Raw genomic sequence first — 55408 nt, 5'->3', positions numbered from 1 at the left:
ACGCCAGCCCTATCTGCGCATCGGCAATCTCGCCGACGCGATGGAGGAGCTGCAGGCAATGGGCTATGTGCTCCTCGGCCTCGATGGCCAGGCGGAGGTGACGCTGGGCGAGGCTTTGGCCGAGGTGGGCGACCGGCCGCTTGGTCTTGTCCTTGGCGCCGAGGGGCCGGGGCTGCGTGAACGGACGCGAACGACCTGCGACCGGCTGGTCAAGATTCCCTATGGCGGCGGGTTCGGATCGCTCAATGTTTCAAACGCGGCGGCGGTATCGCTTTATGCGGCGTCAATCCGGCCCCGCTAGCCGCGATTGTGTCACGCGGGCCACCCTCGCGGTCACGCGTCATCACGCTTGCGGGAGGCCTATTCCCTTGGAGACGCGCCGGGGGCATTTTCCCTTCATGATCGCTGTGGAAGGATATTGCGGATGATGGCGCGCATGGCCCTCGGCGCCTGTGTCGCGGCAGCCCTTATGCCGCTCGCGGCGCTTGCCGAGGACAGGGAAGTATTCGCTCCGGGCGGTATCGCCATGTCCGGCTATGATGTCGTGGCCTATTTCACCGAAGGCGCACCGGTCGAGGGCGAGGCGGGCAATGCGGTGACCTGGCGCGGTGTCACCTGGTATTTCGCCAGCCCCGAGGCGCTGATGTCGTTCGAGATGGACCCGGAGGCCTACGCGCCGCAATTCGGCGGCCATTGCGCCTATGGGCTGTCGGAGGGGCATATCGCCGCCCCGGCGCCGACGGCTTTCTTCATCCACGAAGGCAAGCTCTATTTCATGCACACCGACGCGCTGCTGGCCGCGATGGGTGCGCGCCTGCCAGAGATCGTGGCGGCAGCCGAAGGCAACTGGGCCTCGCTTGACGGCTATTGACGGCGGTTAGGGCGCCGGCGTGATCACGATCGGGCGAGCGGCCTTTTACGCAGGCTTTACAATCCTAAATCAAGATAATGGGGCCGGCCTCGGAACAGCCGTGCCTCAGCTCACTGTCCCTCGTTCCGCGACTGGCGCCCGGCCCTTGGCCCGGGCGCTTTTTTCTGGGATGGATGGCGCATGACGAACCCCAGTGACGCGATCATCAGGGCGATTCTCACCTCTGTCCGCTCGGTGGCGGTGGTGGGCTGGTCGCCGAACCTCGACCGGCCCTCGCACGGGGTCGCCGATTTCCTGAAGGCGCGCGGAATGCGGATGATCCCGGTCAACCCGGGGCAGGCGGGGCAGGTTTATGGCGGCGAGCGGATCGCCGCGTCGCTTGGTGATGTCGCGAAGGACGCCCGGGTCGAGATGGTCGATATCTTCCGCCGCTCGGAAGCGGTGCCGGAGATCGTGGATGAGGCGTTGGCGGCGCTGCCCGACCTTCGGGTCATCTGGATGCAGCTTGGCGTCTCTCACCCCGAGGCAACGGCGAAGGCGCGGGCAGCGGGCGTGACGGTCATTGAGAACCGCTGCCCGAAGATCGAAGCGCGGCGGCTGGGGCTTGCCTGAGGCGTTCCCTTCCCCCGGACCCGATGTGATCCAGCGGAGCCGCGCCAGGGGCGCGGCGCGCCTTTTGTTGCCCCGGCTGCGGCGATGCCGCATCCGGGGGTGCCTCCGGCGGGAGTATTGCGGGACAAAACGTATCAGAGGATCGTGAGAACCGCTTTCGGCGGACGGCCGAGCGCGGCCTTGCCGTCGGCGATGAGGAGTGGCCGTTCGATCAGGCGCGGATGGGCGGCCATGGCGGCGATGAGGTCTGCCTCGCTTGTGTCGTGGTTGAGGCCGAGGTCGCGGAACTCGTCCTCGCCGGTGCGGATGAGCGCGATGGCGGGCTGGCCGAGAAGCGCGAGGGCTGCACGGATTTCGGTCTGTGAGGGTGGGGTTTCGAGATAGAGGCGGACGGTCGGGCGATGGCCGTGGGCTTCGAGAAGCGCGAGCGTTTCACGCGATTTCGAGCAGCGCGGATTGTGCCAGAGGGTCAGGGTCATAGCCAGTCCTCCCGGCCGGTGCCCACGGCGTCTGCAACAGTCGCAAATCCGTCGCGGGCGAGGCGCGCGTCGAGGCCGCGTGCGATCTTGGCGACGAGCGAGAGGCCGCCATAGACCACCGCCGAATAGAGCTGCAGGGCGCAGGCGCCCGCGCGGATCTTCTGATAGGCCTCTTCCGCCGAACCGATGCCGCCGACGCCGATCAGAGGCAGGCGGCCACCGGTCAGCTGCGACAGGCGGGCAAGGACGCGGGTGGACCGCTCGAACAGCGGTGCGCCGGAAAGCCCGCCTGCCTCGGTCGCATGGCGGCTTTTCAACCCGTCGCGGGCGAGTGTCGTATTGGTGGCGATGATCCCGTCTATGCCGCTTGCGAGTGCCACTTCGGCCAGGTCTTCGAGTTCGGCGGGCGTGAGGTCCGGCGCGATCTTGAGGAAGAGGGCGGGGCGGTTCGCAAGGCCTGCGCGTGTCTCGACGACGCCCGCGAGGAGGGCGGCGAGCGCTGCCTTGCCCTGCAGGTCGCGCAGTTTTTCGGTGTTGGGGGAGGAGACATTCACCGTGGCGAAATCGACATGCGGCCCGCAATGGGCGAGCACGCGGGCGAAATCGGCGGCGCGGTCGGCGCTGTCCTTGTTGGCGCCGAGATTGAGGCCGACGGGCACGGCGGTCTTGCGGCGACGGGCGAGGCGGGCGCCGATGGCTTCCATGCCCTGATTGTTGAAGCCGAAGCGGTTGATCACCGCCCGGTCCTCGGTCAGCCGGAAGAGGCGGGGCTTTGGATTGCCGGGCTGGGGGCGCGGGGTGGCGGCGCCCACTTCGACGAAGCCGAAACCGGCGCGGGAGAGCGGCCCGACCGCTTCGGCGTTCTTGTCATAGCCCGCAGCGAGGCCCACCGGGTTCGGCAGGGCGAGGCCCGCGACGGTCGTGGCGAGGCGGGGCGAAATGACGGGTCCGGGCAAGGGCGCAAGGCCAACTGCCAATGCGCGCAGCGACAGGCCGTGCGCACGTTCGGGATCGCAGCGGTGGAGGGCGGCGAGGGCCGCGCGTTCGATCAGCTTCACAGCACGCCTTCGGGAAAGATATGGCCGACCGCGCCCAGAGGCAGCGACTTGTCCCAGACGACATCCGACAGGTGCAATGGCCGGTAGAGGTGAGGGAAGAGCGCGCCGCCGCGCGAAGGTTCCCATTTCAGATCGGGCCCGAGGCGGGCGGGATCGACCGCGACCAGCACCAGATCGCTTTCGGAAGCGAAATGTTTCGCCGCCGTCTCGGTCACCTGGGCGGGGGTGGAGAAGTGGATATAGCCGTCGGCCAGATCGACGGGCGCACCCAGGGTTTCGCCAGCCTTGCGGAATACGTCCCATTCGGGCCTGCGGAATATCTTCAGGATCAGCATGGCGCGCTCTTGCCCTGTCAGGGGCCTGCCGGTCAAGCCTGTCGCGCTGTCGTTACGACAGGCGCAATAATCTTTGACAGGGCGGCTTGGGGAACGCACGATCCGCTATCGAGTCTTCAGGGAGATTGATGATGAAGAAAACAAGATCGCATTTTTCCGTGACGGCGCTCGCCGTTGCTGCGGGATTTGCTGCCTTCCCCGCTGCGGCGGAGACAGTGAAGCTTACGCTTCTGGGGGTCGGCGATGTCTATAGTTTCGAGGAAGAGGACGGGCGGGGCGGCTTTGCGCGCCTGAACGCAGTCGCCAAGGCCGAGCGCGCCGCCAACCCCAACACGCTTTACCTTTTCGACGGCGACATGCTGTCGCCCTCGCTGATGTCGGGCTTCGACAAGGGGCAGAATACGATCGACTTCACCAATCTCGTGCCGTTCGATCTGGCGGTTCCCGGCAACCATGAGTTCGACTTCGGGCCGGAGAATTTCGCCGAGAAGGTCAAGGCATCGAAATACCCCTGGGCTGCCATCAATATCACCAATGCCGATGGCTCTGCCGTCGAGGGACTTGGCGGGGTGATGGTGAAGGAGGTGGGCGGGCTGAAGGTCGCACTCATTCCGGTGGCGCAGGACACATCGCCCACCGTGTCCTCGACCGGGGATCTGAAGTTCCTGCCGACGGTCGATACGGCAGTTGCGGCCGCAAAGCAGGCGCGTGACGATGGCGCCGATATCGTCGTGGGCGTGGTGCAGACCGACATGGAAAACGACCGGGCGCTGATCAAGAGCCATGCGTTCGACGTGATCCTGTCGGGCGACGATCATTCCTATGCGACCGCGTATGACGGGGTGACGGCCTATGTCGAAACCTCGATTGACGGTCAGTTCCTGTCGCCGGTCGACCTCTTCGTCACGGTCGAGGAGAAAGACGGCAAGCGAGAGGTCGAATGGTATCCGCACTTCCGTTTCATCGACACGGCGGACGTTGAGCCGGATGCCGAGAGCAAGGCGCTCGCCGACAAGTTCGCCGCCCAGATGGACGAGACGCTGGGCGTCGAGATCGGCACGCTTGAAGGCGGGCTCGACAGCCGCCGCAATGTGGTGCGCGCCGAGGAGGCGACGATGGGCAACCTGATCGCCGACGCGATGCGCGACCAGACCGGGGCCGATATTGCGATCATGAACGGCGGCGGCATCCGCGGCGACAAGACCTATGATCCGGGCGCGAAGCTCACGCGCCGCGATATCCTGACCGAACTGCCGTTCGGCAATGTGACCGTGGTGACAGAGCTGCCGGGCAGCCAGGTGCTGGCGGCACTGGAAAACGGCGTGAGCCAGGTCGAGAAGGGCGCAGGCCGCTTCCCGCAGGTCTCGGGCCTCACCTATGCGTTCGATGCCTCGGCCGAGGCCGGAAGCCGGGTGTCCGAGGTTATGGTCGGCGGTGCGGCGCTGGAGGCTGACAAGCTCTACAAGGTCGCGGTCAATGACTATATCCTCGGCGGCGGCGATGGGTATGCGGCACTTGGCGGCGGGCGGATCGTGACCGACGGGCCGACCGGCACGCTCGTGGCCAATGATGTGATGGCCTATGTCGAGAAACTCGGGACGGTGAACGTGACGCTCGACGGGCGGATCAAGAAGCTCGGTCAATAATCCGGTCGCTCATCGGCCCTGACAGGCCTCTTCGCTCGGGTGATCGCCGAAGAGTGCACGTCAGAGCACGATGGGGCGCCCGGCGCCTAGGGTGTGATCCGGGCGTGGAGCGCGAGGTCGCGGCCTTCGTCATCCTTGAGGAAGGCCATGCATTCTTCGCATCCGTCAGGATGGCGGTGAATCAGATGAGGGGCGCCGGTGAAATCGGCGCCCTTTTCGATGAGATGCGCATGCGCCGCCCCGATGTCGGGGACGGACAGGTAGAGGATATCGGCCTCCTCGCGCTTGCCGGTCTCGCGCAGCATCAGCCGCGTGCCACCGAGATCGTAGAAAGCGAGACCGGGGAAGGCGTAATGCTCGGGCAGGCCGAGAAGATCGCGCCAGAAGGCGCGGGCGCGGTTGAGGTTTTCGACGCGGCGGGCGATCTGGCTGAGGGGGCCAAGGGCGTGCATGGGGTTTGCTCCTGAGGAGGGGGCGCGGGCGCTGCCCTTGCGGATGCCGGTCCAGTTGCGCAACTCGGCGCGGCATGCGAGGCCAAGCTTCGCGGTAGCGGACCGGGCGAGCGACCGTACTCCATAAAGGCTGATGCCGAGATGGGTGGCGATACGGGCGGTGGAAAGCCCATGGCGCACGAGTTCCGTCACCCGCCATTCGGCAGGCGTGAGCAGATCGTCATGGGGCGGGCGGGGGCGAATTTCACTCCCCCTCCCTTGCGCGGGGCGGGGCTCTGCCTCTATAGGGAGGGCATGCGGGTGTAGCTCAATGGTAGAGCAGCAGCCTTCCAAGCTGAATACGTGGGTTCGATTCCCATCACCCGCTCCACCCTCCTCGCCGCTCGTTTGCTTACGCATCGTGATCATATTGCGCCCCGCTGGCGCGCGGCACGCCATGTTCCCCGGCGCGGGCGGGTGCCCGCGCCGGGGCGGGGCCTTCGGCGAGAGTATTTCGGGACAGAACGTGAAGCGGGGCCTGGCTTACCCGCCGATCAGAAGGAGAAGATCGCCACCACTTCCGCCGCCGGTTCGCTGATCACCGCGCCCTCCTCGTTGGTGAAGGTCCGGAAGCCCGCTATATCGCCGATCTCGGGTGTGAAGCCGATGGCGCGGAGCGCGAGCTTGCGGTCATCCGCCGTGACCGGGTTGCAGGCGCCCTTCACCTTCCAGCGCTCGAGCGAGAAGGGGCTGGTGACGGCATAGGTCACGGTCGGCCCAGAAATGTCGCGTTTCTTCACCTTCTTGCTGACTTCGAGCGCCTTGATCGCCTCGGCGATGATCTCGGCCGAATCCTGGAAGGTCGCCTCTTCCATCTTCCTGTAGCTTTCGTCGGTCTTTCCGTCGTTGAGGCACTGGCGGGCGGCGAAGAGCCAGTCGTGGATCATGTAGGCTGGCCCGTAGTTCCACGGCGTGAGGCCGTTGAAGACCCGGCCGATCGGCGGGATCGAGCCGCCATCGGTATACATCATCTCGGGCGCGATCACCCTGACCCGGGTTTCGCCCTCGGGCCGCGTGAAGGTGAGGGGATCGCGCGGGCTGGGCACATAGATGAAGGTGCCGTCGCCTGCCTTTCCGGTATCGCGCAGCCAGACCACGACGAGGTCGCCCTGAAAGGTTCCGGCGCGGGTGGTTTCGTAATTCACATTGGCGCAAGCAGAGAGCAGTCCGAGCGACAGCGCGGCCGCAGATGCCTTGACGTTCATCTCTTCCTCCCCCGATTGCGGTCGATACTACCACGGCGCGAGGTATGGCGCGACAGGGTAGACGCGGGGCAACTTATGGTTGCTCGGCTTCAAGCCTGCGGCACTCGGGTGCTTGTGAGGCGGAGGCTGGCCGCCTAAAGGGAAGGAACCGCGACGAAAGACCGGAGTTCCGATGGCCCGCCGACCCGTTGAAATGCCCGTTGGGACGAACGAAGACCGCGCGCCGTCGCGCAAAGTGGGCGCGCTCGCCGCGCTCTGGCCCTTCGTGCAGCCCTATCGGCTCATGGCGCTGGGCGCGCTGATGGCACTGGCACTGACCGCCGGGGTGAGCCTTGTCCTGCCGCTCGCCGTCCGGCGGGTGATCGACGGGTTCAACAAGGGCGGCACGCTCCTCGATCAGTATTTCCTGGCCGCTGTCGGCATCGCGGCTTTGCTCGCGCTCGGGACCGGCTGCCGCTATTACCTTGTGACACGGCTGGGCGAGCGGGTGGTGTCGGACATCCGCAAGGCGGTCTTCGACCGGGTAGTGGGGATGAGCCCGGCCTTCTTCGAACGGCTGATGACCGGCGAGGTCCTGAGCCGGATCACCACTGACACGACGCTGATACTGTCGGTGATCGGATCGTCGGTGTCCATTGCGCTGCGCAACATGCTGATGCTCGCGGGCGGGCTGGTGCTGATGCTCTTTACCTCGGCGAAGCTGACGGGCCTTGTGCTGCTGCTGGTCCCTCTGGTTGTCGGGCCGATCATCCTTCTGGGCCGCCGCCTCAGGCGCCTGTCGCGCGAGAACCAGGACTGGATCGCCGCTTCCTCCGGCCAGGCATCTGAGGTCTTGGGCGCGGTACAGGTGGTGCAGGCTTTCACCCACGAAGCGGAAAGCCGCCGGGATTTCAGCGATGTGACGGAGAAGAGCTTCACCTCGGCCAAGGTCCGCATCAAGGCGCGGGCGCTGATGACGGTGATCGTGATCTTCCTGATCTTCACCGGGGTTGTCGGCGTCCTGTGGATCGGCGCCCGCGATGTGCGGCTCGGCGCGATGACCATCGGCGATCTCGTGCAGTTCGTGATCTATGCGGTTATGGTGGCGGGATCGACCGGGGCGCTGTCGGAAATCTGGGGCGAATTGCAGCGGGCGGCGGGAGCCACCGAACGGTTGGTGGAGCTTCTGTCGGCAGAGGACACGATCCGCGATCCGGCTGTGCCCCAGGCGCTGCCGCACCCGGTGCGGGGCGAGATCGTTTTCGAGAATGTCACGTTCCACTATCCGTCGCGGCCGAACCGGTCAGCGCTGGAAGCGGTAACGCTGAAGGTCCGGCCGGGAGAGACCGTGGCGCTTGTGGGCCCGTCCGGGGCGGGCAAGACGACGGTGATCCAGCTTCTGCAACGCTTCTGGGACCCTGAGGCCGGACGCATCACTTTGGACGGCATCGACCTTGCCGCCATGACGCGCGCCGATTTCCGCCGTGCCATCGCTCTCGTCCCGCAGGATCCGGTGATCTTCGCGGCTTCGGCCCGCGAGAATATCCGTTTCGGCCGTCCCGAAGCGACGGATGCCGAGGTCGAGGCGGCGGCACGGGCGGCGGCGGCGCATGAGTTTCTGGCCGCGCTGCCAGAGGGGTACGACACCTATGTCGGCGAGCGCGGCGTGATGTTGTCGGGCGGGCAGAAACAGCGGATCGCCATCGCCCGCGCGATCCTGAGGGATGCGCCGGTCCTGTTGCTCGACGAGGCGACATCGGCGCTGGATGCCGAGAGCGAGCAGGCGGTGCAAAAGGCGGTCGAAAGCCTGTCGAAGGGCCGCACCGTGATCGTCGTTGCGCACCGGCTGGCAACGGTGAAGAAGGCCGACCGGATCGTCGTGTTCGACGAGGGGCGGATCGTGGCGGAGGGCCCGCACGACCAGCTCGTCGCGGAAGGCGGGCTCTATGCAAGGCTTGCCCGGTTGCAGTTCACGGGTGGCGAACTTCCGCCCACAGCCCGCGTTGACGCTACGTCGGCGGTCACACCTCCTTGATCCGCAGGGCCCGCCTGCCGAGACTGCATGCGCCGGGCGCTAGAGCGGCCCGGGTTCCGGTTCTGGTAATGGAGGTTCAGATGGGTATGTGGGATTTCGTGAAGGGCGCGGGCAAGAAGCTCTTCGGCGGTTCGGCGGAAGCCGCCGAGATGCCGAAGGAAGAGGCGCTGCGCAAGGAGATCGAGGGGCTCGGGCTTGATGCCAAGGGCATCGATATCAAGGTCGTCGATGACAAGGTCGAACTGAGCGGCACCGCGGTCAGCCAGGAGGTGAAGGAAAAGATCATCACCGCCGTCGGCAATGTCGAGGGCATCGCCAAGGTCGAGGACAAGACGCCGGGTAAGGACCCGGTCTTCCACACGGTGGCGAAGGGCGAAACGCTATCGGCGATCGCCAAGAAGACGCTCGGCAATGCCAATCGCTACCCTGAGATATTCGAAGCGAACAAGCCGATGCTGAAGCATCCCGACAAGATCTATCCCGGCCAGGTGCTGCGCATTCCACAGGCCTGACCGTCTCGCTGGGCGCGGCGTCAGATCCGCCGCGCCCGAAATGACGCTAGGTTTTTTGCAGGCGCGCACGGCTCGAAGCTTGCCCGACCAGACCTTTCACCGCATTGTCGAACGACAAGGACAAACGCCCGGGGGAACGGGCGGCTGGGGAGAGGAACGATGGCCAAATTCGCCACGGTCGCAGACCGCGACGCGATCGAAAATGAAATGCCCTATGCGGCGCGCGCGCTGCCCGCGACGCTCTATCAGTTTCTCACCCGCACGAAAGAGGCTCATGGCGCGCGCAATGCGCTGAGCTTCCAGATCCTCTCCGACCCCGGATCGAAATCCGAGACACTGACCTGGTCGGCACTCCACGCCGAGGTGACGCGCGCGGCGAACCTCTTCCGCAGCCTTGGTGTCGGCGAGAAGGATGTGGTCGCGTACCTTCTGCCCAATTCGGTCGAAACCGCGATCACGCTTCTGGGCGGCGCGGTGGCGGGCATCGTGAACCCGATCAACCCGCTTCTGGAGCCCGAGCAGATCGCCGCGATCCTGCGCGAGACGAAGGCCAAGGTACTGGTCACGCTCAGACCCTTCCCCAAGACCGACCTGCCGCAGAAGGCCGCCGCCGCACTTGCGCTCGCGCCCGGGGTCGAGACGGTGCTGGAGGTCGATCTCAACCGCTATCTGACCCCGCCGAAAAGCTGGATCGTGCCGCTGATCCGGCCGAAGAATCCGGCCTCTCACAAGGCGCGCGTCCTGAGCTTCAGGGCCGAACTTGCCCGTCAGCCCGGTGACCGGCTTTCCTTCGCCGATAGCGCAGGCGATCGGATCGCCGCCTATTTCCATACCGGCGGCACCACGGGCATGCCGAAGGTCGCCCAGCACAAATATTCGGGCATGATCTACAACGGCTGGCTGGGGGCGGAGCTTCTGTTCGACGAGACCGACGTTCTGATCTGCCCGCTGCCCCTGTTCCATGTGTTCGCCGCCTATCCGGTCTTCATGTCCTGCATCGGGTCGGGCGCGCATATGGTTCTGCCGACGCCGCAGGGCTATCGGGGCGAGGGGGTGTTCGACAATTTCTGGAAGCTGATCGAACGCTGGAAGGTTTCCTTCCTGATCACCGTGCCCACGGCGGTCGCGGCGATGGTGCAACGCCCGGTGAATGCCGATGTCTCTTCGCTGAAGACCGCGATCTCGGGTTCGGCGCCGATGCCGATGGAACTGTTCAACCGGTTCAAGGCGGCGACGGGGGTGGAAATATCGGAAGGTTATGGCCTGACCGAGGCCACCTGCCTTGTGTCCTGCAACCCGGTCGATGGCCAGAAGAAGGTGGGCTCGGTCGGGGTGATCATGCCCTATTGCGAGGTCAAGATCTTTCAGATGGACAGCGGCGGCGGCATCGCGCGCGACTGCGGCACCGACGAGGTCGGAGAGATCTGCGTGTCGAACCCCGGGGTTTTCGAAGGCTCGACCTATACCGAGGTCGACAAGAATATCGGGCTTTTTGCCGGGAACCGATTCCTCAGGACCGGCGATCTGGGCCGGATCGACGCCGACGGCTATCTCTGGATCACCGGCCGGGCGAAAGATCTGATCATCCGGGGCGGCCATAATGTCGATCCCGCGATGATCGAAGAGGCGCTGATGACCCATCCGGCCGTCGGCTTCGCGGGTGCGATCGGCCAGCCCGACACGTTCGCGGGCGAACTGCCCTGTGCCTATGTGGAATTGGTCAAGGGCGGCGAGGCGACAGTCGAAGAATTGATGGAGCATGCCGCGCGCGAGATCCCCGAACGCGCCGCCGTGCCGAAATATCTGGAGATTCTTCCCGAACTGCCGAAAACGGCGGTGGGCAAGATTTTCAAGCCCGACCTCAGGCGCCTCGCGATCCAGCGGGTCTATGGCAAGGCGCTGGCAGAGGCGGGCATCGCCGCCGAGGTCGCCGAGGTCGTCGAAGACAAGAAGCGCGGACTGGTTGCGCGGCTTGAGCGAAAAGGACCGGTGGACGAGGCGGCGGTGGTGCATCTTCTGGGGCAGTTCACCCGACCCTGGGAATGGAAATCCTGACCCGGGCCGGGCCAATAAAGACTTGCATCTCAGGCGCTTCGCTGGAAAATCCCTGCTGATTGCTCAGGAGGGAAAGAGAATGGCCAATCTTGCCCGGGCCGTCGCGCTGGCGGCCCTCATGTCCGGTTCGGCAGCGTCGGCCGAATCGAACGCTGAGACGCTCTTCACCCACAAGGACTGGCAGGTGCAGGTCGTGGGCTGGGACGATGGCAGCTTTTCCTGCATGGCGCAGGTCAGCACCGGCGACAAATCCTTTTCCATGTGGGCGGATGCCAAGGCGTCTGTCGAGATCCAGTTCTACGATTCCGGCTGGGATCTGGGCGAGGGCGGTACGGCAAACCTTGTCGTCCAGATCGACAGCCTGCCGACCTGGACGCTCAACAATGCCTCGATGCTCAAGCAGAGCGTGTTCTTCACCCTGCCGGACGGCGATGATGGCATGACGTTCATTTCCGAAGTGATGCGGGGCAACGGCCTCTATCTCGGCAATGACAAGGGCGAAGCGGTAGAAAGCTATTCGCTTGCCGGATCAAGCGCTTCGATCAAGGTCTTCATCGATTGCATCACCGCGTTGCAGCAAGGCTGACCTGCGCCCAGATCGGCAGGTGATCGGACGCGCTGCGTGCGGCGCCCCGGTCGACCGTCCCGGTATCGACCAGATGCAGCCCCTGTCCGGCGGCGATCCGGTCGAGGCGGGCGAGAGGCCGCGCGGCGGGGAAGCTCGGTCCCGGCGCGTGCAGATGGAAACCGGGCCCAAGCCCGTCGGCGCCGCCGCGCTGCGACCATTCGTTATAATCGCCGATCACGGCGGTGGGCATCTCGGGCCGGTGCGTGAGGAAGGCGCCGATCGCCGCAAGCTGCAGCCTGCGGTAGCGGCCGATCAGCCCCAGATGCACGCCGATCACCCTGAGCGCACCTTTCGGCGTGTCAAGCTCGGCGAGGATCGCGCCGCGCGGCTCAAGCCCCGGCAGGGCGATGCGGCGGATGTATGTCGGCGTGATCTCGGGCGCGACCATCATAGCCTGCCCGTGCCAGCCAAGGCTGACCGGCGAGAGGGCGAAGGGCAGGGTATGCATGCCCGTTGCCCTCTCGACCAGTTCGCGGGGCAGGGCGGCAGGCCGTGCGCCCAGCCGATGATCAACCTCCTGCAGCACCGCGATATCGGCACCAGCCCGCGCCAGCACCTCCGCAATCCGGTCCGGGCGGCGGCGGCGGTCGAGGCCGACGCATTTATGGACATTGTAGGAGAGGAGCCGGAGTGTCATGGCAAAGACATAGGGCCGATCCGCGAACGGTTGAAGAGGGCGCGGCAGTTGCCTAAGTGTCAATCATGATCGGCAAATGGTTCCGCTCCCAGTCCTATCTGGCGCAGATCGTCCGCGCGGTGCTGATCCTCGCCTTCTGTTCCGCGCTCCTCACCGGGCGCTGGTCGCTCGCTTTCGTATCGCTCGCCGCCTATGTGCTGACGCTCCTGCCGGAGCTTGCCGGGCGGCGTTTCGGTATCCGCCTGCCGCTGCGTTTCGTGGGCGCCATCGCGCTTTTCGTCTTCGCGACGATTTTCCTCGGCGAGGCGCTGGATTTCTACAACCGGCTCTGGTGGTGGGATATCGCACTGCATGGTGGCTCTGCCGTGGGCTTCGGGCTTGTGGGTTTTCTCTTCGTCTTCATGCTGTTCGAGGGCGACCGCTATGCCGCGCCCGCCTGGGCGGTGGCTTTCACCGGCTTCTGCCTGGCGGTGACCATCGGCGTTCTGTGGGAAATCTTCGAATTCGCCATGGATCAGCTTTTCGGCCTCAACATGCAGAAATCGGGCCTCGTCGACACGATGTGGGACCTGATCCTCGACACGTTCGGCGCCAGCCTCGGGGCTTTCGCGGGTTTTCTCTATCTCAAGGGCCGCAGCCTCGGCGGGCTGACCGAGGCGCTGAGGGAGTTCATCCGCGACAACCGGCGCCTCTTCCGCAAGGCCTTTCGTCGCAAACCCTGACCTGTCAGGTGCCGCAGAAGGTGCGGCGCACTTCTTCCTCCGGCACGGGCGCCAGCGCATAGGCCTCCGCCCCCGGCTGGTCGTCGAACGGGCGCGACAGCACCGCGTTCAGCCGTTGGAGGGGCGCATGGTCGCCCGCGACCGCGGCCTGGATCATCTCCTCCACCCGGTGATTGCGGGCGATGTAGGCGGGGTTGGACGTCAGCATCAGTGCCTCTGGCGCGGGTTCGCCAGCGATCCGCTCCTGCCAGCGCCGTGCCCAGGCGCGGAACGGCTCGGGATCGCTGAACTCCGCCGCCGCGAGGCCGGTCGCGAGGCCGCGGAAGGTGCGGGTGAAATCCGCCTGACCGGCGGTCATGATGGCGAGCAGCTCCTCGATCAGCAATCCATCGCCTTCATCAGCGCCCGAAATGCCGATCTTGGCGCGGAAGAGCCGCAGCCATTCTGCCTCGTAGAGCGCTGGGAAACCGTTCAGAATCTCGGTCAGCGCGGCAATTGCCACCTGTTCCTCGCCCATCAGCGGCAAAAGGCAGGAGGCGAACTGCGCAAGGTTCCACAGCGCGATGTTGGGCTGGTTGTGGTAGGCATAGCGGCCCTGGCTGTCGATCGAGGAAAAGACCTTGGCCGGGTGATAGGCATCCATGAAGGCGCAGGGGCCATAGTCGATCGTCTCGCCCGAGATCGCCATATTGTCGGTGTTCATCACCCCATGGATGAAGCCATAGGACATCCAGCGCGCGATGAGTTTCGCCTGCCGATCCATCACCGCCGACAGAAGAGCCTTCGGCCCCGTCGCGTCCGGAAAGTGCCGGGCAATCACATGATCTGTCAGCAGGCGCAGCGCCTCGTGATCCTCGCGCGCGGCGAAATACTGGAACGTGCCGACACGGATATGGCTCGCGGCCACGCGGGTCAGGACCGCGCCCGGCAGCGCCGTCTCGCGCCAGACCGTTTCGCCGGTCGTGACGGCGGCAAGGCTGCGGGTCGTCGGCACGCCAAGCGCCTGCATCGCCTCGCTGACCACATATTCCCTGAGGACAGGGCCCAGCCAGGCGCGTCCGTCGCCGCGCCGCGAAAAGGCCGTGGGGCCCGACCCTTTGAGCGCGATATCGAAGCGCGCGCCATCTGGTGCCACGACCTCGCCCAGCAACAGCGCCCGCCCGTCGCCAAGTTGCGGCACCCAGCCGCCGAACTGATGACCCGCATAGGCCTGCGCGAGCGGCTCGGCACCCTCGGGCGTGCGATTGCCCGCGAAAATGTCGGCCATGTCCGCAAGTACGACCCGGTCCAGCCCCAGCCGCCGGGCAAGCCCGTCGTTCAGCGCGACAAGCGCAGGTGCCGCGACCTTTTGCGGCTCCTGCCGTACATGGAACCGGCCCGGCAGGCGGGCATAGGAATTGTCGAAGGGAATGGTCATTGCGGGCCCCTTGGGCGAGGAAGGCACCAATCTGGGCATGCGGCTGCGGCGGGTCAAGCCCGGCTCACGCCTCTGTCAGGGCCTCGGCCCCCTCGCGCTCGACCCGCGCTTCGGCCCCGAGCGCCTCGGCCAGTGACTGGAAGCGCGCCGCCGCCACCTCGCCAAACAGCGCCTCCTGCCCGGGTTTCAGGCGGAAGGCCAGTCGCCGGGCTCCGGCGTCATGGGCAAGCAGGCCGGTCTTCTCGGGGCTCTGCGCGGAGAGCATCGCGCCGAACCGCATGGCCTTGCCGAGTATTTCTGCCTGCTGGATTTCTTCAGCCGAAAGGAGGGCGAAGAGCGGCTCCAGCCGCGATCCCGCGCGCGAATTCTTGTATCGGTGCAGAAGGGCCAGGCCGAGGAAGACCCGTTCCTGATGCGACAGGCCACCGAGATTGGCGCGGGTCGCATTGTCGAAACAGACCTCGGCCCGGTAGTCAGGATGGGCGCGCCAGGTCGTGTCATGCAGAAGGCAGGCGGCCTTCACCATCCTCAGTCGGGCCGGTGCGGCGCCTTCGTAGAGCGGCAGGAGGAAATTGTAGAGCTTCTTGCCAAAGCCCGGCATCCGCGCCATCGTCTGCTCGGCATAGCGGCAGGCCTCGATCAGCGGATCGCGGCGACGAAGCTTCTGTGGCATCTGCTCGTAAAGAAGCCCCTCGCGGATGCCGTAGGAAGAAACGTCAATCTCCTTCGGGCCGAAGGTCTCGACCAGTTCCTTCAGCACGAGCGAGGCAAGCGGCACAAGGTCCATCCGCGCCTGTGATGTGCCGGTCTTCTGACGAAGCTGCGCCAAGTCGGACTTGCCGATCCAATCGACGGTGTCGATCACCATTTGCGGCTCCATCCGGTATTCGTGCAGAACCGTCATCGGATAGCCGCGCCGCTCCATGTCAAGCCGGGCGATCGCCCGCCAAGAGCCGCCGACCAGATAGATGCGCTCGTGATGGGTGCCCATCTCTGCCGCAAGGCCCGCGACGATGGCGCGGATATGTTTCTGCAGGGCAGTCTTGCCGCCCTTCACCTCCTGCAGCCGGAAAGGTCCAAGCGGCGAGGTGACGCGGCGGCCGACCTCGCCGTCCTTCAGTTCGGCCAGTTCCATGGAATTGCCGCCGATGTCGCAGACGAGGCCCTGCGCCTCGGGCCAACCCAGAAGGACGCCCTGTGCCGACAGCCGGGCCTCCTCGGTCCCGTCGATGACATTGAGCCTGAGACCGGTGGTATCCTCGACCTCGCGGGCGAAGGCAGGCCCATCGGTCGCCTCGCGCACGGCGGCGGTGGCGACGCAGGTGAGGGGAGGCAGGTCCATGCCGCGAGCCAGGGCCGCGAAACGCTTCAAGGCAGCCAGCGCCCGGGCGCGGCCCTCGGGATGAAGGGCACGCGTCTCCGCCAGCCCCTTGCCGAGACCCGCCATGATCTTTTCGTTGTAGAAATAGGCGGGGCTGCGCGCGGCGCCGTCGAAAACGACCAGACGAACCGAGTTCGAGCCGACATCGACCACGCCGACCCGTTCAAGCGCGCGGGCCGAGGGGTCGTCGAAGAGCGGGTGATCGAAATGCAGACTGTCTTCCGCCGGAGATTCGGACTTTCGTTTCATGGGCGTCTCCGGTGGGCCATCACAGATTCTCGAGGTCAGACTAGCGGCTCTGGGCTGGGTGGCAAAGACCCGAGGTCGCGGCAGGCGCCGACAAGTGATCCGATTGCGGCGCCGCGATGCGGCGCCAAGACATCTCTCGGCACCCGCGCCGGGGCGCGGGTGCCTCGGGAGCCTCCGGCAGGAGTATTTGGTGACAGAACGTGAAACAGCCCGCTCCGGTCCGGGAACGGGCTGTCACGTCCTGTCACGGCCATCGGCTCTCCAGCGTGTACCGCAAGCGGACTGTGCAGAAGGGTGATTAACAAAGCGTGAATTCCTTCACGTTCTGTCCCGAAATACTCCGGAGGGGTCCGGGGAGGCAGAGCCTCCCCGGCGGGTCGGCCCGCCGCAGGCGGGACGAAACTCTTAGTCCGTGGCATGCGCGAGCCTTGGTACGTCCTTCGCCCCGGCCGAGCCGCGGCCCGAAAGCGAGGGATTTTCCATGAAGAACCTGTGGCAGTTGAACAGCTCGCGATCCTCGGGCAGCTCGCGCAGATAACGGCCATCGGGTCCCAGGACCCAGCTCTGCGCCTCGTCGGCGAGGTTGGCTGCCATGATCTGGTTGACGATCTGGGCCTTCACCGTGTCGTTCTGGATTTCGATCAGAGTCTCGACCCGGCGCGTCAGGTTACGGCCCATCCAGTCGGCCGAGGAGATGAAGACCCGCGCCTTCTTTGACGGCAGGCCGTGGCCATTGCCGAAGCAGACGATGCGGCTGTGCTCGAGAAAGCGTCCGACGATCGACTTCACGCGGATATTCTCCGACAATCCCCTTATGCCGGGGCGGAGCCCGCAAATGCCGCGCACCACGAGGTTGATCTTCACACCCGCTTGGCTGGCCGCATAGAGCGCATCGATCACATCGGCCTCGATCACCGAATTCATTTTGGCCCAGATTGCGGCGGGCCGTCCGGCGCGGGCATGATCGGCCTCGGCCGCGATCAGTTCCAGGAGGCGCGGCTTCAGCGTTGTGGGCGAGATCGCCAGATTTTCCAGACCCTCGGGCTGCACATAGCCCGAGAGATAGTTGAAAACCTTGGTCGCATCGCGCCCGAGGGCTGCATTGCAGGTGAAGAAGGAGAGGTCCGTGTAGATACGCGCGGTGATCGGATGGTAGTTGCCGGTGCCGTAGTGTGTATAGGTCACCAGCTGGTCGCCCTCCCGGCGGACGACGGTCGAAATTTTTGCATGGGTCTTGTAGTTGGTGAAACCGTAAACGACGTGGGCCCCCGCGCGTTCCAGCCTGCGCGACTGGCGGATGTTCGCGGCCTCGTCGAAGCGGGCCTTCAATTCGACGAGCGCGGTCACCGACTTTCCCGCCTCGGCCGCCTCACACAGCGCCGCGACGATCGGGCTGTCCTGCGAGGTGCGGTACAGCGTCTGCTTGATCGCAAGAACGTTCGGGTCATGCGCCGCCTGATCGAGGAAGCGGATCACCATGTCGAAGGTCTCGTAGGGGTGGTGCAGCAGCATGTCCTTCTTCCGGATCGCCGCGAACATGTCGCCTTCGTGGTCCTGTACCCGCTCGGGCACGCGTGGCGTGAAGGGCGGCCAGAGAAGGTCGCGGCGGCTGTCGAGGATCAGTTCCTTCACGTCGGCCATGCCGACCATGCCTTTGACCTCGACCACCTCGTCGGGCAGGACGCCAAGCTCCTCCATGATCAGCGCGCGCAGGCCTTCCGGCGCACCCGCGGTAATCTTCATGCGGATGACCTGGCCGCGGCGGCGGCGTTTCAGCGCAGTCTCGAACTCGCGCACAAGGTCCTCCGCCTCTTCCTCGACCTCAAGGTCGCTGTCGCGCAGGACGCGGAACGTGCAATGGCCGGTATCGCGATAGCCGGGGAAAAGCGAGCCGAGATGGAGGAGCAGAAGCTCTTCCATCGGCAGGAAACGCGCCTCGCCGGGAAGGGCCACGAACCGGCGGATCTGCTGAGGGATCGGCAGAAGCGCCTGCATCCGACGCCCGTCGGTGGCGCGCTCCAGTTCCATCGCGAGGCAGAAGCCGGTGTTGGGGATGAACGGGAACGGGTGGGCAGGGTCGATCGCCAAAGGCGACAGGACCGGAAAGACCTGGTTGAGGAAATAGTCCTCAAGGAAAGCCTCGTCGCGGCGGGTGAGCTTCGAGCGGGTCAGGAGTGTGATGCGCTCTGCCTCCAGCTCGCGCTTCAGCTTGTTCCAGACTTGCTGCTGCACGGCCATGAGGCGGCGGGCATCCGCGTCGATCTCCTTCAGCTGCTCGGCTGGTGCGAGCCCGTCATCCGATGGAAGAACATTGCCCGCGCGGGCGAGCTGGCGCAGGCCCGCGACGCGGACGGTGTAGAATTCGTCAAGGTTTGTGGCCGAGATCGACAGGAAGCGGACCCGTTCCAAGAGCGGCACGCGCGGATTGCGGCTTTCGTCGAGGACACGCCAGTTGAAAGCGAGCCAGGACAGTTCGCGGTTGAAGAAGCGGCGGGGCCCGGCGATCTGCTCGGCGGGCAGCTCTTTCGCGGCGGGAAACGGGGCTTTGAGGAAATCGGCTTGAGTCATGGCGCCCTTATCGAAACGGCGTGTAACAGTTGGATGACGCCATGTTTGCGCGTCCTAGCGCGGACTGTCCAGCAGCTCGGCCGCCAGCGCACGGCTGACGGGTCGGCCAAGTGCAAGGGCGCGCGCGTCTAGCTCTGCCACCAGTTCGCGGGCGGCGGCGAAGGACCGGTCGATGCGGGTGACGAGATAGGGCACGAGTGTCGGGGGCACCTGAACCTGCCGGTCGGCGAAGAGTTTCAGGATAACCGCCGAGAGAAGCGCGTCATCCGGCGGTTCAAGGCGGACGAGCGCCGTGCCCTCAAGTCGACTCTTGAGATCAGGGAGCGCCAGACCCCAGTTGCGCGGCTCTTTGCGCGCGGTCAGAAGGAGGTGGTGGCCGCGTGCGAGCATCATATTGTGCAGATGGAAAAGCGTTTCTTCCGCCACAGCACGGCCCGCGATCCGCTCGGCGTCCTCGATGACAAGAGCGCCCTTCGCCAAGGCGTCGGGGTCGTTGCCTTCCACCTCAACGGCGCCAAGCGTCGCCGCCCCGGCCTGCCCGGCCCAGACGGTGGCGAGGTGGCTCTTGCCCGATCCCTCCGGGCCGACGAGCAGGAGTTTTCCGAGCGGCCAGCTTTCCGGTGCATCGATCATCGCCACGGCCAGCGCATTGGCGGGCGAGACGAAGAAATCGTCGCGCCCCAGTGCGGTGCGCACCGGCAGATCGAAGGTAAGTTGGCGGGGCATCGGGAAGGGTCAGCTTTCGTCGGTGGGCGGCTCTTGCCCGGCAAGGCCACGGTAGAGGAGGCTGTCTCTGTATCGGCCGACGCCGAAGCGGGCAAGAACACCGATGGCGGCGGCAACGGGCACTGCGACCAACATACCGACGAAGCCGAAGAGCGTGCCGAAGGCCGAAAGCGCAAACAGCAGCCAGACAGGATGCAGCCCGACCGACTTGCCCACGAAACGCGGAGTCAGGATATTGCCTTCGAGAAACTGGCCCACGGCGAAGATCGCGGCGATGAGGCCGATCTGCATCCAATCTCCCCAGAACTGGAAGAGCGCGAGCCCGATGGCAAGCCCGCCGCCCAGGAGCGCCCCTACATAGGGGATGAAGGTGATGAGACCGGAAATCGCACCGACGATCAGCCCGAACTGCAGCCCCGCCGCCATCAGCGCCACGGCGTAATAGGTGCCGAGCGTCAGACAGACCGAGACCTGACCGCGCACGAAACCCGCCAGCACCTTGTCGATATCGCGCGCGATGCCACGGACCGTTTCACGGTGATCGAGCGGCAGCGCCTCGTCGATCCGGGCGACCATATGGTCCCAGTCCAGAAGCAGATAGAAGGCCACGACCGGCACCACGACGATGAAGACGAGCGCGTTGATGACCGAGACGGCCGAGGAGAGAAGGCCCGAGGCAAGTTCTCCGCCGCGCGACTGGATGGTCTTGCCGAGCGAAATGAGCGTGTCTCGGACGACCGAATCCTGGTCCATGATATGGGGGAAACGGGCCGTGAGATAAGCCTGCAGCTTGCCGAAGATCTCGGGGGCCGCGTTCACCAGATCCACGAGCTGGCGGATAAGGGTCGGGATGATAAGCAGCGCCAGAAGCGTGAAGATCAGAAGCGCGATGATCGAGATTGTGGCTGTCGCCATGCTGCGTGAAAGCCCGGCGCGTTCCAGCCGGTCGGCGACCGGGTCGAGGAAATAGGCGATCGCGCCGCCGACGATGAAGGGCAGGATTACATTGCCGAGCCCCCAGAGGACGGCGAAGAACAGGAGGGTCGCGATCCCCCAGTAGGTCGCCTGTTGGCGGACGGGCAGGGCCATGTGTCTCTCCGGTAGCCTCGTCGCTGATCTAAGCCCTAGGATGCAGCTTTCACAAGGGAGGCGTGGTGGAATTCAGCGCGGGCCGCCGCATCAGGGAAGCGCCGCTTGCCTGCCGCCTGCCTTTCGCATAATCCCTTGCGGGACCAAAGAGAGCCTGTCACATGCGCCTGTCCCGTTACTTCTTGCCCGTCCTGAAAGAAAATCCCGCCGACGCCCAGATCGTCAGCCATCGCTACATGCTGCGCGCGGGGATGATCCGCCAGCAGGCGGCGGGCATCTATTCCTGGCTGCCGCTCGGTTTCCGGGTCTTGCGCCGGATCGAGGAGATCGTCCATCAGGAACAGGTCCGCGCCGGGCATATCCCGCTGCTGATGCCCACGCTTCAGCCCGCCGACCTCTGGCGCGAGAGCGGTCGCTATGACGATTACGGCCAGGAAATGCTGCGCATCAAGGACCGGCATGAGCGTGACATGCTGTATGGTCCGACGAACGAGGAGATGATCACCGACATCTTCCGGTCGCATGTCTCGTCTTACAAGGACCTGCCGCTGACGCTCTACCACATCCAGTGGAAGTTCCGTGACGAGCTGCGCCCCCGGTTCGGCGTGATGCGCGGCCGCGAGTTCCTGATGAAGGACGGCTACAACTTCGACATCGACAAGGACGCCGCGCTGCATGCCTACAACCGCCATATGGTCAGCTATCTGCGCACCTACGAGCGTATGGGCCTGACCGCGATCCCGATGCGCGCGGCGTCCGGTCCGATCGGCGGCGACAATACCCATGAATTCCTGGTGCTGGCGAACACCGGGGAATCCGAGGTTTTCTACGACGACCGGGTGACCAGCCTGAAGCTCGGCGCGCGCGACATCGACTATGACGACCGCAGCCAGGTGGCCGAGGTCTGCAAGGAATTCACTACGCTTTACGCCCGAACCGACGAGACGCACGATCAGGCGGTCTTCGATCAGATTCCGGAAGCCCACCGCAAGGTCGGGCGCGGCATCGAGGTCGGCCAGATCTTCTACTTCTCGACCAAATATTCCGAACCGATGGGCGCCGTCGTCGTCAATGACAAGGGCGAGCGGGTGCCGGTCCACATGGGATCGCACGGCATCGGCGTTTCGCGGCTTCTGGGCGCTATCATCGAGGCGAGCCACGACGACAAGGGCATCATCTGGCCGGAAGGGGTTACGCCTTTCCCGGTGGGCATCGTGAACCTGAAACAGGGCGACAGCGCAGCGGATGCGGCATGCGAGGGGCTCTACAAGGCGCTGAAAGCCAAGGGTCTGGAAGCGCTTTACGACGACCGTGACGAGCGGGCCGGGGCGAAATTCGCGACCATGGACCTGATCGGTTTACCCTGGCGGATCACGGTGGGTCCGCGCGGGCTGGCCAACGGCGTCGTGGAACTGACCTCGCGCCGCACGGGCGAAAGCGAGGAGATGTCGCCCGAGGCTGCCGTCGACCGCGTGGCGCAGATCTACGCAGGGCGCTGAGACCGGGACGGGCGGGGGCTCTGCCCCCGCACCCCCGAGGTATTTTGGCCAAGATGAATGAGGATTGGCCATCCTTTGACCGGAGGGCCGGATGGCCGGTTCGACCAGACCTTTTTCGCGTTTCGAGTTTCTGATCGCCTGGCGCTATCTGCGCGCCCGCCGTGCCGAGGGCGGAATATCGGTGATGACCTGGATCAGCCTCGTGGGCATCGCACTGGGCGTGATGGCTTTGGTCGCGACGCTTGCGGTCCGGGCCGGGTTCCGGGCCGAGTTCGTGGGCACGATCCTTGGCGCCAATGCCCATGTGACGGTGTACAAGCCGTTCTATGAGGACGAGGATGGCGTGCAGACCAACGCTTTCCGCGATTATGAGGCGGCGGCGGCGCGGATTGCGGCGGTGCCGGGTGTGGTGCGGGCGGCGCCCGTGGTGCGCGGTCAGGCGATGGTCAGCCACAATGACAGTGCCAATGTCGCCGAGGTTTACGGGATTTCCGCCGAGGATCTGAACGCGATCCCGGGCGTGGCGCAATCGGACCAAAGCCTGGGCGAGATCAGCGATTTCGAGAAGGGAATCGCGGTCGGATCGGGCATCGCCCGTGATCTGGGCATCGTGCCGGGCGACCGGGTCAAGCTTATCCAGCCCAATGGCGCGCGCACCGCCTTCGGCACCAGCCCGCGGGTGAATGCCTATGAGGTCACCTATATCTTCAGCGTCGGTCGCTACGACATCGACAAGACCCGCATCTACATGCCGCTGGCCGAGGCGCAGAGCTTCTTCAACCGCGAGGGCGGGGTCAGCGAGATCGAGGTGATGGTCGCCGATCCCGAAGCGGTCGACGGGCTGATGAAGCCCGTTGCCGATGTGGTCGGGCAGGATGTTCATCTCTGGACCTGGAAGGATGCCTCGGACGCCTTCCTCGAGGCGCTGACCATCGAGGATAATGTGATGTTCGTGATCCTCGCGCTGATCGTCCTGATCGCGGCGATGAACATCACCTCGGGCCTTGTGATGCTGGTGAAAAACAAGGGCCGCGATATCGGCATCCTGAGGACGATGGGCCTGACGGAAGGTTCGATCCTGAGGGTCTTCTTCCTGTGCGGCGCCTTCATCGGCGTCATCGGCACATTGGCGGGTGTGGCCCTCGGATGCCTTTTGGCGCTGAACATGGAAAGCATCATGTCCGGCGTGAACTGGCTGTCGGGCGGCAATGCCTGGGACCCGTCGATCCGCGGCATCTACCGGCTGCCCGCGAAGCTTCAGGCCTGGGACCTCGTTCGCGCGGTCGGCCTGTCGCTGATCCTGTCGTTCATCGTCACCTATTTCCCCGCGCGCCGGGCGGCGCGGCTCAACCCGGTCGAGGCGCTGCGCTATGAATGAGCTGGACCTCAGGGGGATCGTGAAGCGCTACAACCCGGGCAGGCCGTCCCAGATCACGGTTCTCGACGGGTTGGACCTGACGGTCGCGCGGGGCGAGGTCGTGGCTTTGGTGGCGCCCTCGGGCGCGGGCAAATCGACGCTTCTGCATATCGCGGGATTGCTCGATAGCCCCGACGCGGGCGAGGTCCGGGTTGGCGGGCAGGCGATGGCTGGGCAGGGCGACCGGGTCCGGACGGCGGTGCGGCGGCGCGAGATCGGCTTTGTCTATCAGTTCCACCATCTGCTGCCGGAATTCACGGCGGCCGAGAATATCATCCTGCCGCAGCTGGCAGACGGGGTGGCGCGGGGCGTGGCCGAGGCGCGGGCGGCCGATCTTTTGGCGCGTGTCGGGCTTCAGGCCCGCGCCCGCCACCGCCCGGCGGAACTGTCGGGGGGCGAACAGCAGCGCGTGGCCTTTTGCCGGGCGCTTGCGAACGGGCCGAAGCTTCTGCTGGCCGACGAACCGACCGGCAATCTCGACCCGGCCACCGCCGATCAGGTGTTCGATGTGCTGATGGAGATTGTGCGGGCCACCGGTCTGTCAGCGCTGATCGCCACCCACAATCCCGAGCTAGCCGCGCGCATGGACCGGACCGTGCGGCTGGAGGCGGGCCGGATCAGCGGCTGAGGGGCGCGCCGTCTGATCCGGATCAAGGCGGGTGCTCGGGCGACCATGCCATTCTGACTGCAACAGAGGAGGCAGACATGCGAGTGAATGCGATCATTGGACTTTCGGCTGGTGCTGCATTGGCGCTCTTGCTCGCTGCCTGCGCGACGACCGTGCCCGCGCCGAACCGGGGCAAGGCGCTTTACGAGGGTTATTGTGCGGCGTGCCACGGGCCGGGCGGCAAGGGCGATGGCGTGCTGGCTGGCGATTGGAAGACGCCACCGGCCGACCTGACCGGAATTGCCGCCCGCAACGGCGGACCTTTTCCGCTCGCGCAGGTTCTGTCGCAGATCGACGGCTATACGCGCCGCAACGACCGGCATTCCGCCATGCCGGAAATGGGGCAGGTGTTTCAGGACAGTCCGACGGTTCTTGTCGATACCGGCGACGGGATCGAGACGCCTGTGCCAGAGGCGCTTCTCGCGCTCGCCGATTATCTCAGGGAGTTGCAGGAATAGGGATCAGCGCGCGAAGCAGCGGGATTTCTTGCCGAAACCGGCGGGCGAGCAGATGTAGGAGCCTTTGCCGAAGAAGCGCTGCTTGCGCACTTTGGTGGCGCCCTCGCTTGAGAGAAGCACCGTGTCCGTCACTCGCGGTGCCTTCTTCTTGGCGAGCCAATTGAAAGTCGCGCCATTCGAAAGCTGCACGACCGCAATGCCGCGCGGGGCGGTGGCAGTGCCCGACTGGGCGACGGCGGGCAGGCCGAGCGACAGGGCGACCAAGGCGGCGAGGCCAACGCGCAGAGCGGGCCGGAGGGGGCGAAGGGACACGGGCAACATTACCTCTCGAACAGGGCCGACAGGGCGGAGGGCCGGGGCGACAGCAGCGTCGCGCGCGTGACCCGTCCGGCACATGCCGGGGCAGCTTGTTCAAGCGGTAGCCGATCAATGCGCCGCCAATATGGCCGCGCGAAAGGATATGTTGGTTAATTTGCCAATTGTATCAATAACCTGACACAATTTCGCCGTATTTCCCCGCAGCGAACACAGGCTAAGCCACGCAGGGCTTTTAACGCGAATATCAACGGATGATGCGGTTCTGGATCCGCCAGTCAGGCAGGCCGAAATTCTCGGGCCAGGGATAGACTTCGCGCTGGTCGAAATAGATCACGCCCACGAGGTTCGGCAGGTCGGGCCGGGCGACACGCACCTCGTTCTCCCAGGCGTTGACATAATCCTCGCTGCCGGAATAGCCGAGCTCGGCCACGACGACCGGCTTGCCGAAGGTGGCAGCACGGCGGTAGCGCGGCTCCATGATGTCGCGGTAGCTGCGGTCGCCGCCGTATTTCGCCTGATCCCAGGCCTGCAGCCCGAAGACCGAGACGCCGACGATATCGACATAATCGTCGCCGGGATAATAGCGCTCCATCCCCTCGTCGCCGAGCGGCGACCACATGACCTGAATGTTCGGCGCTGCCTCGCGGCAGATGGTGATCATGCGGCGGTAGGCGGCGATATATTCCTCGGGCTTCCAGCCGGCCCAGATGAACTGGCCGGAATAATCGTCCATCTCGTGGCCCCAGCGCAGGGTGACGGGGCTTTGCAGGTCCGCCATGACCGAGCAGATGTCGCGCATGTTCTGGTCGTACTGACCGGCGAAGATGCCGCTGCGCAGATATTGCGGGGTGTTCCTCTCGCTGCGCGACCAGGTCCAGGGTTCGAGCGTGATCAGAAGCGCGCGGTTGCGTTCCAGTGCATAGGCGTCGGCATCGTTGAGCGAGGGCAGGTAGACGTCTTCCCACGGCAGGAAGAGATGTTCTACCACCAGTTCCGCATCGTCGGTGAAATCGCCGCCGGGGTCATAGGCCCCGAAGGGCACGGTGCCAGGCGGTGCCGACAGTGCCGCAAACGGCGAGAGGCTCATCGCGAGGCTCAGGACCATAGGCGTCATGTAACCGGTTATCCGCATCACTTCCCCCTCGGGAACCGCATGTCCGTTCAGTTCCAGGCCAGGTCGAACTCGTAGACGACAAGCCGGTCGTTGGAGATACCGGCGCCGGAGACGAGATATTGGGCGCGCACCAGCTGGAACGGTTCCATTCCCATGGTGAGCGCATAAAGGCTTTCCTTGCCGCGCACAACGGTTGCTGTTGCCATAAGGGCAACAAGTGATGCGACCGAGGCCGCCTGCAGCACGAATGTCCGTGGTTTGAGGACGAATTCATGCCCGTTGGCGCGCAGATGCTCCAGCACGATCACCGCGACGCAGATCGTGTAGATGAGGCCGTTCAGCGCCGACAAGAGGTAGAAGCCCTGCGCATCCTGGGCACTGACGAACAGCAGAGGCAGGAGCGCGCCGGTGGCGAGCGCCGTATAGATCGCGACGACCTTGGTCGGCAGGCGCCTGGTTGCCGCCTCGCCCTTCGGCGTCACCCGGAAATCGACGAACTTTCCGGTCATCCGGTCGCGCGCCGCCATCAGCACACCCCAGAAGACCCAGGGCCATTGCAGGAAGATGAAGAGCATCTTCTCCCAGCCGAAGATCCGGCCGTTGTAGGGGCGGAAGAGCCCGTCGCGCTTGATCTGCAGGGCAAACCAGGTGAGCACGATGGCCGTCGGCGCCGCATGCAGGACGAAGGCCCAGTAAGTGACATTGGCGAAGCGCGCGTCGAAGGTCAGTGCATAGATCGGCGACAGGTACATGTAGAGCATGAAGAAGGCGAAGAACACGTACCACGACTGGCCGAAGAGGAAGCTGAACTTCAGCCGCGCGGGCAACGTCGGCAGATAGCGGCCGGTGTGCGACAGAAGCAGCGTGACAAGGCTGCGGGACCACTGAAATTCCTGGGTGGCGAGGTCGGCGACGTTCGCAGGCCCGTCACCGTAAGCGATGGCGTCGATCGCATGCACTCCCTGCCAGCCGCCTGCGGCCAGAACCATCGAGGTGGAATGATCCTCGGCCAGTTCTGGACCAAGGCCGCCCACCGCCTTCAGCGCGGCGGTCCGCACCGCATAATGCGAGCCGATGCAGATCGAGGTGAAAAGGCCAGTATAGCCGCATTGCAGGGCGCCGTGGAAGGCGGCCTCGGTATCGAGCCGTGTGCGCGCGGCCCAGCTGTCGGCGCTGTTGGCATTGCAGATCGAGGGGGCACTGACATAGCCGACCTTCGGGTCGGCGAAGGGACGCAGCATTTCCCGCAGATAGCCGGGCTGGGGCACGTGATCGGCGTCAAGCTGGGCGACGATGTCGTAACCCTCGTAACCGTAATGATCGTAGAAATAGGCAAGATTGCCTTCCTTGCAGCGGGTCCGGCGCGGCCAGACCGGCTGGTGATAGGCATCGACCCCCTTGCGGGTCGAAATGCGCACGCCGTTTTCCGCGCACCAGGCGATGGTCTCGGGCGCGGGGTCCTCGTCGGCGAGCCAGGTATCGTGCGGATAGTCCTGCGCAAGCATCGCGTTCAGCGTGCGCTTCAGAAGGCTCAGGGGCTCGCCCGGGGTCTTGGTAACGATCATCGCCACCCGCCAGTCGCCCGGTTCCGGCGTGGGCGCGGCGGTGCGGCGGGCGTGGAGGAACACCACGACGAAATAGGCCTGCAGGAAGAAGAGCCAGAAGAGGCAGGCGCTGGCGATCAGGAAGCGTGGCCAGCCGAGGACATGGCCGGGCTGAAGCCACCAGGACCAGAAGAAGGCTGCGGCAACCAGCCACAGGAAAGCGCCGCGCCGATATTTCACCGCCTGACGCCCGGTCAGGATCGGCTTCAGAAAGCGCGTGCGCCCGCCCATCTCAGGCGACCTTCACCCGATGGTTCGAGAGGCCGAACCAGGGGGCGGCGTGGCTGACGATCGTGTCGATGTCGGAAAGCCGCGTCCGGAAGCCAAGGACGCGCGCCGCGAGTGCGGGATCGGCGGTCAGCACCGGCGGATCGCCCGCCCGGCGCGGCCCGAACTGCAGGGGCACCGCGCGGCCCGTCACCCGCTCGACCGCGGCGCAGATTTCCAGCACCGAATGGCCGCGCCCTGACCCGAGGTTCAGGGCCGTGCTCTTGCCGCCCGCGTGCAGATAGGCCAGCGCCAGAAGATGGCCGCGCGCGAGGTCGGAGACATGGACATAGTCACGGATGCAGGTCCCGTCGGGCGTGTCGTAATCGGCGCCGAAGATATTGAGCGGCTGCCCCCCAGCCGCCGCACGCAGTGCCAAAGGCAGAAGGTGCGTCTCCGGCTCATGCCGTTCGCCGATCACGCCCGACGGGTCCGCCCCCGCAGCGTTGAAATAGCGCAGCGCCACATGGCGGATGCCATAGGCGGCGCCGTAATCCTTCAGCATCTGTTCGCAGATGAGCTTCGTCCGGCCATAGGGATTGATCGGCGCCTGCGGCGTATATTCCGAGATCGGCAGAAGCTCGGGCACGCCATAGGTCGCGCAGCTTGACGAAAAGACGATCTGGCTGACCCCGGCATCGCGGGCCGCATCAAGAAGCGCCACCATGCCGCTGACATTATTGTCATAATAAAGCGCGGGGTCCGCGACGCTTTCGCCGACATAGGCCGAAGCGGCGAAATGCAGGATCGTGTCGATCCGGAACTGCTTCAGCGCGGAGCTGAGCGCACCGCGGTCGCGCACATCGCCGCGCACGAGCGGGCCCCAGTGGACCGCGTCCTGATGTCCGGTCGAGAGATTGTCATAGGCCACGGGCAGCGCGCCCGCCTCGGCCAGTGCCTTGCAGGCATGCGCGCCGATGAACCCTGCGCCACCTGTCACCAATACCCGGGAATTACTCACACGCATCAGGCAACCTTCTCCGTTCTGGAGGGGAGGGGGCGGCCAAGTTCGGCCGCGAAGTGGGCGATGGTCCGGTCGAGCCCGTCGGAAAGCGCGACGAGCGGCGCCCAGCCGAGCGCCTTCTGCGCCCGCGAAATATCGGGGCGGCGCTGGCGGGGATCGTCAGTCGGCAGCGGCTTCTGGACAAGGCGCGAGGTGGTGCCGGTCTTCTCCCGCACGATCTGAGCCAGCTCCGCCATGGTGAACTCGCCGGGATTGCCGAGGTTCACCGGTTCAGCGACCTCAGAGGCCATCAACCGCAATATGCCTTCGACCAGATCGTCAACGTAGCAGAAGGACCGGGTCTGGCTGCCGTCGCCATGGATCGTCATGTCGCGCCCGGTCAGCGCCTGAACCACGAAGTTCGACACGACCCGCCCGTCGTCGGGGCACATACGTGGCCCGTAGGTGTTGAATATCCGGGCGATCCGGATCTCGACCCCGTGCTGGTGGTGGTAATCGTGGAAGAGCGTCTCGGCAGCGCGTTTGCCCTCGTCATAGCAGGCGCGCGGGCCAAAGGTATTGACGTTGCCGCGATAGCCTTCGCTTTGCAGGGCAACTTCGGGGTCGCCGTATACTTCTGACGTCGAGGCCTGGAAGATGCGCGCGCCCTTGGCGCGGGCAAGCTCCAGAAGGTTCATGGCGCCGATGACGGATGTCCGGAATGTGTGCACGGGGTCTTTTTGATATTTCGGCGGCGATGCCGGGCAGGCGAGGTTAAAGATCTCATCCACAGCCCCCGCTATCTGGATGGGATCGCAGACATCCTGCCTAATCAGGGTAAACCGTTCGTTAGCGGCATGCGCTGCCACATTTGCAAGCCTGCCGGTCGAGAGATTGTCGAGGCAGATGACACGGTGGCCGTTCGAAAGTAGCCGGTCGATCAGATGCGACCCGACAAAGCCCGCGCCGCCCGCGACCAGAACGGTCTTGTGCGCCGGGCGCCCGCGCCCGAAGAGACCAAAGGGCGATCCTGCACCCAGGTTCAGAAAGTCGTCCGGCATCTTCCCACCCCAAAAAAGCAGCAAGCTATAATCTGTTCAAAATGCAGCCCGGTCCTGATGACCCCCGGGATGTGGTGCCCGGACTGGCCACGCGGCGCGATATCGAAAAATGGAACTCGTCACCGCTCGACCAGGAACTACCTCAATGAGGTGACTGTACGCCGGGGAAGGGGGAAGTCAACTTCGCGCCATGATTCAGACATAAATGGTGCGTTACCTGACACAATTTAGACCCAATTCTGGCTTTGGCCGCGCGGCAATCGCAAATGCCGCGTCTATGCCCAGAACGCCGAACGCCCGCCGCGGGCGGCAGGCGTTCCAAGTGAAGATCCGGAGGGGCTTGCGGGATCTGTGCCGCTCACGCCCGGCGGCGGCGGGCGAGCCCAAGCATCATGAGCGCAGCGCCGAGGCCGGCCAAGGGCATGGGCAACGGCACCGGCGAGGCTTCGATATTGGCATATTCGAAACCGCCGAGTGTCGAGGAGAAGCGCAGTTCATTGAACTGGATGCCGCTGAGGCTTACGAGCGCCGCGCCTTGGCCGGGATTGCCGACCTGCAGCCCAAGCTGATCGCCCGCGACCGAGCCGACGACAACACCGTTCAGGACGAATTCGATAAGATTTCCAACGTCGAACGAGCCCCAGAGCAGGCTCAGGCCCTTCTGGATGCCGCTGAAGGACAGGATATTCACGTTCGAGCGGTCCGCCGTCTGCCAGGTCGCCCAGAAGGGCAATTGCTGCCATCCGGGCAGCGGCGTGGCGCCGATCGTCTGGTTGGTGCCATAGATGCCGGGATCGAACGGCGAGCAGAAAGAGATGCAGGGATCGACCTGCGGAAACCAGCTGTTCGGCATCTGCAGGGGCGCCGATGTCCATGTCGCGCCGTTCGGCAAGGTGACGGTCTGGCTGGTGTTCACCATGTTCCATGCCGTGTCGTCGGTTGCGACAGTCTGCACCGTCAGCGCTTGGGCCGACAGCGGCGCGAGGGCGAGAATAAGGCCTGCGACGAGGCGGAAAGACATGGTCATACCCTGTTCGTTCTGGTTTGGCGCACTTCTAGGTTGATCGGCAGGTGTTGGCAAGTTTTCGACATTATTTTGCCGCAATTGCCGGTTGAGACCGCCGAATTCCGGCCATCAGCAACCTATTGTTTCGCATGGGCGGATTCGGTCGGCTGTCTGATTCTGACTGCAGAGCGGTCCACAGCGCCCGGAGAACGGGCGGTGCCGCTGCCCGAGGGCTTGAGCAATCCCGCGGAGCGGCCTAGGTATGGACGGACGAATGGAGGCCCCGAGATGCACGCGTTCAAAGATCTGGCTGATGCGGTGGGCAAGACGCCCCTGATCCGGCTGAAGAAGGCCAGCGAGATCACCGGCTGCGAGATCTATGGCAAGGCCGAGTTTCTCAATCCGGGCCAGTCGGTCAAGGACCGGGCGGCGCTCTTTATCATCCGCGATGCGGTAGCCAAGGGGCAGCTCCGCCCCGGCGGCACGATCGTCGAGGGGACGGCGGGCAATACCGGGATCGGGCTGGCGCTCGTTGGCTCCTCGATGGGGTTCAAGACGGTCATTGTCATCCCCGAGACGCAGAGTCAGGAAAAGAAGGACATGCTGCGTCTTGCGGGGGCGGAACTCGTGCAGGTTCCGGCGGCGCCTTATTCGAACCCGAACAATTATGTGCGCTATTCCGGCCGCCTCGCGCAGCGACTGGCGCAAAGCGAACCCAATGGCGCGATCTGGGCCAACCAGTTCGACAACGTGGCGAACCGTCAGGCGCATATCGAGACGACGGGCCCGGAAATCTGGGAACAGACCGGCGGCAAGGTCGACGGCGTCGTCTGCGCCGTGGGTTCGGGCGGCACGCTTGCAGGCCTTGCGATGGCGCTGCAGCCGAAAGGCGTGAAGGTCGCGCTCGCCGATCCCGAAGGCGCGGCGTTGCACAGCTATTACACGACCGGCGTCCTGAAGTCCGAAGGCTCCTCGATTACAGAAGGCATCGGTCAGGGGCGGATCACCGCGAACCTCGAAGGGATCACGCCGGACATGTCCTTCCGCATCCCCGATGCCGAAGCGCTGCCCATCGTCTTTGACCTTCTCGCCGAAGAGGGGCTGTGCCTTGGCGGCTCGTCCGGCATCAATGTCGCGGGCGCGATCCGTATGGCCCGGGTGATGGGGCCAGGGCACACGATCGTCACCGTCCTTTGCGACTACGGCAACCGCTATCAATCCAAGCTCTTCAACCCGGATTTCCTGCGCGCCAAGGGCCTGCCGGTGCCTGGCTGGCTTGACCGCGCGCCGCAGGACCTGCCTTCGGTCTTCGAGGGCTGAGAAGATGCGGCGGGCTCTGGCGGCGGCGCTTCTTACCCTCGCGCTGATCCTTGCTGCCGGGCCGCTGACCGGGGTTCTGTCGGGATCGGCGCTTGCGCAGGAAGTCGAAGCACCGATCGATTACACGATCTGGGAACGCGAGGCGCAGGCGGCGGAAGAGGCGCTGAAAAGCGCAAAAGCGTCGAACAAGGCCTTCGAGGATCTCAGGGCGAAGGTGGTGGAATGGCGGCAGGGCTTCGATGCCGCCCGCGCCGTGAACGCGCCGCAGATCGAGGTGGTGCAGGCCCAGATCGCCGATCTTGGGCCGGTGCCCGGAGAAGAGGCCGCCGAGGCGCCAGAGATCGCAGCCAAGCGCAAGGAACTGACTGCCGCACTGTCGCGCCTGCAGGCGCCGGGGGTCGAGGCGGTCGCCGCCTATCGCCGTGCCGACGGGATCGTCAAACAGATCGACAAGCTGATCCGCGACCGTCAGGCCAGGGAGCTGCTCCGGCTGATGCCGACGCCCTTGAACCCGTTGCACTGGCCCTCGGCCGGGGCGGTTCTGGAACAGGGCGGCAAGACGCTCTGGAGCGAAATCAATACCAACTGGTCAAGCGACGCGCGTCGTACCGACCTGCGCAACAACCTGCTTGGCATCATTCTGTCGCTCGGGGTCGCACTGCTTCTGATGCTGCGCGGTCCGGGTTTCATGGAGCGCCTGTCGCGCCGCTTGCAGGACCGAACGGCGATGCGCATGCGCCATGTCGTGGCGGCGGTGGTGTCTCTCGGGCAGGTGATCGTGCCGGTCTTCGGCATGATGCTCGTCCATCTGGCGATCACTATCTCCGAAATGGCCGGGCCGCGCCTTCTGGCGCTGGCCGAGGCGCTGCCGGTTGCTGCCTTTTCCTTCTTCTCCGCGCGCTGGCTCGCGAGCTGGCTCTTTCCGGATGAGAAGCGTACCCATGGGCCGAACCTGACCGACCGGCCTGCCGAGGCGCGATTCCACGTCCAGATGATCGGACTTCTGCAGGCGGTCGAGGAATTCCGTATCGCCTTCACCACCGAAGTGCGCCCGCCGCTCAGCCAGGCGGCACAGGCGGTCTGGCTGACGCCGCTTGTGCTGATCGTCGCGATCTTCCTCTTCCGGCTCGGTCTGCTTCTGCGTCGCCAGCGGCTCGTCGGGGCAGAGGAGGGCGATGCCGTCCTCTTCCGCAACCGGATGATCGGGCTTTGCGGCACGTCGATCGTTGCGGCCGCCGCAATAGCGCCGCTCCTCGCTGTCGTCGGTTACGTGACAGCCGCCAACGCGCTGATCTGGCCAGTGGTCGGATCGGCAGCACTGATTGGTGTGATCATCCTTCTGCAGCGCTTCTTGACCGACATCTACGTCGCGGTGACGCGCACCGGTGATGAGGGGCGCGAAGCGCTGATCCCAGTCCTGACCGGTTTCCTGATTGCCGTCGCGTCTCTGCCGCTCTTTGCCCTGACCTGGGGGGCGCGTCCTGCCGATCTGTCCGAGATTTGGGCGCGCATTCAGGCGGGCGTGACACTCGGTGGCGCGCGGATATCACCTACCGCAATCCTGACGCTCTTCATCGTCTTCGTAATCGGCTACATGATCACGCGGCTGGTGCAGGGGGCGCTCCGCTCCTCGATACTGCCGCGCACGCGGCTGGACAAGGGCGCGCAGAATGCCGCAGTCTCCGGCCTCGGCTATGTGGGGATATTCCTCTCTGCTCTCGCAGCTATTACCACCGCGGGGATCGACCTCTCCGCCCTCGCCATCGTCGCCGGTGCGCTGTCGGTGGGTATCGGTTTCGGCTTGCAGAACATCGTCCAGAATTTCGTCTCGGGCATCATCCTTCTGATCGAGCGTCCGATCTCGGAAGGCGACATGATCGAGGTGAACGGCCAGTTCGGGACCGTGAAGGGGATTTCGGTCCGCTCGACCTGGATCGAGACCTTCGACCGAACCGACGTGATCGTGCCGAACGCCGACCTCGTTTCCGGCGTCGTCACAAACCTCACCCGCGGCAATCTGACCGGAAGATTGATCCTGCCGGTCGGTGTGGCCTATGGCAGCGATACGCGCAAGGTGCAGACCATCTTGCAGGATATCGTCGAGGGGCAGAATCTCGTCCTCGTCGATCCCGCTCCCAAGGTGCAGTTCGTCGGCCTTGGCGCCGACAGCCTGAACTTCGAGATACGTGCGATCCTTTCGGACGTGAATTTCAAGCTGGAGGTTCAGACGGAGATTCTTCATCAGGTCGTCGAACGCTTCGCGGCCGAGGGGATCGAGATTCCCTACGCACAGCGCGACATCTGGATCAGGAATCCGCTGCGCATCGAGCGCGCGGAGCGCCCGCGACCCGCCGCTCCGGGCAAGAAGAAATCGCCAGCCGTACCAAACGATGCGACAGAGACAAAAGCAGTCGCGCCGGACCCTGTCCCGCCCGAATCCATCAACTACGACCCGCGTGACGACGAGCGGGAGGAGGAGGAATGACCGAGCCACTGTTCCGCACCGACGCCTATCTGCGCGAGGCCGAGGCCCGTGTGGCGGGGCACAGCGATCAGGGCGGTCTGATCCTCGACCGCACGGTTTTCTATGCGACGTCGGGCGGTCAGCCGGGCGACAGCGGGTATCTTGACTGGGATGGCGGGCGGACAAACATCGCCACGGCGGTGAAGGGCGAGGGCGGGACGTTCGTACTGGTGCCGGACGCCGGTAGTGCCCTGCCGCCGGTCGGGGCGCCGGTCCTGCAGCGGCTCGACTGGGAACGCCGCCACCGCCATATGCGGGTCCATACCGCGCTTCACCTTCTATCGGTCGTGGTGCCCTTGCCGGTGACCGGCGGCCAGATCGGCGCCGAGCGTGGGCGCCTCGACTTCGACATGCCGGAACCTCCCGCAGATGTCACGGCGCTGGAAGAGGCGTTGAACCGCCTCGTGGAACGCGACCTGACCGTATCCGACGACTGGATCACCGATGCCGAGCTGGAGGCCAATCCGGGCCTTGTGAAAACCATGTCGGTCAAGCCGCCGATGGGGCAGGGCAGGGTGCGTCTGGTCCGTATCTCGGATGGCGCGGAGCTCGTTGACCTGCAGCCCTGCGGCGGCACCCATGTCGCGCGCACAGGCGAGATCGGCCGCCTGCAACTTGGCAAGATCGAGAACAAGGGCCGCCAGAACCGGCGGATTACGCTGCATCTCTGTGACTGACGCAGAGTATGATGCTGTGATGCAGCGAAACATCTTGAAACTTTCCGTCAGATCGCTCTAGTCTGCCTCTCAGCCGGGCGGGTCGGAGACTCGCCTGATAACTGGGGCGCGCGACGGCCTGCCAGCCCGCGCGGAAAATCTGGAGCAATCTGGGTGCATTTGCGCCTGAACGTCTCAAGACAAGTCCCGGCTCGAGCCTTGCGGCTTGCCGGGCGGAGCTGAACCGAACATGTCAAATCCAGAAACGGCCCTTGCCCAAGGGTCCGAAGACGAAGCCGGTTCGGCCGCCGAAAACGGCCACGGCGCGCACAAGCAAGGGCTTGCCGCCCTGACGATGGGCGCGATCGGTGTTGTCTATGGCGACATCGGCACCAGTCCGCTTTACGCCATGCGCGAAGCGCTGCACCCGGTGTCGCATGATGGCATATCGGTGGGCGAGGTTCTGGGGGTCGTGTCGCTTCTGATCTGGACGCTGATCCTTATTGTGACGGTCAAATATGTGCTCTTCCTCTTGCGCGCCGACAACCGGGGCGAGGGGGGCATCCTCGCGCTTTACACCCTGTCGCGGCTGGCGATCGGGCGTCGGAACTATGCCGTCCTCGGGCTAGGCATCGCCGGGGCTGCGCTTTTCTTCGGCGATGCGGTGATCACGCCTGCCGTCTCGGTCCTGTCCGCGGTCGAGGGTATCAAGCTCGTCACGCCGAAGCTCGATGCCTATGTCCTGCCGATTACCGTCGGAATTCTAGTCGGGCTTTTCATGGTCCAGCGTCACGGGACCCAGGCGATTTCTGCCGCCTTCGGGCCGATCACCGCGCTCTGGTTTCTGACGATGGCGACGACCGGCGCAATGCAGCTGGCGCAGGATGCCTCGGTGGTCGCCGCCTTTAACCCCTATTACGGGATCGTCTTCCTCGTCGACCACGGCCTTATCGCCTTTATCGTGATGGGCGCGGTCTTTCTGGCGGTGACCGGGGCGGAGGCGCTTTATGCCGACCTCGGCCATTTCGGTAAACGACCGATCCGGCTTGCCTGGTTCATCCTGGTCTTCCCGGCGCTGGTGCTGAACTACCTCGGTCAAGGTTCGCTTGTGCTCCGCAATCATGAAGCGCTGGAAAACCCGTTCTTCCTGATGGTGCCGGATTGGTTCCTGCCGCTTCTCGTCGCGCTGGCGACCGTTGCCACGATCATCGCCTCGCAGGCGGTGATCACCGGCGCCTTTTCGATGACGCGCGCGGCGATCCAGCTCGGCTTCCTGCCGCGCCTCTCGATCGTTCATACGTCCGAAAGCCAGTCGGGCCAGATCTATGTGCCGGCCGTCAACTGGCTGCTTCTGGCGGGCGTCCTTCTCTTTGTCCTGAACTTCCGCACGTCGAGCGCGCTCGCCGCCGCCTATGGCATTTCGGTCACCGGCGCGATGATCGTCGATACCACGCTTGCCATGATCTATGCGCGCAAGGGCTGGAACAAGAAGCTTTGGGTCGTGCTTCTGGCAGCCACGCCGTTCCTGTTGCTCGAAGGCACCTTCTTCCTGTCGAACATGACCAAGTTCTTCGCGGGCGGCTTCGTCCCCGTCGTCCTGTCAGCGACGATTTCGGCCCTGATGTATTCCTGGTGGCGCGGCACCCAGCATGCGGTGCAGGCCGCCCACAAGCAGATGGTCGACCTCGACAGTTTCGCCCGCTCGATGATGAAGAGCTCGGTCCATGTCGTGCCGGGGACGGCCTTCTTCCTGACCTCGGACCCGAACGCCGTGCCGCCCGCGATGCTGCACAATATCAAGCACAACCGCGTGCTGCATGAGCGCAATGTGATCCTGACGGTCGAGACGGTGCGCGTGCCGATCGTCTCGGACCGAGACCGCGCCGAATATGCTCCGATCAACGAGCGGTTCGGGCGCCTCATCCTGCGCTTCGGTTTCATGGAAAGTCCCAACATCAGCCGCGCCCTTGGCCGCGCCCGGCGCGAGGGGCTGAGGTTTGACGTGATGACGACCTCCTTCTTTCTCGGCCGCCGCAAAGTCGTGCTTGGCGGCAATGACGGGCTCAGGCGCATCCTCGACCGGCTTTTCATTGCGCTCGGCCGGTTTTCCGCCGACCCGAGCGAGTTCTACCAGCTGCCACGCGACCGGGTGGTGGAGCTTGGCGCCCGCATCTCGATCTGATCGTCGATTTCGCCCGATGCCCCTTGCATCCCGCCCCGGCGAGCGGCTAAAGAACCGCCCACGGACAGGTGGCCGAGTGGTCGAAGGCGCACGCCTGGAAAGTGTGTAGGCGGGGAACCGTCTCGAGGGTTCGAATCCCTCTCTGTCCGCCACTTGCCCACTTGAAAGCGTTCTCCCGATCCGGCTGCGGCCGGATTTTTCCGTTGTTTTCGAGGGTTGTGCGGGGGAGGCTGAGCACTGGCCCATGCGCGAGGAGGCCGGGAAGCGGTCTCTCAGGGCCTATATTCTCTGGACCTCATGACTGCGCGAATTTGGTGAATTCCTGTAAGTGGCTGAATTCCAGTTGAATTTCTTTTCATAGGTGTTCACTTTGTCATCAGCCCCGTTCGCCTTCAATTGCCACTGAAATCTAGCTGGTCTGTGGTTTAGGGTCAGGACTCGTTCTCGTTTCATAGCCAGAACATGACGGTTGCGGCGAGGGCGACGGCGGAGAGGAAGACCTTCGGGCATCTGTCGTAACGGGTGGCGACGCGTCGCCAGTCCTTGAGCCTTCCGAACATGATCTCGATCCTGTTGCGGCGTTTGTAGCGTCGCTTGTCATGCTTGATTGGTTTTCCGCGAGACTTCCGGCCGGGGATGCAGGGCTTTATCCCCTTGTCTTTCACCGCTTCCCTGAACCAGTCAGCGTCATAACCGCGGTCGGCCAGCAGCCAGTCCGCCTTTGGTAGGCTTCCCAGCAGGGCCGCTGCACCGGTGTAATCGCTGACCTGGCCTGCGGTCATGAAAAACCGGATCGGGCGGCCATCGGCATCGGCTACGGTATGTAGCTTGGTGTTCATGCCACCCTTGGTTCGCCCGATCAGCCGGCCCATCTGGTCGTCTGGTCCGCCTTTTTCGACCGCAGGCTGGTCGTCGTGCGATGCGCCTTGAGATAGGTCGCATCAATCATCACCGTCTTGGGAACGGCGGCCTGGGAGGCCAGACCAGCCATCATCCGGGCGGAGACCCCCTTGTCGCTCCACCGCTTCCAGCGGTTGTAGAGGGTCTTCGGCAGTCCATATTCCTTCGCTGCATCGCACCACCGCAACCCATTGCGATTGATGAAGATAATCCCGCTCAATACCCGCCGGTCATCGACGCGAGGCTTACCGTGGCTCTTGGGGAAGAAGGGCCGAAGCCGGGCCATCTGTGCGTCCGTGAGCCAGAAAAGGTTGCTCATCATCACCCCCGTCAGTCCGGGAGCTTGAATCACACAGGCACGCCACCCTCAAGCCGATCAATGGGTCCTGAGCCTAACGCAATGGCGAGAGGCCAAGCATTTTTTCTATGTGGGGCTCTTTGCGGGGTAACAGCGCAAAAACGCAATTTTTCTTAATAAATTCAAGGGCGAGTGGCGGAGGGGACGGGCCTGACGTCGAACCTTCTCCGTATTCCAAGCCGTCGTCCACCAGCACGATGTTACGTGCGGACCGACCCATGGCAACCATGTTGGCCAGCCCCAATTGCCCTGCCTCGTCCATGAAGAGCCAGTTGAAGGCCTGCACATTTTCGTCGCGGGAGAAGAACCAGGCCGTCGCGCCGACAACATGCTGCCCACCTGCCGCCTCGTCATTGCTGGTGGAGCGGCGGGCCGGGCAATCGTCGGGGTACCTCATCCGTTTGAGTCCAACACGGCTCTGTTGCACAAATCGCGTGAGGGATTCATTTCGTGAATCCAGCATGGTATCAGGCATCGCCCGCGAGGGTCACGCGCGCACTCACCTTCTGCGGGTCGCGGAGCGCGAGGAACCAGGGGTCCATGTCGAGCGCGCGCCGGACGATGTCTTGCACGACGCCTTGGTCAGCGTCAGTCGTGATGGCAACCAGGATCCGCGTTGCGACCGGAGCGGCATTGCCGTCGCCGATCCCGAAAAGTGCCGCGTCGTCGAATTCCATCTCGACCTTGACATCGACGGCCTCGAAACGAATTCCTCCGCGGGCGGCAAGCATCTTGACCGCGATGGCGACGCATCCAACTATCGCGGCGCGGGCGAAGAACCCCGGCGAGGGCCCTGCGGCATCGCCCCCCATCCCGGGACCGAGATCCAGAGTTGCTTCGAACTTTCCTTGGGAAACGCGGCAGGCGAGGCCTTCATCGACCCTGCCATGGGTGGTGAGAGTGCTCCGGGCTTTCTCGGGCGCGGCGGTCATCCGCGCGATCACGGCCTCTTGTGCCGTCCGGATACGGAGATCACGGTCTGACGTGGCCTTGGAGAGAGTGTGGATCTGGGTCATTTCAAGTTCCTTTTCATCATGCTGCGCGGTCGCGGACAAAGCGCAGGAGGTGGTCGGCGAGCGCATGGGCATCGGCCCCGGCGCCGTCGATGAGAGAGGACTTCCGGGTTCGCAGGAACGGAAGGCCGAGAACGTAAAGCCCCGGCGCGACGACGCCCTTGTCGTGGACGATCCTGCCTTTCCGGTCAAAGACCGGCAGGTCAAGCCATCCGAAGTCCGGAGCGTAGCCGGTCGCCCAGATCACGGTCGAGATCCGGCCCTTCGCGAAATCGAGTGCCAGGCGGGGTGATCTTGGCAATTCAGTCTGTGCAAAGCATTCGGGCGAAGGCAGGCCTTCGACGCCGATGCTGTCCGCCCATGCGTCGAAGGACGCAAGCGCACGGTTCATCTTGAGGTCCGAGAGGGCTGCGGCGTTGGCTAGCGACCCTGAGAAAAGCGCAGTCCCGTTGCGAATGTCCGAGAGGCGCCCGACGATTTCGACGCCCAGTACCTGCAGCCGGTTAAGGTCGACAAACTGCTCGGTGCCGTCTCCGGCAAGCTGAAGGGACGGCACTCCACGCGCGCGCTCGATGTCGTCAACCTCGTCGACCGTGGTCGACAGGGTGCCCGAGCGATCCATCCACCACTGGATGTCGCGACCGCGATAGTGGCGTGGCATGCGGATATGCTGGCCGGCAGCAAGCATGACGTCGTGCCCGGCGACACGGAGTTCGGCGGCCAGTTGCACACCGGTTGCCGATGCGCCGACGACGAGGACACCGCCGCGCGACACCTGGTCGGGAGACTTGTAGTGGTTGGGCGCGATCTGGCAAATACCTGCGGGCAGCGCGGCCGCGACAGCGGGTATCACCGGCCGGGCGCAGGCACCGTTGGCGAGCACCAGGGATCTGCAGCGCCAGTCACCCCTATTGGTGGAAACTTCGTAGAAATCGCCCTGCCGCGTGACCGACAGGACACTCGTCCCCGTCTCGATTTCGGCAGAGATCGCAGAGGCATAACCGGTCAGAAGCTTGGTGACCTCGGGCATCGACATGAAGCCGTCGGAATTGGTGCCGGTGTATTGGTATCCGGGAAGGCGGTTCTGCCAGTTCGGCGTTAGCAAGCGCAGGCTGTCCCAGCGCTCGGTCCGCCAGCTGTTGGCGACATCGCCCCGCTCAAGGAGCACATGTGGCTCAGACCGCTCGCGGAGCGCGTGGCTCATGGCGAGCCCGGCCTGGCCGGCGCCGATGACGAGGGTCGAGACGTGGTTCATTGGTAGGCCTCCAGGATCGAAATTGCCTGCGCGTGTCCGGGCCCGCCAGGAACACCGGCGGGCCCGGGCGCATCCGTCAGGCGACGGACACGTTGACGTTGGTAGGGTTGGTCAGGATGTCGAAGACGGCCGAACGCTTTTGCGACTGCGCCACGATGGCGGCGATGTCTTCGGCAGAGGCGTCGGCATCGATGTCGAAGGACACGCGGATGGCCGAAAATCCGTTCCGGATCTCGGCATCCATCCCGAGGATACCCTTGACGTCGAGGTCGCCCTCAACCTTGGCCCGGACGGAGCGAAGCTGGATTCCGCGATGTTGGGCAACCGAGGCGACTCCGCCGATAAGGCAGCTGGCCAGAGCCGAGAGCACGATCTCGGGCGGGGAGGGCGCGCGGTCGGCGGCGTGGAACACCTCCGGGTGATCGGACTCGATCGCGAAGCTCCGCTTGCGGCTGTGCTCCTGTCCGAGGCCGAAGTAGCCGTCGATCCGGTTCACGCTGTAGGTGCCTTCGATCCACTCCGCTTTGCTGCGGAAGGTGAAATGTGCGGCTTCGGGCATCTGCTCGAAAGCACCGCGAGCGTTGATGAGAGCCTGGGTGTCGACGCCGTTGTTGGCATTGATAATGGTCTGGACGTTCATGGTCTTTCCTTTCTAGGTTTGGGTTTGGTTCTGGATGCGCGGCTGTTCTTTCTTCAGGCCGAGATCCGGGTGTGTGGCTCGAACGAGCCGTTGATACGGATCGTCAATCCGCAGGGTGGTTTCGGTTTGGGGGCAGGCCCCGGCGCATCAGTCAGGTGCGCGGGCGGTGATCAGCCACGAAGAAGAGTCCATCCAGAGCCCGCCCTCGCGGGCGCTGACCTCGCGGAACAGTTCGGCAAGCGCAGCTTCGATTTCAGGCCGTCGGGCCTCGGCAAGCGCCCCGGCCTCCCGGAATGTTTCGCCGGCCGGTCCGATCGCCAGTTGGAAGCGGATCGCGTCTGCGACATCGCGGCCCACGCTGACCTTGGCATCGACCCGTTGGAAAGTGATGTCGGTAAATCCGGCAGCCGCCATCTGGGCCCGTGTCACGTCCTGGTCCGCCATGGAAAACGGGCCGGGACCGCAGCTTTGAAGTGCCGGATCGGGTGCCGGAAGGAACGACTGCACCACGTCGCGGGCGGCGACAAGCCACGGATTGTCCTCGCGCTGCCGCCAGACGATGTGGGTAAAGCGCCCGCCCGGCACCAATGCGTTCCGGATCGCCCGAAGGCCCGTGACGGGATTGGCGAAGAACATGGTGCCGAACCGGGCGAAGGCAGCGTCGTAGGTGGCGCCGCTCAGTCCCTGCTCTACATCGGCGACCGCGAAGCGGACATTCCGGGCCGAGCCTTTCTCGGGACGGCTGCGGGCGATCTGCAGGAAAGCGTCGCAGCAATCGACGCCCAGCACGCTGCCCTCAGGGCCGACCTTTTGGCCGATCGCGATTGCCGTGTCGCCAAAGCCGCAACCCACGTCAAGCACACGGTCGCCGGGGCGGAAGTCGAGCATCGGCATCACTTTCTCGCTGTGCCGCGAGAGACCGCCTTCAAGAATGTGGCGGAAGGCGACGAACTTCGGCGCGAGAGTCTCGTTCCAGAACTCCACGATCGGCGTGGCCTCGGCGGCGAGCGCCGGTTTCGATTGGTATGTCATCGTCAGGTCTCCCTTGGTCCTGTCGGCTGCGGACTGTCCGTTTGCCGTTGAACAAGGGAATATCGGTGCAAGACTGGCGCGAATACTTCACAGCCGATAGCAAGCCGCTACAAAAACCGAAAAAATGTGCTGCAGAATGTGAAGTTTGGAATGTCCGGGTGTTTGGGGGGAAGCTGCAAGATGAACTACAACCAATTTTGTCCCATAGCGAAGGCGGCAGAAATTCTGGGGGAACGCTGGACCATCCTTATCCTGCGCGAAGTCCTTATGGGCGGTCGCCGTTTCAACACGCTGCAGCGTGGACTGGGCGACATCTCGCCGGCACTTCTGACGAAACGTCTCAAGCAGCTGGAAGACCAGAACATGCTGATCCGACGCAGGATCCCCGGACAGAAGGGCTTTGAATACTATCCCTCCGAGGCCTGCGAATCGCTCTTGCCGGTCCTTTTTGCCCTTGGCGAGTGGGGGGTCATCTGGGCAAAGCACACCATCCTGGATCAGGATTTCGATGCTGAATTGCTGATGCTCTATCTTGAAAGAAGCATCGACCTCGACAAGATGAAGGGGCAGGAGACAGTTATCAAGTTCCGCTTCAGCGACCTCACCGAGCAGCGCGACTGGTGGCTTCTGGTCAAGCCCGAGGCGGCCGAGGTTTGCCTCAGGGATCCTGGACGGGATGTGGACCTTTACTTCAATTGTACGGTTCGGACGCTGTCAGAGATCTGGATGGGGGATCGGACCTATCGCGACGCGATCCGCGAGGGCGATCTTCGCCTCGACGGCGACCCGGCGCTGATGCGCAACATCTCGTCCTGGCTGCGTCCCAATATGTTCGCCAATTCGCCAAGAAGTCCGGGAGAGGCTCGAATTCCCGCGTAAAAGGACCGGCCTTGGCGAACGGCGGTAAGCGTCCGATCTGATCGCTACGGGATCCGGACGGCCAATGTCTTCTGACGACGGCAGAGCGTACTGTAGTCCGGTACGGGCCAGTCCAGCCCCGCAAGCTTCAGAAGTGCCCTAACCATGCCGACCGCTTGACACAGCACGCCCATGTTCTGGGTTTCGGTGAAACGGCTCTTCTTCATCGCAATCTCCTCGTCCATCCTGCCGAGCAAATCCTACTTCCGCATCCCTCTAACCAAGGGGAGGATTACCACAGTCCAAGGATCATGAAGGCATTGCTGTCATACCCGGTAAGCTGAACCTTTATGTTCGAATATTTGGGAGGCATTTAACCACTCCTCATGCGCAACTATTCATTCCCCAGTTCGCTTTTTTTCTCATACATATCAATATGATAACGCGAAATGGTATCGCGCCCTTCTCAGTGCTGTTTTCCGACGCCGCTTGATCGCTCATGCTGGCGCCTTCAAAAGTCGGTCTCGAGATAAACCCCAGCGCAATCGTAAGAGACCGCCGCAGCAGTTGTGCCGGTGTTCAAGAACAACCGCGGCGACAGGAACTGCGTCGCGGCGGGAAGGTCGGTGGTGATCTCCTGCTCGAAAACCGCGCCTGAGACCTCGTCGATCACCCGCACCCAGACGGATGACCCATTCGGCGGGGCGGCGATGAACAGGGTCGAGATGCTGAGTCGATGTATCTCAAGGGTACTCACTCCGGTCGGGGGATGTGGTACGAATAACAGCCGCCTATTTTTGAGCACAAGCAGCAAGAGCTGGTGCGGGGGCTGCATCAACCGGGAAGTGGGCCGCGTGGGAGGGCCGCTTCAAGAAAACCTTCTCCGCGCGCTTGGTATCATGCGTTTGCGTTGCGATAGGTTTGATTTCAGTTCCATCTAACGAACACCCCCGTCGTCGAAGTGTTTGGAACACCGTCGAAAACGAACAAGTGATTTCAATCTATTGCAGGCTCTTCACCAAATTAGTGCAGTCATGAGGTCCGGAGAATATTGGCCCTGAGAGACGGCTTCCGGGCCACCTGGCGGCGGCACCGGTGCTCAGCCCCTCCCGCATAACCCTCGAAAACAACGGAAAAATCCGGCCGCAGCCGGATCGGGAGAACGCTTTCAAGAGGGCAAGTGGCGGAGAGGATGGGCCTGACGTCCAACCTTCTCCGGTCATTAAAGCATTGTTATGGATAGGTTTAAACCAGCAGGCGCAAGCCAGTCCCACCGAAACGCCATTAGACAAGCGCGATGTCCACCCCGCCTCTTGCGGCCAGTAGCGAGTTGTCTTGTGCCGAAGCACTCTCCACTCTTACGAATACCTCCATCGAGAGCAAATCGACGTTCGTTCCGACAAAGTTGCCTGCCACCGGGGTCACCTGTGCGATGTTTCGGGCCACGGCGAGTGGTATCAGGTTCCGGGACCCAAAGCTTCGGTTCGTGGGATCGAAGGCAATCCATCCGGCACCGGGTACAAATATCTCGACCCAGGCATGGGTGGACCCGGAACCCGCAGACCCAAAGAGGCATTCTTCCGCATCTGACAGATAGCCGGATACGATGCGGGAACCGAGCCCAAGCGTGCGCGCGGCTTCGGCGAACAGGACCGCAAGATCACGGCACGAGCCCCATCGCCGGTCGAGCGTCTCGATCGGTGACTGGGTGCCTTCAGTGTCACGGCTCTGGTAGGAAATCTGGGTGAACACTCCGTTGCTGATGTCCTGCAGCAGAGACAGAGTGTCGGTCGGGCGCGCCATGACAAAGCCCTCGACCCATAGGGAAAGCCGACCGTCCGGGTCGGGATATTGCGGAACCGTCAACGCGCCCAGATCCGTCCATTCGTCGTCGGCGTAGACAAAGGGGTACTGCGCGGCCGAGGCGGCGATGGCAAAGACCGGCCATGCAGGCGCGGTGAGATCCACTGTGGCACGGCTCTCGATCACCAGATGATCCGTCACGCCGTCAAAGATGGCGGTGGCGACAGCGTTGCCGGCCACGTCATGCGCCCAGGTCACCGTCGCCGTCGGAGAAATGGAGAGGGCATGCGCAAGTAGTCGCAGTTCCCTTGTTTCTCGGGGACGTAGCATCAACCGATGGGGCCCAAGAGGGACCTTTTGACGGTATCTGTAGGTCGTGGTGTGAACGATCTCGAGGCAGGCCAAAATGATGTTCCGGTCAGGATTGAGGAAGACGGCGCGCGGCTGCGGGGATCAGCGGCGGCGAGATGCGCCCGCGCTGACGGGCGCGGCGTTCCGCCAAGCATTCAACCCCTTGCAGCGTCGGCAAATCCGTTCTCCGAAGCCTTCGCTCCAGAACGAGGTTTCGCATCGCAGGCATCGGCGTTCTTGCGGAACATCACCCACGGCCCTAGGGGTCGCGATGTCCGGTACGTCACCCTTGGCGATGGCCTCGTCGGCCATCACGTTTTTCCCGCAGCCAGACGGGTGCGCAAGGGCGGCGGCGAGTCCGGTCGCGTAGGCATGCCTTCGTTTTCGGCGGTCCGGATCGACTCTTCGTCCCGCGCTCCTCGGGCGGGCGTCTTCGAAGGCGGCGCAGCCAGGGTCGGATCGGGTGTCCCAGACCGGGAATAGAGATGTCGCAGGTGCGCCTCGGAGACCCCGTCGGCCTTCATCACGAGCTGCACCATCGGATCAGCCAGCATTTCTTCAAGGAAAAAGTCGGACAACTCCCTGCCGGTCAGCTTGTCCCTGGCGCGTGCTTGGTCGAGGTCGGCAAGGGAAACAGTCAGAGTCCGTGCAAGTCCCGGATGAGATATCCGGGGATGAAGCTTCACAAGGACGGAGGCTTTCCAGGCTGCGGGATCCCGTTGATCAGGGGGTGAAGCCACCTCCGTTTCGATCTCGTACTCTCCCGCCGGGAGCGTCTCGTCAAAGCCCGGAACGGTGAAGGGCCGGAAAAAAACCGCAACGGTCTTGCTCGTCAGCTCTTCCATTGGCGCGTTCCTTTCCCTTGTTGCTGTGAATGGTCCGCGCCCTTACAGGAATGAGGCGCGTAACCTGTGTAGGTCTCAAGATGTCTTGGACTTCGCGGGTGGTTCCTTGCCAGCGGCCTTGGGCTCGGTCTCTTTGGCAGGGGTCGTTGCTGTTTTCGCAGGCTTGGGCTTTAACGCAGCCGCAGCCCTGGCGGTCAGGTCCTTGAAGGACATGTCATCGATCCTTTGATTTTCCGACGCCAACTCCTCGTCCATGTCGGACCGGGATACCTCGCATCGGTACTGTACATATGGGGGCTGGCGACCCAATTTGCGATGGTGCATCGAAAAAGAAGCCGAGGTCAGTCAGGCCAATTCATCCGTCCAGACCTTGAATTCCGTCAAAGTGTTCTGGCCGAAGGTCTGGGTCAGAGGGACATCGGCAGCATCGCGACCGCGCGCGATCAGGATCCTCGCAAACCTCGGCTTGTTATTGCGCGGGTCGAACATGTGCCATTCACCGGCAAGGAATACCTCCATCCAGGCAGCAAAATCCCCCGGCGGATGCGGCATAGGTTCACCGATGTCGCTCAGATATCCGGTGCAGTAGCGGGCCGGAATGTTCATGCAACGACACAGCGCGATGGCGAGATGGGCAAAGTCGCGGCAGACACCCTGCCCCTCGGCGAGGGTCTGCGACGCTGTGCGCGTCGCCTTTGCCTGCATATAGTCGAAGCGGACATGTCCATGCACGAAATCGCAGATCGCCTGGACGCGTGACCATCCGGGGTCCGTGGTCTCGAACAGGCGCCACGCCTCCTCCGATAGGAGGTCGGTGTCGCAATACCTGCTGCCCTGCAGAAACACGAGGGTCTCGAATGGCAGATCCTGAACCGCGTGCTGCCGCGCGCCGGGCATGGAGGGATCAGGCTGGCCCGTGTCGCGAAAGATGCCATCCGTCGACAGGCAGAAGTCGCCCGCCGGAGCCATGAGGCGCGTACACCAGTTGCCGAAGCCGTCGCGGTAGCTTTCAAGCGGCACGCTCGGCGACGTCACAAGATAGTCGGCACGCTCCAGATCGCCGAAGCGCGAGTAGTGGACGTTCAGCATCGCAATCAGCGGCGTCGACTGCGGGAAGCTGTATCGCAGCCGGCACCCGATGCTGACGCGCATGCCAGACGCGCCACGACGAGAAACATCCACATCAGCGTCCAAGGATGCACATCCCGTCCGAGAGCCGGAAGCCTCGATTGCAGCTCCACCGGTTGCCGGATCGGTCGAGATAGGCGTTCTCCGGCAGATCGATGGCGACGCAGGCGCCATTCAGCACCTCGTATCCGCGCTCGCAGCTCCAGCCCGGTCCATAGGATGCCTCGTCCAGATAAGCATTCGATGGCACGACAACGGCGTCGCATCGGTCGTCGATTCTGACGAAGCCTCTCTCACAAGCCCAGGCGGCGCCGTAGTCTGCGTTGGTCAGATACGCGTTCTCTGGCACGGCAATCGGCGAACATGTCCCTGTAAGAGCCTCATAGCCACGATCACAGGTCCATCCAGTCCCCGAGTGATCGTCTGTCAGGTAGGCACGCTCGGGGAGTACGATGGGCACGCATGCCTCGTCCTCCTGCCGGAACCCGCGTTCGCATTGCCAATCGTAACCGGAAGACCGGAGGAAGGCATTGGCGGGCACCGGGATGGGATTGCACGACGTCCCGTCCACCTCCTCGTACCCTCGGTCGCACTCCCACCCCGTCCCGTAGGAGCGCCCGGTTGGATATGCATGCTCGGGGATGTCGAGAGCCAGGCATTCAGCGGCCTCTACCCGGTAACCGAGGTCGCAGACCCATCCGTCGCCATAGCTGCGCGCCTGGGCGTTCTCCGGCATAGGGCCGGTGCCATCCTGCGCAAGCACGGGGAAGGCGAATGACGCGATCACACCGGCCATAGCTGCCGTAGTCGCAATCAGGCTCGCCAGAGGTTGCCTCATCGCCGCTTTCTCCTTGACGGACCAGAGTCCGCGGGTTGCCGCGCGGGTCTTCGATAGCCCTAGCGTCAGCGTTCCGGTCAACCGTCGAGCGGGCAGTGGCGGGGAGCCCCTGGAGTTCGATCTCGATGGCATGCCTTCGTTCTCGGCCACCTGGATCGAGAAGTCCTGTGGGACTGTCGGATGAGTACTAACGGTCATCGGGGCGACAATTTGTGCAAGGCCGCAGCGGCAAGAGCATGCTCCTTCTGGTGGTAGTCGCCGCGAAACTTGCCATCGACCTGCACCTCCCAGACGCCGTTTCTTTCGCGCACCTGAACCCCGCCGCGCTGCGCCGGCCGGTTCATGGAAGAATCCTGTGATCCTCTGCTTTTCGGCGGCACGGGTTTCATGTCGGTCATTTCGGGCTCCTTCGCCTTTGGCACGCGCGCTTCTCCGAGGAGCATCACGGCGCGAATGAATTCTGCCGCGTAGTCGTCGGTTTCGCGGTGGTCGTGTTCGTGCCTGGCCATACTCATCGGCTCGACGAAGCGTTCTCGAAGGTGGTCCACGAAACGCGGCTCGGTACGGGCCATGTAGGCGATCAGAGCTTGCAGGATCCGTTCATGAGCTAGCACACGCCGTTCGAGGTCGGTGGTCTCGGGGGAAGCTATCGGCATGGCGCGGTTCATCCTTCATCGACCGCGCTTTCCGGGCGCTCCGGCAACGAGTCAACATCAAGGGCTGCGAGGCAGGCCTGCGCGATATCGCGGTTCGGAGCATCTGTTCCGGGCACCGTCGCCCAGCCCGCCTCCATCAGGGCATCGCGCCGCTGATAGGTCGAGGCGGCCAGGATCGTTTCAAGCTTTTCGGCCCGTGCTGGGTCAGACTGTGCCATCTCAAGGCAGACCGGTACCATTGAGGCGACGACATCGTTATGGGACATCGCAATCGCCCTGTCATTCGCGGTTCCGCCGGTCACCCAGCCGCCCCAGGTAAAACCGACCACGCCGACGAAAACCGCACCGATCACGGCACCATAGATGCCGGGTTTGAGCCATTCGGGAGCATTCATTTCAAGTCCTCCTGCGGAGAAAGCGCCGCCTCGCTGTAATTGTTTTTCTCAGTCGCGCCCCGATCCCGGCTCAGCGCCTCTTTCAGGTCGCTGTCGGAAATCGTCCGCAACTCTGTCCGCCCCGCATGACCGCCCCTCCCGCGCACCGTCAGGTAGGTCGCCGTACGTCGGTAGGCCTCGAAGCTCAGCCCCTGAAGAAGCTCCTCTTCGACAAGAACTTCGTAGTCGCCCGCGGGCAGATCGTCCGGGTATCCCGGCAAGGTAAACGGGTTCGAAAACGTCACTGTCGATCTGGTCGACCGCATGTTCATCCCTGGTCTCCGCGATGTTGGCAGATCCGTCGCTCACCACTGTTGACGGCCCCTTGGAGTGCGGGACGGACCAGTCGAACGATTGAGTGTCTTGTACCTCGGGATCGTTCGGATGGCGCTGACGCATGTTAGTCCCGGGCACCAAACCGACTGCGACCGTCCCATGGGCAGTCGCCCGCACTGACCTGTGTAAGGGCGGCGAGACCGACCTGCGCGTATCCTTTGGGAAACGGGGGCGATCTGCGTTCCTGCAACCCTTGAAAGGATTGGCAATGGCCGACCCCAATGTTCTCAACCCGCACCCGCCCGAGTTCGATCGGTTTCTCCATGCCTCCGTCGGCGAGGACCGGAACGGCTATGCCGTGACCGTGCTCTCCACGCTTGCGCGGCTTGGCCTCGATCCATGGAAGGAAACCGCTGAACTGGTCATTCTGGGGCGCGACGCCGCGCGGGCACGCTTGGGAACGCTTCTTGCCCGATTTCGGGACGTTCCTGCGCTCGCCAGCGACCACGGCAGGATCGCACGAGACCTGAGCCAGCTGCTTCCCGAAGGACCGACGTCAGGTGCCCTGCAGCGCGCTGCCTCGACGGTGGCCGATGGCCGCCCGGGAACAAGCGGAGCGATCTGGGCGGTGCTCGCGATCATCTTTGTACTGTTTCAGATGTTCATGCTTGGCGGGTCGGGGTCAGGCGAATGACCGTCTCAACCGCTACCATGGGCAGACCGGCACATGCGGCACACAAGTCCGGCACGCTATCGCCTCGCGAACAGGGCGTTCTCTGGGAAATGGAGGAACACTTCTGGACCAGTGGCGCCGACAACGCGCGGGCAACGACTGTGACCAACGCCGTCATGGTCTTCCCCTATCCGCCCGGCATCCTCCAGGGCGACCAGATCTGGACCCACCTTCGTGAAAGGACCGGCTGGCGCACCGTTGTCATGGCCGAACGGCGCGTGATGCGGTGTCATGACATCGCCATTCTCACCTATCGCGTCTCGGCAGAGAAACCCGATGTGCCGATCTACAAGGCCCTCTGTGCCTCGACCTACCTCAACGATGACGACAGATGGCTGAGGATTTCCCATCAGCAAACTTCGGCGGCGTGACAACCGCAGAGGTATTCGAACTGCCGCAGTCGCCGGGACTAACCTGCGTCAGTGCGGCGTGGCTCCGACGCTGGTTAGGTGAGACGTGCCCGCCGAATATTTGGCGGTACATTTTTTTCCGAGTACCCGAGAAGCGTGTGGGCGTGCCGATCCCAAAAAGGCCGGCATGTCTGCACGCTTCTTATTCTCGGAGCGTCCAGAAAGGACATTTCCAATGACTCCCGAACAGACCAAGACTGCCGAAAAGATGACCTCCGTGAAGGCCGCATGGGACAAGGCGCCCGCTGGTCCGAAGAAGGATGCGGCGCTGAAGCACTACCAGGCAGCCGAGAAGGCAAATACGGCGAAGAACGACGCCGAGACCAACAAGGAACTCGATGCGGTGACCCACGCCCTCGCGTAACCGCCGGCGTCTGACGTGAATACCGGGGCCGCCTGCCGAGCAAGAGAGGGCGGCCCTCTCACTTCAGGAGCGGCCCGGTCTGGTCCAGATATTCCGGATCGAACTCGGCAAGGTCCACCAGTCCGCCATAGTCGTGAAACGTCACGCGGCCGTCCCGAAAGGTGACCAGTCCACTCTCGCGCAACTGCCGCAGGATGCGGTTCACATGGACCGCGCTCAACCCCAGCGTATCGGCGAGGTGGTATTGCGTCAGAGGGCAGTCGAATCCTTCCTTGCTGCCTATGCCGACCAGCGCAAGCCTCGATCCCAGTTCGAGCAGGAAATGCGCCATGCGGGCGTCCGCATCACGCCGACCGATCCCGACGAGATGCTCCACGACCATCGCTTCGTCCCTTGACGCTGCCCAAAGGATGGCGGTCGCAAGGCGCGGCGTCCGCGCGAAGGCATCGAGAAGATCGCTCGTCAGCACTTCGGCCGCCTCGATGTCGACGATGGGTTCGAAGCTGTGGTCCGACGTGCGCAACAGGACGCTGCGCAATCCCAGAAAATCCCCCGGCACCTGGAAATCCACGATTTGCCGGGTCCCGTCGGCCTGCAGCTTGTAGGAACAGACCCAACCCGACGACAGAATGTACGCGGCCTGAGCTGACTGCCCCTGATGCACCATGTCACGCCCCGCGACGAATGAGCGACGACGCTCATGCAGTCGTTCAAGCACGGCCAGCTCGACCTCCGACAGGGCGACGAAGGCGGAGAGCTTGCGTGTCAGGGGGCTGTGTTCGGCTGATGTCATGAAGGCTCCCGGCGTGCCGTGACCCAGGAGCGGAAATCGGTCCGGACACTGCTCTGGATCAGTCCAGCATAGAGCACTTCCTGCGAGAAGTACGGATGTATCTGAAACTCGCCTTCCACGGGGATCACGATGCCAAGGAAGGGACGCCAGATGTCGACCGCGAGCGAACATGCAGGCCAGGCCGCCCTGTCAATCTGCGAGGCGCTCCTGCTTGCCTTGAACGATCGCGGGTTGCTGCCGGAGCACGAGATTGTGGGGGTTCTTCGCGACGCCGCGGCGACCCATGAGAATGCCGTTGGCACCGAACTCGAAATGGAAAGGCACCGGGCCGTCGCCGAAATGATCAACACGATCATCGCGGGCGGAAACTCGGTTCGACGACCGTGAACCGCTCGGGCGCGGGTGTCGATCCGAATTCTCGGAGTGGAGACACAATAGGTAACCGCGGACCTGCGCACAATGCAGCCGGGCATTCGACCCGGCTAGTTCCGCCAACCAAACCTCGACAAGGAGCACATCGATGTCATTCACTCCCCTCCATGACCGGGTGCTCGTTCGCCGTATCGAAGGCGACGAGACGACCAAGGGCGGCCTCATCATTCCAGATACTGCCAAGGAGAAGCCTCAAGAAGGCGAAGTCGTCTCCGTTGGCGCCGGAGGAAGGCGCGAGGACGGCGAGCGCATCCCGATGGACGTCAAGGCCGGCGACCGGATCCTGTTCGGAAAATGGTCCGGGTCAGAGATCAAGCTCGATGGTGAAGACCTTCTGATCATGAAGGAGAGCGACATTCTCGGCGTGATCGCCTGAGTCCGAAACCTTTCACATCAACCTCAGTCTCAGGAATTCACACCATGTCCGCCAAGGAAGTTCGCTTCAGTACCGATGCCCGCGATCGCATGATGAAAGGCATCAACACGCTGGCAAATGCCGTCAAGATTACCCTCGGCCCCAAGGGCCGAAACGTCATTCTCGATAAATCCTGGGGTGCGCCGCGCATCACCAAGGACGGTGTGACCGTCGCCAAGGAGATCGAGCTTTCGGATCACTTCGAGAATATGGGCGCCCAGATGGTCAAGGAGGTCGCGCAGCGCACGAACGACGAGGCCGGCGACGGAACCACCACGGCAACCGTACTCGCCCATGCGATTGTCCGGGAAGGTATGAAGTCGGTTGCGGCCGGCATGAACCCGATGGATCTCAAGCGCGGGATCGACAAAGCCGTCGCTGCAGTCGTGGCCGAGATCAAGACCATGTCCCGACCGGTGGGTGACAGCGACGAGATTGCCAAGGTCGGCGCAATTTCGGCCAATGGAGAAGTCGAGATCGGCCGGCAGATCGCCGACGCGATGGCGAAGGTCGGCAAGGAAGGCGTGATCACCGTCGAGGAAAACAAAGGGTTGGAGACCGAGACCGAAGTGGTCGAAGGCATGCAGTTCGACCGCGGCTATCTGAGCCCCTATTTCGTCACGAATGCTCAGAAAATGGTCGTCGAGCTGGATGACTGCGTCGTCCTGCTTCACGAGAAGAAGCTGACCTCTCTCATATCCATGGTGCCGTTGCTGGAGGCAGTGATTCAGGCCGACAAGCAACTTCTGATCGTGGCCGAAGACATCGAGGGCGAGGCACTGGCCACGCTGGTCGTCAACAAGCTGCGCGGCGGATTGAAGGTGGCGGCCGTCAAGGCACCGGGCTTCGGGGATCGCCGCAAGGCGATGATGGAAGACATCGCCGTGCTGACGGCCGGTCAGGTGATTTCCGTGGAAATGGGCACCAAGCTGGAGAACGTCACCATGGACATGCTCGGGTCCGCCAGAAAGGTCACGATCACCAAGGATGACACGACGATCATCGACGGTGCCGGCGACAAAGGCGCGATCGCGGCGCGCGTGACCCAGATCCGGGCGCAGATCGAGGACACCACCTCGGACTACGACAAGGAGAAGCTGCAGGAACGGCTCGCCAAGCTTGCCGGCGGCATCGCAGTGATCCGGGTCGGCGGGGCAACCGAGATCGAGGTGAAGGAGCGCAAGGACCGCGTCGACGATGCGCTGAACGCCACCCGCGCTGCGGTTCAGGAAGGTGTCGTGCCCGGCGGCGGCGTGGCCCTGGTTCACGCCGGAAAGGTACTGGCGACGCTGAAGGGCGAGAATGGCGATCAGAATGCCGGCATCAAGATCGTCCGGCGCGCGATCCAGGCACCGCTGCGCCAGATCGCCGAAAATGCCGGGGTCGACGGATCGGTCGTTGTTGGCAAGGTCATCGAGAACGACAGTCGGAGCTTCGGTTTCGACGCACAGGCCGAAGAATACGGCGACATGCTGAAGGCCGGTGTCATCGATCCGACGAAAGTGGTTCGGATCGCACTAGAAAACGCCGCGTCCATTGCCGGGCTTTTGATCACGACCGAAGCGATGGTCGCGCAAAAGCCCGAGAAGGCCGGCGCCGACAGCGAAATGTCCGACATGGGTGGAATGATGTGAACGGCGGCGTCCCGCGGGCAGGAGCTCCGGGACACTAATCCACGGTGTTCATGAAAACAAACACCGAGCAGTGCTTCAGAAAAAAATCAGAACCAGGGGGAATCGAAATGTCCAAAGGTGACAAGCAACGCGGCAACCGCGAAGCGAAGAAGCCCAAGAAGGTGAAGGAAAAGGTCGCTGCAACAGCCGACTTCACGAAGGGCAAAGCCCTGACCAATCTTGGCGAGCAAAAGAAGAAATAAGTAGCGGTCCGAGTGATTATCCATCATCGAAGACAGAGCCAGATGGCAGAGGGATACGCGGCGACTTGCTGCGTCGGAAAGCCTCTGGCTCGCCAGAAAACGACGATGAAGAGTTGCCGGAGAGAATGCTCGACAAGCGAATTTGATCGAGAAGCCGCGAGTTAGTTAGTGCGACCTCGCGCCTGTTCTCTAGGGTCCAGACTCATTGACCGTCAAAGCCAGAACATGACGGTAGCGGCGAGGGCGACAGCGGACAGGAAGGTCTTG

Annotated in this window: 57 protein-coding genes, 2 tRNA genes and 1 pseudogene (1 of these 60 cut by a window edge); 27 read left to right on the top strand and 33 right to left on the bottom strand. The window is 63.8% G+C overall.

The genetic code is table 11. The annotated features are described in order from the left end of the window. The 3 genes from rlmB to OU426_RS16810 form a co-directional block, all read left to right on the top strand. A protein-coding gene (rlmB, locus tag OU426_RS16820) for a 23S rRNA (guanosine(2251)-2'-O)-methyltransferase RlmB (RefSeq protein ID WP_267635279.1) crosses the window boundary here: on the top strand, window positions 1-301 show its 3' portion. The gene continues 488 nt to the left of window position 1, outside the view; only the last 301 of its 789 coding nucleotides appear in the window; the start codon falls outside the window, past its left edge; its stop codon occupies window positions 299-301. A gap of 123 nt (window positions 302-424) precedes the next feature. Then, window positions 425-871, top strand: coding sequence for a YHS domain-containing (seleno)protein (locus OU426_RS16815; RefSeq protein WP_267635278.1), 447 nt, complete (start codon window positions 425-427; stop codon window positions 869-871). Window positions 872-1051: 180 nt separating this feature from the next. Beyond that, window positions 1052-1483, top strand: coding sequence for a CoA-binding protein (locus OU426_RS16810; RefSeq protein WP_267635276.1), 432 nt, complete (start codon window positions 1052-1054; stop codon window positions 1481-1483). A 134-nt stretch (window positions 1484-1617) separates the two neighbouring features. Here OU426_RS16810 and arsC read toward each other — a convergent pair whose 3' ends face one another. Genes arsC through OU426_RS16795 form a run of 3 tightly spaced genes read right to left on the bottom strand, consistent with a single transcriptional unit; the run spans window position 1618 to window position 3355 of the window. Next, complete coding sequence (arsC, locus tag OU426_RS16805) at window positions 1618-1962, bottom strand: arsenate reductase (glutaredoxin) (protein ID WP_267635275.1); 345 nt, start codon at window positions 1960-1962, stop codon at window positions 1618-1620. After that, window positions 1959-3020, bottom strand: a complete 1062-nt coding sequence (locus tag OU426_RS16800; RefSeq protein ID WP_267635274.1) for a quinone-dependent dihydroorotate dehydrogenase — start codon at window positions 3018-3020, stop codon at window positions 1959-1961. Before OU426_RS16800 ends, arsC begins: the two co-directional genes overlap by 4 nt. After that, complete coding sequence (locus tag OU426_RS16795; RefSeq protein ID WP_267635273.1) at window positions 3017-3355, bottom strand: DUF952 domain-containing protein; 339 nt, start codon at window positions 3353-3355, stop codon at window positions 3017-3019. Before OU426_RS16795 ends, OU426_RS16800 begins: the two co-directional genes overlap by 4 nt. 131 nt (window positions 3356-3486) lie before the next feature. On the opposite strand from OU426_RS16795, the gene OU426_RS16790 reads away from it, so the two are divergent. Beyond that, window positions 3487-5001 (top strand): bifunctional metallophosphatase/5'-nucleotidase, encoded by a 1515-nt coding sequence (locus OU426_RS16790; RefSeq protein WP_267635272.1) that lies wholly within the window; start codon window positions 3487-3489, stop codon window positions 4999-5001. A gap of 86 nt (window positions 5002-5087) precedes the next feature. Here the strand turns inward: OU426_RS16790 and OU426_RS16785 are convergent, their stop codons facing one another. Further along, window positions 5088-5645: a VOC family protein gene (locus tag OU426_RS16785; RefSeq protein ID WP_267635271.1), complete on the bottom strand. Its 558-nt coding sequence runs from the start codon at window positions 5643-5645 to the stop codon at window positions 5088-5090. Between the two features lie 104 nt (window positions 5646-5749). Between OU426_RS16785 and OU426_RS16780 the strand changes: the two genes are divergently transcribed. Then, window positions 5750-5823: transfer RNA gene (locus OU426_RS16780), tRNA-Gly, on the top strand. A 163-nt stretch (window positions 5824-5986) separates the two neighbouring features. Here the strand turns inward: OU426_RS16780 and OU426_RS16775 are convergent. Next, window positions 5987-6697 (bottom strand): DUF1353 domain-containing protein, encoded by a 711-nt coding sequence (locus OU426_RS16775; RefSeq protein ID WP_267635270.1) that lies wholly within the window; start codon window positions 6695-6697, stop codon window positions 5987-5989. 172 nt (window positions 6698-6869) lie between these two features. Between OU426_RS16775 and OU426_RS16770 the strand changes: the two genes are divergently transcribed. The 4 genes from OU426_RS16770 (at window position 6870) to OU426_RS16755 (ending at window position 11864) form a co-directional block, all read left to right on the top strand. After that, window positions 6870-8711: an ABC transporter transmembrane domain-containing protein gene (locus OU426_RS16770; RefSeq protein WP_267635269.1), complete on the top strand. Its 1842-nt coding sequence runs from the start codon at window positions 6870-6872 to the stop codon at window positions 8709-8711. An 80-nt stretch (window positions 8712-8791) separates the two neighbouring features. Beyond that, window positions 8792-9223, top strand: a complete 432-nt coding sequence (gene lysM, locus OU426_RS16765) for a peptidoglycan-binding protein LysM (RefSeq protein ID WP_267635268.1) — start codon at window positions 8792-8794, stop codon at window positions 9221-9223. A gap of 159 nt (window positions 9224-9382) precedes the next feature. Next, window positions 9383-11278, top strand: coding sequence for an acyl-CoA synthetase (locus OU426_RS16760; protein ID WP_267635267.1), 1896 nt, complete (start codon window positions 9383-9385; stop codon window positions 11276-11278). Window positions 11279-11357: 79 nt separating this feature from the next. Then, window positions 11358-11864 (top strand): DUF1176 domain-containing protein, encoded by a 507-nt coding sequence (locus OU426_RS16755; protein WP_267635266.1) that lies wholly within the window; start codon window positions 11358-11360, stop codon window positions 11862-11864. On the opposite strand, the gene OU426_RS16750 is transcribed toward OU426_RS16755, so the two are convergent. Further along, window positions 11842-12543: an endonuclease/exonuclease/phosphatase family protein gene (locus OU426_RS16750; RefSeq protein ID WP_267635265.1), complete on the bottom strand. Its 702-nt coding sequence runs from the start codon at window positions 12541-12543 to the stop codon at window positions 11842-11844. The genes OU426_RS16755 and OU426_RS16750 overlap by 23 nt on opposite strands. 65 nt (window positions 12544-12608) lie before the next feature. Between OU426_RS16750 and OU426_RS16745 the strand changes: the two genes are divergently transcribed. Then, complete coding sequence (locus OU426_RS16745; RefSeq protein ID WP_267635264.1) at window positions 12609-13265, top strand: DUF2238 domain-containing protein; 657 nt, start codon at window positions 12609-12611, stop codon at window positions 13263-13265. 4 nt (window positions 13266-13269) lie between these two features. Here OU426_RS16745 and OU426_RS16740 read toward each other — a convergent pair whose 3' ends face one another. The 5 genes from OU426_RS16740 to OU426_RS16720 form a co-directional block, all read right to left on the bottom strand. Then, complete coding sequence (locus OU426_RS16740; protein WP_267635262.1) at window positions 13270-14682, bottom strand: protein adenylyltransferase SelO; 1413 nt, start codon at window positions 14680-14682, stop codon at window positions 13270-13272. Between the two features lie 64 nt (window positions 14683-14746). Continuing rightward, the gene (locus OU426_RS16735; RefSeq protein WP_267635261.1) at window positions 14747-16312 is read right to left on the bottom strand and encodes a Ppx/GppA family phosphatase; all 1566 of its coding nucleotides are present in this window, start codon (window positions 16310-16312) and stop codon (window positions 14747-14749) included. A gap of 405 nt (window positions 16313-16717) precedes the next feature. Then, a complete protein-coding gene (locus OU426_RS16730; protein WP_267635259.1) occupies window positions 16718-18880 on the bottom strand; it encodes an RNA degradosome polyphosphate kinase in 2163 nt (720 codons plus the stop codon). A 54-nt stretch (window positions 18881-18934) separates the two neighbouring features. Next, a complete protein-coding gene (locus OU426_RS16725; RefSeq protein WP_267635258.1) occupies window positions 18935-19606 on the bottom strand; it encodes a P-loop NTPase family protein in 672 nt (223 codons plus the stop codon). Between the two features lie 9 nt (window positions 19607-19615). After that, entirely contained in the window at window positions 19616-20695 is a 1080-nt protein-coding gene (locus OU426_RS16720; protein ID WP_267635257.1) for an AI-2E family transporter, read from the bottom strand. A 161-nt stretch (window positions 20696-20856) separates the two neighbouring features. Here OU426_RS16720 and proS point away from each other — a divergent pair, with 161 nt between their 5' ends. The 4 genes from proS (at window position 20857) to OU426_RS16700 (ending at window position 24736) form a co-directional block, all read left to right on the top strand. Beyond that, window positions 20857-22194 carry a proline--tRNA ligase gene (proS, locus tag OU426_RS16715; RefSeq protein WP_267635255.1) on the top strand — a complete coding sequence of 446 codons (1338 nt, stop codon included), beginning with the start codon at window positions 20857-20859 and terminating at the stop codon, window positions 22192-22194. A gap of 91 nt (window positions 22195-22285) precedes the next feature. Beyond that, entirely contained in the window at window positions 22286-23572 is a 1287-nt protein-coding gene (locus OU426_RS16710) for a lipoprotein-releasing ABC transporter permease subunit (RefSeq protein WP_267635253.1), read from the top strand. After that, complete coding sequence (locus OU426_RS16705; RefSeq protein ID WP_267635251.1) at window positions 23565-24239, top strand: ABC transporter ATP-binding protein; 675 nt, start codon at window positions 23565-23567, stop codon at window positions 24237-24239. The genes OU426_RS16710 and OU426_RS16705 overlap by 8 nt, the downstream gene beginning before the upstream one ends. Before the next feature lie 77 nt (window positions 24240-24316). After that, entirely contained in the window at window positions 24317-24736 is a 420-nt protein-coding gene (locus OU426_RS16700) for a c-type cytochrome (protein WP_267635250.1), read from the top strand. A gap of 3 nt (window positions 24737-24739) precedes the next feature. Here OU426_RS16700 and OU426_RS16695 read toward each other — a convergent pair whose 3' ends face one another. The 6 genes from OU426_RS16695 to OU426_RS16670 form a co-directional block, all read right to left on the bottom strand. After that, window positions 24740-25048: a hypothetical protein gene (locus tag OU426_RS16695; protein WP_267635248.1), complete on the bottom strand. Its 309-nt coding sequence runs from the start codon at window positions 25046-25048 to the stop codon at window positions 24740-24742. Between the two features lie 250 nt (window positions 25049-25298). Further along, entirely contained in the window at window positions 25299-26186 is an 888-nt protein-coding gene (locus tag OU426_RS16690; RefSeq protein ID WP_420712612.1) for a glycoside hydrolase family 26 protein, read from the bottom strand. Between the two features lie 29 nt (window positions 26187-26215). Next, on the bottom strand, window positions 26216-28003 hold the full coding sequence (locus OU426_RS16685; RefSeq protein WP_267635247.1) for a glycosyltransferase family 2 protein: 1788 nt from the start codon (window positions 28001-28003) through the stop codon (window positions 26216-26218). A 1-nt stretch (window position 28004) separates the two neighbouring features. Then, window positions 28005-29006: a UDP-glucose 4-epimerase GalE gene (galE, locus tag OU426_RS16680; RefSeq protein WP_267635246.1), complete on the bottom strand. Its 1002-nt coding sequence runs from the start codon at window positions 29004-29006 to the stop codon at window positions 28005-28007. Further along, complete coding sequence (locus OU426_RS16675; RefSeq protein WP_267635244.1) at window positions 29006-30043, bottom strand: UDP-glucuronic acid decarboxylase family protein; 1038 nt, start codon at window positions 30041-30043, stop codon at window positions 29006-29008. Before OU426_RS16675 ends, galE begins: the two co-directional genes overlap by 1 nt. A 358-nt stretch (window positions 30044-30401) precedes the next feature. Continuing rightward, complete coding sequence (locus tag OU426_RS16670) at window positions 30402-31070, bottom strand: hypothetical protein (RefSeq protein WP_267635243.1); 669 nt, start codon at window positions 31068-31070, stop codon at window positions 30402-30404. Between the two features lie 267 nt (window positions 31071-31337). Here OU426_RS16670 and OU426_RS16665 point away from each other — a divergent pair, with 267 nt between their 5' ends. The 5 genes from OU426_RS16665 (at window position 31338) to OU426_RS16645 (ending at window position 37883) form a co-directional block, all read left to right on the top strand. Next, window positions 31338-32369, top strand: a complete 1032-nt coding sequence (locus OU426_RS16665; RefSeq protein WP_267635242.1) for a cysteine synthase A — start codon at window positions 31338-31340, stop codon at window positions 32367-32369. 4 nt (window positions 32370-32373) lie between these two features. Further along, window positions 32374-34854, top strand: coding sequence for a DUF3772 domain-containing protein (locus OU426_RS16660; protein ID WP_267635241.1), 2481 nt, complete (start codon window positions 32374-32376; stop codon window positions 34852-34854). Further along, window positions 34851-35570, top strand: a complete 720-nt coding sequence (locus OU426_RS16655) for an alanyl-tRNA editing protein (RefSeq protein ID WP_267635240.1) — start codon at window positions 34851-34853, stop codon at window positions 35568-35570. The genes OU426_RS16660 and OU426_RS16655 overlap by 4 nt, the downstream gene beginning before the upstream one ends. A 229-nt stretch (window positions 35571-35799) precedes the next feature. Next, window positions 35800-37731 carry a potassium transporter Kup gene (locus OU426_RS16650; RefSeq protein ID WP_267635238.1) on the top strand — a complete coding sequence of 644 codons (1932 nt, stop codon included), beginning with the start codon at window positions 35800-35802 and terminating at the stop codon, window positions 37729-37731. Window positions 37732-37793: 62 nt separating this feature from the next. Then, window positions 37794-37883 (top strand) — tRNA-Ser (locus OU426_RS16645). A gap of 297 nt (window positions 37884-38180) precedes the next feature. Here the strand turns inward: OU426_RS16645 and OU426_RS16640 are convergent. The 6 genes from OU426_RS16640 to OU426_RS16615 all read right to left on the bottom strand — a co-directional run bounded on the left by OU426_RS16640 (window position 38181) and on the right by OU426_RS16615 (window position 42929). Next, window positions 38181-38950, bottom strand: a protein-coding gene (locus tag OU426_RS16640) for an IS5 family transposase (RefSeq protein ID WP_420712610.1) whose coding sequence is annotated in 2 segments (ribosomal slippage) — window positions 38181-38629 and window positions 38629-38950 — 771 coding nt in all. Because the reading frame shifts where the segments join, the coding sequence is not laid out codon by codon here. 73 nt (window positions 38951-39023) lie between these two features. Further along, window positions 39024-39386 (bottom strand): hypothetical protein, encoded by a 363-nt coding sequence (locus OU426_RS16635; RefSeq protein WP_267635237.1) that lies wholly within the window; start codon window positions 39384-39386, stop codon window positions 39024-39026. A gap of 70 nt (window positions 39387-39456) precedes the next feature. After that, window positions 39457-40005, bottom strand: a complete 549-nt coding sequence (locus tag OU426_RS16630) for an OsmC family protein (protein WP_267635236.1) — start codon at window positions 40003-40005, stop codon at window positions 39457-39459. Between the two features lie 16 nt (window positions 40006-40021). Beyond that, a complete protein-coding gene (locus OU426_RS16625; protein ID WP_267635235.1) occupies window positions 40022-41257 on the bottom strand; it encodes an NAD(P)-binding domain-containing protein in 1236 nt (411 codons plus the stop codon). Between the two features lie 76 nt (window positions 41258-41333). Next, entirely contained in the window at window positions 41334-41897 is a 564-nt protein-coding gene (locus OU426_RS16620; RefSeq protein WP_267635234.1) for an OsmC family protein, read from the bottom strand. 147 nt (window positions 41898-42044) lie between these two features. Next, window positions 42045-42929, bottom strand: a complete 885-nt coding sequence (locus OU426_RS16615; protein ID WP_267635233.1) for a class I SAM-dependent methyltransferase — start codon at window positions 42927-42929, stop codon at window positions 42045-42047. Window positions 42930-43055: 126 nt separating this feature from the next. Here OU426_RS16615 and OU426_RS16610 point away from each other — a divergent pair, with 126 nt between their 5' ends. Next, the gene (locus tag OU426_RS16610) at window positions 43056-43808 is read left to right on the top strand and encodes a winged helix-turn-helix transcriptional regulator (RefSeq protein ID WP_267635232.1); all 753 of its coding nucleotides are present in this window, start codon (window positions 43056-43058) and stop codon (window positions 43806-43808) included. Between the two features lie 47 nt (window positions 43809-43855). Here OU426_RS16610 and OU426_RS16605 read toward each other — a convergent pair. From OU426_RS16605 to OU426_RS16565, 9 genes and pseudogenes are all read right to left on the bottom strand, one after another. Beyond that, window positions 43856-43972 (bottom strand): annotated as a pseudogene (locus OU426_RS16605) (transposase); the annotation flags it as partial. Window positions 43973-44298: 326 nt separating this feature from the next. Continuing rightward, window positions 44299-44466, bottom strand: a complete 168-nt coding sequence (locus OU426_RS16600; protein WP_267635231.1) for a hypothetical protein — start codon at window positions 44464-44466, stop codon at window positions 44299-44301. Between the two features lie 605 nt (window positions 44467-45071). Next, entirely contained in the window at window positions 45072-45995 is a 924-nt protein-coding gene (locus OU426_RS16595) for a transglutaminase family protein (RefSeq protein WP_267635230.1), read from the bottom strand. Window positions 45996-46252: 257 nt separating this feature from the next. Continuing rightward, a complete protein-coding gene (locus tag OU426_RS16590; RefSeq protein ID WP_267635229.1) occupies window positions 46253-46786 on the bottom strand; it encodes a hypothetical protein in 534 nt (177 codons plus the stop codon). A gap of 345 nt (window positions 46787-47131) precedes the next feature. Next, window positions 47132-47938 (bottom strand): transglutaminase-like domain-containing protein, encoded by an 807-nt coding sequence (locus OU426_RS16585; RefSeq protein ID WP_267635300.1) that lies wholly within the window; start codon window positions 47936-47938, stop codon window positions 47132-47134. Window positions 47939-47969: 31 nt separating this feature from the next. Beyond that, window positions 47970-48752: a hypothetical protein gene (locus OU426_RS16580; protein ID WP_267635228.1), complete on the bottom strand. Its 783-nt coding sequence runs from the start codon at window positions 48750-48752 to the stop codon at window positions 47970-47972. A 194-nt stretch (window positions 48753-48946) separates the two neighbouring features. Beyond that, window positions 48947-49408, bottom strand: coding sequence for a hypothetical protein (locus tag OU426_RS16575; RefSeq protein WP_267635227.1), 462 nt, complete (start codon window positions 49406-49408; stop codon window positions 48947-48949). A gap of 8 nt (window positions 49409-49416) precedes the next feature. Next, complete coding sequence (locus OU426_RS16570) at window positions 49417-49803, bottom strand: hypothetical protein (RefSeq protein WP_267635226.1); 387 nt, start codon at window positions 49801-49803, stop codon at window positions 49417-49419. After that, window positions 49800-50108, bottom strand: a complete 309-nt coding sequence (locus OU426_RS16565; RefSeq protein ID WP_267635225.1) for a hypothetical protein — start codon at window positions 50106-50108, stop codon at window positions 49800-49802. The genes OU426_RS16570 and OU426_RS16565 overlap by 4 nt, the downstream gene beginning before the upstream one ends. 278 nt (window positions 50109-50386) lie before the next feature. Between OU426_RS16565 and OU426_RS16560 the strand changes: the two genes are divergently transcribed. The 3 genes from OU426_RS16560 (at window position 50387) to OU426_RS16550 (ending at window position 51625) form a co-directional block, all read left to right on the top strand. Next, entirely contained in the window at window positions 50387-50812 is a 426-nt protein-coding gene (locus tag OU426_RS16560; protein WP_267635224.1) for a hypothetical protein, read from the top strand. Next, window positions 50809-51222: a hypothetical protein gene (locus OU426_RS16555; protein WP_267635223.1), complete on the top strand. Its 414-nt coding sequence runs from the start codon at window positions 50809-50811 to the stop codon at window positions 51220-51222. The genes OU426_RS16560 and OU426_RS16555 overlap by 4 nt, the downstream gene beginning before the upstream one ends. A gap of 214 nt (window positions 51223-51436) precedes the next feature. Then, window positions 51437-51625, top strand: a complete 189-nt coding sequence (locus OU426_RS16550) for a hypothetical protein (protein ID WP_267635222.1) — start codon at window positions 51437-51439, stop codon at window positions 51623-51625. 58 nt (window positions 51626-51683) lie between these two features. On the opposite strand, the gene OU426_RS16545 is transcribed toward OU426_RS16550, so the two are convergent. Further along, the gene (locus OU426_RS16545) at window positions 51684-52418 is read right to left on the bottom strand and encodes a Crp/Fnr family transcriptional regulator (RefSeq protein ID WP_267635221.1); all 735 of its coding nucleotides are present in this window, start codon (window positions 52416-52418) and stop codon (window positions 51684-51686) included. Between the two features lie 150 nt (window positions 52419-52568). On the opposite strand from OU426_RS16545, the gene OU426_RS16540 reads away from it, so the two are divergent. The 4 genes from OU426_RS16540 to OU426_RS16525 all read left to right on the top strand — a co-directional run bounded on the left by OU426_RS16540 (window position 52569) and on the right by OU426_RS16525 (window position 55141). Beyond that, window positions 52569-52805 (top strand): hypothetical protein, encoded by a 237-nt coding sequence (locus OU426_RS16540; RefSeq protein ID WP_267635220.1) that lies wholly within the window; start codon window positions 52569-52571, stop codon window positions 52803-52805. A 133-nt stretch (window positions 52806-52938) separates the two neighbouring features. After that, the gene (locus OU426_RS16535) at window positions 52939-53226 is read left to right on the top strand and encodes a co-chaperone GroES (protein WP_062563235.1); all 288 of its coding nucleotides are present in this window, start codon (window positions 52939-52941) and stop codon (window positions 53224-53226) included. Window positions 53227-53270: 44 nt separating this feature from the next. After that, on the top strand, window positions 53271-54899 hold the full coding sequence (groL, locus tag OU426_RS16530) for a chaperonin GroEL (RefSeq protein WP_267635217.1): 1629 nt from the start codon (window positions 53271-53273) through the stop codon (window positions 54897-54899). Between the two features lie 50 nt (window positions 54900-54949). After that, window positions 54950-55141 carry a hypothetical protein gene (locus tag OU426_RS16525; protein WP_267635216.1) on the top strand — a complete coding sequence of 64 codons (192 nt, stop codon included), beginning with the start codon at window positions 54950-54952 and terminating at the stop codon, window positions 55139-55141. The last annotated feature ends 267 nt before the right edge of the window (window positions 55142-55408 follow it).

Origin of the sequence: Frigidibacter sp. RF13, assembly GCF_026626305.1 — a bacterium.
GTDB lineage: Bacteria > Pseudomonadota > Alphaproteobacteria > Rhodobacterales > Rhodobacteraceae > TMP-24.
The sequence above is the reverse complement of the archived record's forward strand: the minus strand, read 5'-3'. Positions and strand labels throughout refer to the sequence as shown.

Excerpts from the sequence above, each read along its gene's own strand:
- OU426_RS16580 (WP_267635228.1), bottom strand. The coding sequence starts at position 48,752 with ATGAGGCAACCTCTGGCGAGCCTGATTGCGACTACGGCAGCTATGGCC.
- OU426_RS16565 (WP_267635225.1), bottom strand. The coding sequence starts at position 50,108 with ATGCGGTCGACCAGATCGACAGTGACGTTTTCGAACCCGTTTACCTTG.
- OU426_RS16625 (WP_267635235.1), bottom strand. The coding sequence starts at position 41,257 with ATGAACCACGTCTCGACCCTCGTCATCGGCGCCGGCCAGGCCGGGCTC.
- OU426_RS16790 (WP_267635272.1), top strand. The coding sequence starts at position 3,487 with ATGAAGAAAACAAGATCGCATTTTTCCGTGACGGCGCTCGCCGTTGCT.
- OU426_RS16685 (WP_267635247.1), bottom strand. The coding sequence starts at position 28,003 with ATGGGCGGGCGCACGCGCTTTCTGAAGCCGATCCTGACCGGGCGTCAG.
- OU426_RS16770 (WP_267635269.1), top strand. The coding sequence starts at position 6,870 with ATGGCCCGCCGACCCGTTGAAATGCCCGTTGGGACGAACGAAGACCGC.
- OU426_RS16795 (WP_267635273.1), bottom strand. The coding sequence starts at position 3,355 with ATGCTGATCCTGAAGATATTCCGCAGGCCCGAATGGGACGTATTCCGC.
- OU426_RS16755 (WP_267635266.1), top strand. The coding sequence starts at position 11,358 with ATGGCCAATCTTGCCCGGGCCGTCGCGCTGGCGGCCCTCATGTCCGGT.
- OU426_RS16525 (WP_267635216.1), top strand. The coding sequence starts at position 54,950 with ATGAAAACAAACACCGAGCAGTGCTTCAGAAAAAAATCAGAACCAGGG.
- OU426_RS16760 (WP_267635267.1), top strand. The coding sequence starts at position 9,383 with ATGGCCAAATTCGCCACGGTCGCAGACCGCGACGCGATCGAAAATGAA.
- proS (WP_267635255.1), top strand. The coding sequence starts at position 20,857 with ATGCGCCTGTCCCGTTACTTCTTGCCCGTCCTGAAAGAAAATCCCGCC.
- OU426_RS16700 (WP_267635250.1), top strand. The coding sequence starts at position 24,317 with ATGCGAGTGAATGCGATCATTGGACTTTCGGCTGGTGCTGCATTGGCG.
- OU426_RS16665 (WP_267635242.1), top strand. The coding sequence starts at position 31,338 with ATGCACGCGTTCAAAGATCTGGCTGATGCGGTGGGCAAGACGCCCCTG.
- OU426_RS16815 (WP_267635278.1), top strand. The coding sequence starts at position 425 with ATGATGGCGCGCATGGCCCTCGGCGCCTGTGTCGCGGCAGCCCTTATG.
- OU426_RS16735 (WP_267635261.1), bottom strand. The coding sequence starts at position 16,312 with ATGAAACGAAAGTCCGAATCTCCGGCGGAAGACAGTCTGCATTTCGAT.
- OU426_RS16570 (WP_267635226.1), bottom strand. The coding sequence starts at position 49,803 with ATGAATGCTCCCGAATGGCTCAAACCCGGCATCTATGGTGCCGTGATC.
- OU426_RS16655 (WP_267635240.1), top strand. The coding sequence starts at position 34,851 with ATGACCGAGCCACTGTTCCGCACCGACGCCTATCTGCGCGAGGCCGAG.
- OU426_RS16630 (WP_267635236.1), bottom strand. The coding sequence starts at position 40,005 with ATGACCCAGATCCACACTCTCTCCAAGGCCACGTCAGACCGTGATCTC.
- OU426_RS16590 (WP_267635229.1), bottom strand. The coding sequence starts at position 46,786 with ATGGAAGAGCTGACGAGCAAGACCGTTGCGGTTTTTTTCCGGCCCTTC.
- OU426_RS16635 (WP_267635237.1), bottom strand. The coding sequence starts at position 39,386 with ATGAGGTACCCCGACGATTGCCCGGCCCGCCGCTCCACCAGCAATGAC.
- OU426_RS16725 (WP_267635258.1), bottom strand. The coding sequence starts at position 19,606 with ATGCCCCGCCAACTTACCTTCGATCTGCCGGTGCGCACCGCACTGGGG.
- OU426_RS16550 (WP_267635222.1), top strand. The coding sequence starts at position 51,437 with ATGACTCCCGAACAGACCAAGACTGCCGAAAAGATGACCTCCGTGAAG.
- OU426_RS16555 (WP_267635223.1), top strand. The coding sequence starts at position 50,809 with ATGACCGTCTCAACCGCTACCATGGGCAGACCGGCACATGCGGCACAC.
- OU426_RS16740 (WP_267635262.1), bottom strand. The coding sequence starts at position 14,682 with ATGACCATTCCCTTCGACAATTCCTATGCCCGCCTGCCGGGCCGGTTC.
- OU426_RS16560 (WP_267635224.1), top strand. The coding sequence starts at position 50,387 with ATGGCCGACCCCAATGTTCTCAACCCGCACCCGCCCGAGTTCGATCGG.
- OU426_RS16730 (WP_267635259.1), bottom strand. The coding sequence starts at position 18,880 with ATGACTCAAGCCGATTTCCTCAAAGCCCCGTTTCCCGCCGCGAAAGAG.
- OU426_RS16535 (WP_062563235.1), top strand. The coding sequence starts at position 52,939 with ATGTCATTCACTCCCCTCCATGACCGGGTGCTCGTTCGCCGTATCGAA.
- OU426_RS16615 (WP_267635233.1), bottom strand. The coding sequence starts at position 42,929 with ATGACATACCAATCGAAACCGGCGCTCGCCGCCGAGGCCACGCCGATC.
- OU426_RS16710 (WP_267635253.1), top strand. The coding sequence starts at position 22,286 with ATGGCCGGTTCGACCAGACCTTTTTCGCGTTTCGAGTTTCTGATCGCC.
- OU426_RS16720 (WP_267635257.1), bottom strand. The coding sequence starts at position 20,695 with ATGGCCCTGCCCGTCCGCCAACAGGCGACCTACTGGGGGATCGCGACC.
- OU426_RS16575 (WP_267635227.1), bottom strand. The coding sequence starts at position 49,408 with ATGCCGATAGCTTCCCCCGAGACCACCGACCTCGAACGGCGTGTGCTA.
- OU426_RS16585 (WP_267635300.1), bottom strand. The coding sequence starts at position 47,938 with ATGCGCGTCAGCATCGGGTGCCGGCTGCGATACAGCTTCCCGCAGTCG.
- OU426_RS16620 (WP_267635234.1), bottom strand. The coding sequence starts at position 41,897 with ATGAACGTCCAGACCATTATCAATGCCAACAACGGCGTCGACACCCAG.
- OU426_RS16750 (WP_267635265.1), bottom strand. The coding sequence starts at position 12,543 with ATGACACTCCGGCTCCTCTCCTACAATGTCCATAAATGCGTCGGCCTC.
- lysM (WP_267635268.1), top strand. The coding sequence starts at position 8,792 with ATGGGTATGTGGGATTTCGTGAAGGGCGCGGGCAAGAAGCTCTTCGGC.
- OU426_RS16670 (WP_267635243.1), bottom strand. The coding sequence starts at position 31,070 with ATGACCATGTCTTTCCGCCTCGTCGCAGGCCTTATTCTCGCCCTCGCG.
- OU426_RS16540 (WP_267635220.1), top strand. The coding sequence starts at position 52,569 with ATGTCGACCGCGAGCGAACATGCAGGCCAGGCCGCCCTGTCAATCTGC.
- OU426_RS16705 (WP_267635251.1), top strand. The coding sequence starts at position 23,565 with ATGAATGAGCTGGACCTCAGGGGGATCGTGAAGCGCTACAACCCGGGC.
- OU426_RS16745 (WP_267635264.1), top strand. The coding sequence starts at position 12,609 with ATGATCGGCAAATGGTTCCGCTCCCAGTCCTATCTGGCGCAGATCGTC.
- arsC (WP_267635275.1), bottom strand. The coding sequence starts at position 1,962 with ATGACCCTGACCCTCTGGCACAATCCGCGCTGCTCGAAATCGCGTGAA.
- OU426_RS16545 (WP_267635221.1), bottom strand. The coding sequence starts at position 52,418 with ATGACATCAGCCGAACACAGCCCCCTGACACGCAAGCTCTCCGCCTTC.
- OU426_RS16810 (WP_267635276.1), top strand. The coding sequence starts at position 1,052 with ATGACGAACCCCAGTGACGCGATCATCAGGGCGATTCTCACCTCTGTC.
- OU426_RS16675 (WP_267635244.1), bottom strand. The coding sequence starts at position 30,043 with ATGCCGGACGACTTTCTGAACCTGGGTGCAGGATCGCCCTTTGGTCTC.
- OU426_RS16660 (WP_267635241.1), top strand. The coding sequence starts at position 32,374 with ATGCGGCGGGCTCTGGCGGCGGCGCTTCTTACCCTCGCGCTGATCCTT.
- galE (WP_267635246.1), bottom strand. The coding sequence starts at position 29,006 with ATGCGTGTGAGTAATTCCCGGGTATTGGTGACAGGTGGCGCAGGGTTC.
- OU426_RS16690 (WP_420712612.1), bottom strand. The coding sequence starts at position 26,186 with ATGCGGATAACCGGTTACATGACGCCTATGGTCCTGAGCCTCGCGATG.
- OU426_RS16650 (WP_267635238.1), top strand. The coding sequence starts at position 35,800 with ATGTCAAATCCAGAAACGGCCCTTGCCCAAGGGTCCGAAGACGAAGCC.
- groL (WP_267635217.1), top strand. The coding sequence starts at position 53,271 with ATGTCCGCCAAGGAAGTTCGCTTCAGTACCGATGCCCGCGATCGCATG.
- OU426_RS16775 (WP_267635270.1), bottom strand. The coding sequence starts at position 6,697 with ATGAACGTCAAGGCATCTGCGGCCGCGCTGTCGCTCGGACTGCTCTCT.